This window comes from Lentisalinibacter salinarum, from assembly GCF_040706555.1.
GTDB lineage: Bacteria > Pseudomonadota > Gammaproteobacteria > Steroidobacterales > Woeseiaceae > Lentisalinibacter > Lentisalinibacter salinarum.
Window position 1 is genome coordinate 1 of sequence record NZ_JAPDRH010000004.1, and the last position, 56,898, is coordinate 56,898.

The 56,898-nt window shown below is 67.6% G+C and carries 52 protein-coding genes; 32 read left to right on the forward strand and 20 right to left on the reverse strand.

Translation table 11 applies throughout. From position 1 onward, the window contains the following. Positions 1–193: 193 nt before the first annotated feature. The 9 genes from ACJMKZ_RS15765 to ACJMKZ_RS15805 form a co-directional block, all read right to left on the reverse strand. Positions 194–1,207, reverse strand: a complete 1,014-nt coding sequence (locus tag ACJMKZ_RS15765) for a pilin (protein WP_405234185.1) — start codon at positions 1,205–1,207, stop codon at positions 194–196. 340 nt (positions 1,208–1,547) lie between these two features. Next, positions 1,548–1,979, reverse strand: a complete 432-nt coding sequence (locus tag ACJMKZ_RS15770; RefSeq protein ID WP_405234186.1) for a hypothetical protein — start codon at positions 1,977–1,979, stop codon at positions 1,548–1,550. After that, a complete protein-coding gene (locus ACJMKZ_RS15775) occupies positions 1,976–2,254 on the reverse strand; it encodes a hypothetical protein (RefSeq protein ID WP_405234187.1) in 279 nt (92 codons plus the stop codon). Before ACJMKZ_RS15775 ends, ACJMKZ_RS15770 begins: the two co-directional genes overlap by 4 nt. Continuing rightward, positions 2,251–2,451, reverse strand: coding sequence for a helix-turn-helix transcriptional regulator (locus ACJMKZ_RS15780; RefSeq protein ID WP_405234188.1), 201 nt, complete (start codon positions 2,449–2,451; stop codon positions 2,251–2,253). Before ACJMKZ_RS15780 ends, ACJMKZ_RS15775 begins: the two co-directional genes overlap by 4 nt. Positions 2,452–2,600: 149 nt before the next feature. Next, positions 2,601–3,386: a hypothetical protein gene (locus ACJMKZ_RS15785; RefSeq protein ID WP_405234189.1), complete on the reverse strand. Its 786-nt coding sequence runs from the start codon at positions 3,384–3,386 to the stop codon at positions 2,601–2,603. Between the two features lie 2 nt (positions 3,387–3,388). After that, positions 3,389–4,606 (reverse strand): tyrosine-type recombinase/integrase, encoded by a 1,218-nt coding sequence (locus ACJMKZ_RS15790; protein WP_405234190.1) that lies wholly within the window; start codon positions 4,604–4,606, stop codon positions 3,389–3,391. 259 nt (positions 4,607–4,865) lie between these two features. Further along, complete coding sequence (locus tag ACJMKZ_RS15795; RefSeq protein ID WP_405234191.1) at positions 4,866–5,741, reverse strand: bile acid:sodium symporter family protein; 876 nt, start codon at positions 5,739–5,741, stop codon at positions 4,866–4,868. Next, complete coding sequence (gene menA / locus ACJMKZ_RS15800; protein WP_405234192.1) at positions 5,738–6,649, reverse strand: 1,4-dihydroxy-2-naphthoate octaprenyltransferase; 912 nt, start codon at positions 6,647–6,649, stop codon at positions 5,738–5,740. Before menA ends, ACJMKZ_RS15795 begins: the two co-directional genes overlap by 4 nt. Before the next feature lie 10 nt (positions 6,650–6,659). After that, complete coding sequence (locus ACJMKZ_RS15805) at positions 6,660–9,041, reverse strand: TonB-dependent receptor (protein WP_405234193.1); 2,382 nt, start codon at positions 9,039–9,041, stop codon at positions 6,660–6,662. A gap of 158 nt (positions 9,042–9,199) precedes the next feature. On the opposite strand from ACJMKZ_RS15805, the gene ACJMKZ_RS15810 reads away from it, so the two are divergent. From ACJMKZ_RS15810 to acs, 13 genes are all read left to right on the forward strand, one after another. Then, a complete protein-coding gene (locus ACJMKZ_RS15810; RefSeq protein ID WP_405234194.1) occupies positions 9,200–10,921 on the forward strand; it encodes an MFS transporter in 1,722 nt (573 codons plus the stop codon). A 143-nt stretch (positions 10,922–11,064) separates the two neighbouring features. After that, a complete protein-coding gene (locus ACJMKZ_RS15815; RefSeq protein WP_405234195.1) occupies positions 11,065–11,460 on the forward strand; it encodes a DUF3461 family protein in 396 nt (131 codons plus the stop codon). A gap of 81 nt (positions 11,461–11,541) precedes the next feature. Then, positions 11,542–11,895, forward strand: coding sequence for a metallopeptidase family protein (locus ACJMKZ_RS15820; protein ID WP_405234196.1), 354 nt, complete (start codon positions 11,542–11,544; stop codon positions 11,893–11,895). Between the two features lie 12 nt (positions 11,896–11,907). Continuing rightward, a complete protein-coding gene (locus ACJMKZ_RS15825) occupies positions 11,908–12,828 on the forward strand; it encodes a sulfotransferase domain-containing protein (protein WP_405234197.1) in 921 nt (306 codons plus the stop codon). Between the two features lie 52 nt (positions 12,829–12,880). Continuing rightward, the gene (gene hemG / locus ACJMKZ_RS15830; protein ID WP_405234198.1) at positions 12,881–14,224 is read left to right on the forward strand and encodes a protoporphyrinogen oxidase; all 1,344 of its coding nucleotides are present in this window, start codon (positions 12,881–12,883) and stop codon (positions 14,222–14,224) included. 2 nt (positions 14,225–14,226) lie between these two features. Next, entirely contained in the window at positions 14,227–15,597 is a 1,371-nt protein-coding gene (locus ACJMKZ_RS15835; protein WP_405234199.1) for a hypothetical protein, read from the forward strand. Positions 15,598–15,794: 197 nt separating this feature from the next. Next, complete coding sequence (locus tag ACJMKZ_RS15840; RefSeq protein ID WP_405234200.1) at positions 15,795–16,991, forward strand: class I SAM-dependent methyltransferase; 1,197 nt, start codon at positions 15,795–15,797, stop codon at positions 16,989–16,991. A 4-nt stretch (positions 16,992–16,995) separates the two neighbouring features. Next, complete coding sequence (locus ACJMKZ_RS15845; RefSeq protein WP_405234201.1) at positions 16,996–17,283, forward strand: hypothetical protein; 288 nt, start codon at positions 16,996–16,998, stop codon at positions 17,281–17,283. A 118-nt stretch (positions 17,284–17,401) separates the two neighbouring features. Continuing rightward, the gene (hppD, locus tag ACJMKZ_RS15850; protein WP_405234202.1) at positions 17,402–18,490 is read left to right on the forward strand and encodes a 4-hydroxyphenylpyruvate dioxygenase; all 1,089 of its coding nucleotides are present in this window, start codon (positions 17,402–17,404) and stop codon (positions 18,488–18,490) included. Between the two features lie 9 nt (positions 18,491–18,499). Beyond that, the gene (locus ACJMKZ_RS15855) at positions 18,500–19,033 is read left to right on the forward strand and encodes a VOC family protein (protein WP_405234203.1); all 534 of its coding nucleotides are present in this window, start codon (positions 18,500–18,502) and stop codon (positions 19,031–19,033) included. 421 nt (positions 19,034–19,454) lie between these two features. Further along, positions 19,455–19,913, forward strand: coding sequence for a MaoC family dehydratase (locus ACJMKZ_RS15860; RefSeq protein WP_405234563.1), 459 nt, complete (start codon positions 19,455–19,457; stop codon positions 19,911–19,913). Beyond that, positions 19,913–20,785 (forward strand): HpcH/HpaI aldolase/citrate lyase family protein, encoded by an 873-nt coding sequence (locus ACJMKZ_RS15865; protein ID WP_405234204.1) that lies wholly within the window; start codon positions 19,913–19,915, stop codon positions 20,783–20,785. The genes ACJMKZ_RS15860 and ACJMKZ_RS15865 overlap by 1 nt, the downstream gene beginning before the upstream one ends. Positions 20,786–20,887: 102 nt before the next feature. Continuing rightward, a complete protein-coding gene (gene acs / locus ACJMKZ_RS15870; RefSeq protein ID WP_405234205.1) occupies positions 20,888–22,828 on the forward strand; it encodes an acetate--CoA ligase in 1,941 nt (646 codons plus the stop codon). A gap of 49 nt (positions 22,829–22,877) precedes the next feature. On the opposite strand, the gene tagH is transcribed toward acs, so the two are convergent. Beyond that, complete coding sequence (gene tagH / locus ACJMKZ_RS15875; protein WP_405234206.1) at positions 22,878–24,149, reverse strand: type VI secretion system-associated FHA domain protein TagH; 1,272 nt, start codon at positions 24,147–24,149, stop codon at positions 22,878–22,880. A gap of 249 nt (positions 24,150–24,398) precedes the next feature. Here tagH and ACJMKZ_RS15880 point away from each other — a divergent pair, with 249 nt between their 5' ends. Together ACJMKZ_RS15880 and purL are read left to right on the forward strand one after the other, a co-directional pair. Continuing rightward, positions 24,399–24,731 (forward strand): DUF1820 family protein, encoded by a 333-nt coding sequence (locus ACJMKZ_RS15880; protein WP_405224071.1) that lies wholly within the window; start codon positions 24,399–24,401, stop codon positions 24,729–24,731. A gap of 53 nt (positions 24,732–24,784) precedes the next feature. Further along, a complete protein-coding gene (gene purL / locus ACJMKZ_RS15885) occupies positions 24,785–28,717 on the forward strand; it encodes a phosphoribosylformylglycinamidine synthase (RefSeq protein WP_405234564.1) in 3,933 nt (1,310 codons plus the stop codon). A gap of 31 nt (positions 28,718–28,748) precedes the next feature. Here purL and ACJMKZ_RS15890 read toward each other — a convergent pair whose 3' ends face one another. After that, positions 28,749–29,441, reverse strand: a complete 693-nt coding sequence (locus ACJMKZ_RS15890; protein WP_405234207.1) for a hypothetical protein — start codon at positions 29,439–29,441, stop codon at positions 28,749–28,751. 10 nt (positions 29,442–29,451) lie between these two features. Continuing rightward, positions 29,452–31,125, reverse strand: a complete 1,674-nt coding sequence (gene ettA / locus ACJMKZ_RS15895; RefSeq protein WP_405234208.1) for an energy-dependent translational throttle protein EttA — start codon at positions 31,123–31,125, stop codon at positions 29,452–29,454. Positions 31,126–31,206: 81 nt separating this feature from the next. Between ettA and ACJMKZ_RS15900 the strand changes: the two genes are divergently transcribed. From ACJMKZ_RS15900 to ACJMKZ_RS15950, 11 genes are read left to right on the forward strand one after another with little or no spacing between them, the layout of a single operon-like run. Continuing rightward, a complete protein-coding gene (locus ACJMKZ_RS15900; RefSeq protein ID WP_405234209.1) occupies positions 31,207–32,157 on the forward strand; it encodes an acetoin utilization protein AcuC in 951 nt (316 codons plus the stop codon). Positions 32,158–32,216: 59 nt separating this feature from the next. Next, entirely contained in the window at positions 32,217–33,467 is a 1,251-nt protein-coding gene (glyA, locus tag ACJMKZ_RS15905; protein WP_405234210.1) for a serine hydroxymethyltransferase, read from the forward strand. 42 nt (positions 33,468–33,509) lie between these two features. Then, positions 33,510–34,034 (forward strand): transcriptional regulator NrdR, encoded by a 525-nt coding sequence (nrdR, locus tag ACJMKZ_RS15910; RefSeq protein ID WP_405234211.1) that lies wholly within the window; start codon positions 33,510–33,512, stop codon positions 34,032–34,034. Beyond that, a complete protein-coding gene (gene ribD / locus ACJMKZ_RS15915; RefSeq protein ID WP_405234212.1) occupies positions 34,021–35,160 on the forward strand; it encodes a bifunctional diaminohydroxyphosphoribosylaminopyrimidine deaminase/5-amino-6-(5-phosphoribosylamino)uracil reductase RibD in 1,140 nt (379 codons plus the stop codon). Before nrdR ends, ribD begins: the two co-directional genes overlap by 14 nt. Before the next feature lies 1 nt (position 35,161). After that, positions 35,162–35,803, forward strand: a complete 642-nt coding sequence (locus ACJMKZ_RS15920) for a riboflavin synthase (protein ID WP_405234213.1) — start codon at positions 35,162–35,164, stop codon at positions 35,801–35,803. Then, on the forward strand, positions 35,796–36,941 hold the full coding sequence (ribBA, locus tag ACJMKZ_RS15925; RefSeq protein WP_405234214.1) for a bifunctional 3,4-dihydroxy-2-butanone-4-phosphate synthase/GTP cyclohydrolase II: 1,146 nt from the start codon (positions 35,796–35,798) through the stop codon (positions 36,939–36,941). The genes ACJMKZ_RS15920 and ribBA overlap by 8 nt, the downstream gene beginning before the upstream one ends. A 29-nt stretch (positions 36,942–36,970) precedes the next feature. After that, entirely contained in the window at positions 36,971–37,444 is a 474-nt protein-coding gene (gene ribH, locus ACJMKZ_RS15930; RefSeq protein ID WP_405234215.1) for a 6,7-dimethyl-8-ribityllumazine synthase, read from the forward strand. A 7-nt stretch (positions 37,445–37,451) separates the two neighbouring features. Then, positions 37,452–37,898, forward strand: coding sequence for a transcription antitermination factor NusB (gene nusB, locus ACJMKZ_RS15935; protein WP_405234216.1), 447 nt, complete (start codon positions 37,452–37,454; stop codon positions 37,896–37,898). A gap of 27 nt (positions 37,899–37,925) precedes the next feature. Then, on the forward strand, positions 37,926–38,888 hold the full coding sequence (gene thiL, locus ACJMKZ_RS15940) for a thiamine-phosphate kinase (RefSeq protein ID WP_405234217.1): 963 nt from the start codon (positions 37,926–37,928) through the stop codon (positions 38,886–38,888). Further along, a complete protein-coding gene (locus ACJMKZ_RS15945) occupies positions 38,885–39,376 on the forward strand; it encodes a phosphatidylglycerophosphatase A family protein (protein ID WP_405234218.1) in 492 nt (163 codons plus the stop codon). Before thiL ends, ACJMKZ_RS15945 begins: the two co-directional genes overlap by 4 nt. Next, positions 39,377–40,717 carry a protein kinase domain-containing protein gene (locus tag ACJMKZ_RS15950; protein ID WP_405234219.1) on the forward strand — a complete coding sequence of 447 codons (1,341 nt, stop codon included), beginning with the start codon at positions 39,377–39,379 and terminating at the stop codon, positions 40,715–40,717. It abuts the gene before it with no gap. A gap of 57 nt (positions 40,718–40,774) precedes the next feature. Here the strand turns inward: ACJMKZ_RS15950 and ACJMKZ_RS15955 are convergent, their stop codons facing one another. Then, positions 40,775–41,017: an exodeoxyribonuclease VII small subunit gene (locus ACJMKZ_RS15955; RefSeq protein ID WP_405234220.1), complete on the reverse strand. Its 243-nt coding sequence runs from the start codon at positions 41,015–41,017 to the stop codon at positions 40,775–40,777. Between the two features lie 171 nt (positions 41,018–41,188). On the opposite strand from ACJMKZ_RS15955, the gene ACJMKZ_RS15960 reads away from it, so the two are divergent. The 5 genes from ACJMKZ_RS15960 to parC all read left to right on the forward strand — a co-directional run bounded on the left by ACJMKZ_RS15960 (position 41,189) and on the right by parC (position 47,981). Next, complete coding sequence (locus tag ACJMKZ_RS15960; protein WP_405224047.1) at positions 41,189–41,608, forward strand: rubrerythrin family protein; 420 nt, start codon at positions 41,189–41,191, stop codon at positions 41,606–41,608. 81 nt (positions 41,609–41,689) lie between these two features. Next, the gene (locus ACJMKZ_RS15965; protein ID WP_405234221.1) at positions 41,690–43,027 is read left to right on the forward strand and encodes a heterodisulfide reductase-related iron-sulfur binding cluster; all 1,338 of its coding nucleotides are present in this window, start codon (positions 41,690–41,692) and stop codon (positions 43,025–43,027) included. 37 nt (positions 43,028–43,064) lie between these two features. Beyond that, the gene (locus ACJMKZ_RS15970) at positions 43,065–43,649 is read left to right on the forward strand and encodes a DUF3501 family protein (protein ID WP_405234222.1); all 585 of its coding nucleotides are present in this window, start codon (positions 43,065–43,067) and stop codon (positions 43,647–43,649) included. Positions 43,650–43,801: 152 nt separating this feature from the next. Then, positions 43,802–45,691 (forward strand): DNA topoisomerase IV subunit B, encoded by a 1,890-nt coding sequence (gene parE / locus ACJMKZ_RS15975; RefSeq protein ID WP_405234223.1) that lies wholly within the window; start codon positions 43,802–43,804, stop codon positions 45,689–45,691. A 46-nt stretch (positions 45,692–45,737) separates the two neighbouring features. Continuing rightward, positions 45,738–47,981 (forward strand): DNA topoisomerase IV subunit A, encoded by a 2,244-nt coding sequence (parC, locus tag ACJMKZ_RS15980; RefSeq protein ID WP_405234224.1) that lies wholly within the window; start codon positions 45,738–45,740, stop codon positions 47,979–47,981. Positions 47,982–48,001: 20 nt separating this feature from the next. Here parC and ACJMKZ_RS15985 read toward each other — a convergent pair whose 3' ends face one another. Together ACJMKZ_RS15985 and ACJMKZ_RS15990 are read right to left on the reverse strand one after the other, a co-directional pair. Further along, positions 48,002–50,257: a type IV pilus assembly protein FimV gene (locus ACJMKZ_RS15985; protein WP_405234225.1), complete on the reverse strand. Its 2,256-nt coding sequence runs from the start codon at positions 50,255–50,257 to the stop codon at positions 48,002–48,004. Positions 50,258–50,437: 180 nt separating this feature from the next. Next, positions 50,438–52,492, reverse strand: coding sequence for an EAL domain-containing protein (locus ACJMKZ_RS15990; RefSeq protein ID WP_405234226.1), 2,055 nt, complete (start codon positions 52,490–52,492; stop codon positions 50,438–50,440). 288 nt (positions 52,493–52,780) lie between these two features. Between ACJMKZ_RS15990 and efp the strand changes: the two genes are divergently transcribed. Beyond that, entirely contained in the window at positions 52,781–53,350 is a 570-nt protein-coding gene (gene efp, locus ACJMKZ_RS15995) for an elongation factor P (protein ID WP_405234227.1), read from the forward strand. Positions 53,351–53,359: 9 nt separating this feature from the next. Here efp and ACJMKZ_RS16000 read toward each other — a convergent pair whose 3' ends face one another. From ACJMKZ_RS16000 to ACJMKZ_RS16020, 5 genes are read right to left on the reverse strand one after another with little or no spacing between them, the layout of a single operon-like run. After that, positions 53,360–53,839 (reverse strand): GAF domain-containing protein, encoded by a 480-nt coding sequence (locus ACJMKZ_RS16000; RefSeq protein ID WP_405234228.1) that lies wholly within the window; start codon positions 53,837–53,839, stop codon positions 53,360–53,362. After that, on the reverse strand, positions 53,836–54,891 hold the full coding sequence (epmA, locus tag ACJMKZ_RS16005; RefSeq protein ID WP_405234229.1) for an EF-P lysine aminoacylase EpmA: 1,056 nt from the start codon (positions 54,889–54,891) through the stop codon (positions 53,836–53,838). Before epmA ends, ACJMKZ_RS16000 begins: the two co-directional genes overlap by 4 nt. Further along, complete coding sequence (gene asd, locus ACJMKZ_RS16010) at positions 54,888–55,775, reverse strand: archaetidylserine decarboxylase (RefSeq protein ID WP_405234230.1); 888 nt, start codon at positions 55,773–55,775, stop codon at positions 54,888–54,890. The genes epmA and asd overlap by 4 nt, the downstream gene beginning before the upstream one ends. A gap of 3 nt (positions 55,776–55,778) precedes the next feature. Next, on the reverse strand, positions 55,779–56,231 hold the full coding sequence (locus tag ACJMKZ_RS16015) for a copper chaperone PCu(A)C (RefSeq protein ID WP_405234231.1): 453 nt from the start codon (positions 56,229–56,231) through the stop codon (positions 55,779–55,781). Beyond that, on the reverse strand, positions 56,231–56,875 hold the full coding sequence (locus tag ACJMKZ_RS16020) for an SCO family protein (RefSeq protein WP_405234232.1): 645 nt from the start codon (positions 56,873–56,875) through the stop codon (positions 56,231–56,233). The genes ACJMKZ_RS16015 and ACJMKZ_RS16020 overlap by 1 nt, the downstream gene beginning before the upstream one ends. Positions 56,876–56,898: the final 23 nt, after the last annotated feature.

A 56,898-nucleotide genomic window follows, 5' to 3' on the forward strand; every position in this document is an offset into this window, starting at 1 on the left:
ACGCTCCCACATTAACGCCTTGTCGGCTTCGGTATAGTAGATCCTGCTCGGATACTTCATCGGTGACACCTCCTGCTCTATCCTCAGAGCTTAGGCGTTGCATCGATCAATTGAATCCGCAGCCGAAAGCGGACTTGCCGGCCACCTGTATTTTCGGCGTAACAAGGCCAGATTTAGACTTCGCAAGCTTGGACTATGGTCTGCACGCGGACGGCAAATAGTGCGGGAGTGACGCTAAGGATCCTGCTGTGTAGGGAGCGATCTCGTGCGTTGCTTCAGGAGGGACGGGAGCGCTCCCGCAGCGCCATACGATCTGCCAGTTATCCTCGCTGAGCTGAGCAGCATACGGAGTTACGGACAGTGTCTCCCCGGTTAGCAACGAATGTGCTGCAGCGCCGTAGACAATGTCTATCCGACCATTGACCACGTCTACAGCACGAACATAGCGGCCTGACGTATCACTCGGATTCGCTGTCATTCCCGCATCGAGGCGCGTGGCTGGGACTTGACCAGTCGCGAATATGGAGTCAGCCACTGCGGCTTTCGCAGCGGCGGCGAGATTGAGTCCCTCCGCTACCTGGGAGCGGATCGTGTAGTCCTGGTAGGCTGGAATCGCTATCGCAGCCAGTATTCCGCCCCCCACCACGACGATCAGCAGGACGATCCAAACGGCGTTTGTTGTACCTCCCTTTCGAGCAAGCCAGAGCATGCGTTGATCTGACTCTTCGTGCCTTTCGGCTTTCGTAATTCGATTGGACAAGACTCGGTAGTAGAGTCGATTCGCGAACATCGGGAAGATGACAAATATCGCCACCAAGTTAGCGACGATCCCAATCAAGGCTGCGGTATCTTCCGTCGTAAATGCAGCTGCTACGAAAAAGCCAAGCAAGTAGATGAAAGTGGGTACAAACAGGTATGCGGCGGCATATAGCCACATCTTGCGGTAGAGAAGCCAATAGAAAGAAATGAAGAACGCAGGCCAATTCCAGGAAACTGAGCTTTTGCCAGTCTCGAATTTCCGAAATCGCTCCAGATAGTAATCTGTGTTCTTTGGGCCTATCGCGGTTCGAAGTAATGTCTCGCGGTCCGACGGCGAAGTCGAGGATGAATCCGTGACAGCACCTGCAGGGGAACTTACTTGCGCCCCGCAGTGATTACAGAAATGGGCTTCCTCCGGGATGATCTTCCCACAATTAGCGCAATGCACGGCTGTCCCCCAAAACGTACGCTCTGAAACGCCTGACGGTATCTATCAGCACTTTGCGCGTCTGTACGGGATTTCCGTGTAGAACTCGTCATTTCCGCCTCAGTCGTCTGGCTTGATATCCGTCAATAGTTAGCGCGGGAAACCCTCATTAATTCAGTGCGTTAACAGTTGAGTCAATCGAACCCCTAGATGACCTAAATGCCTAAGGCAGCAATGAGATCCTGAAATAACAGGAGGGATACAGGAGTCTCCTACCTCTTACCTGTCCCTTCCTATCCTGTCCTACCCTGCACCTACACCTACCCTAGTGCCTATCCTCTCCTACCCTAGTTTGGGGGCTCTAGGCTGAGAGTGATTCAGGGACGATCTCCAGGAGCTTTCGGATAACACTGTACTGATTAGGTTTTGTCAGGTCCTCGCCTAGGCCGGTCTGGTTCGTAGTGCCCACACAGGCCCTAATCAGCCATCCTCGGTATAGGTTCAGGTCGATTTCACTTTTCGCGCTAGACTCGGAGAGGAGGGAACGGAATTCCTTAACCAGGTGGCACCGATCTCCCACGCTAAACTTCCCATCTCGCCCTAACGGTGGCTCCACGTGTCGAACGTTGTAGTAGCGGGTGAGGGGAGTACCAGCGTACTCCCCCTCCACCACCGCGAAGTGCAGAATTGCCTTGCTGCCTTTCCACGCTCTGCCGGTCTCGTAGTACGTGAACCGCACCAGATACTCGCCCTCTGGGATCAGGGGGTGATAGCCAACGACTTTCCCTGTCATTGGTCTACGGGCTTACGCCTAAGCTCAAATTCCGCCGGGATCAGCTCGTTGTAGCGCCGGACAATCCCGGAGACGGCTTCAATGGCCTCCGAGAGGGTCTGCGCCGGGTGAAGCCTGATCTCCTCGTGTACGGCGCTCTCCAGGGCGCTGCCAAAGGAATTGAACCACTTGAAGGATTCCCAGGCGGTCTTGCCCTTGCGGATTCGGGGCTTTTGGAGTTCCCAAGCCAGCGCGCCGCCCTTGATTCGCCGCTCGTCACTGATTTGGACGATCATGTTTCGTCCTCATTGCGGCTAAGTCTCACCCGGCCGGCTAAGTACTCCTCAATTTCGTCTTCAAGCCAGCCTACCGCTCGACCATCTAAGTCAATAGCGAGAGGGAACCTATCTTCCGTCATCCGCTTATATATGGTGGACCGGGATAGGCCAGTTCTGACGATGACTTCAGGTAAGCGCAAGATTCGAATGCTCATGAAATGCTACTCCGTCTAGATGAATCGACGGGGATATTTGAGCAGGGCGAATCGGGCGCCTGTAGTCGCCTAGGCGCTAAACAAATTAATGAAAACAGTGGATTAGGGATTCTTGTAGGCGGTACTAGGCGATAGCGGGCGAATGGGGATCACCACTCTTTCCGAATCACCCGCTCAATCCTAGCGGCTGTCATTTCAGACCACTCGTGCGATACGGCTAGCAGCTTCGCGATCTCTCTCTTCGTAATCACTCTTCTGCCACGATCGAACAGTTCCGCCGCTAATGCATTGGCCGCCGCTTGGAGGTCATGGTCACGCGAGTTGCGTCCACTCTCACTGCCAGCAATCTGTTTAACGAATGCCTGCAGGTTCTTAACTAACACGACGAAATCTGCTGACTCGGGCAAGAGCGCAGTAGGGTAGAAGTTGTCTAGAGCGTAGCGTTTGTGCATCGGTAGATCTTTTTTGAATTGCTCCTGAAGAACGAAGATCTGACCAGTTTGCGGATTACTGACGGCGGCACCGTCAATGCTTATCAGGTCAGACGGATATCCGCCCACTTCATGTTGATACTGGTTGATTACGGAGTGGGTTTCGCCAAGAAGAAGGGGGATGTCATAAAAACCTCTCAGCTCCACAATTTCGTTTTTGTCCGTGACCAAATAGCGGTCTCCTATTAGTTCTATACCTCTCTTTATTGACAGAATCTTGCCATCATCGCGGAGGCTCGGAATTTCGATTGTCTCGACATCATGGCTAGGCACAATAAACGCGCGTACTGCATAGACGGTCTGAACGAAATTCACGGACAAGGTGAGCTGTCGCTCTAGTGCAAGTTGATAAATATCCGCAGACGTAACGGGCTCATCCAACTGGCTCGCTAAGTAACTCGCAGCGGAGGGAACTGTTAGCCAAGTCTTTTTGTCGTGCAGCATAGTCAGTTATTAACAAGGCTAAGCGTAGCCACTCTGGCACCGTCCTTTTCCGAATAGCAGAAGCCGCTCCATGCGTCCATCAGCTTCTTGCGCCGCCCGAACATATCTCCCCGCTGATAAGCCGCTTCCGTCTTGTCCGACAGTACGTGCGCTAACGCTGCCTCGGCAATCTCTCTTGGGAAAGCGGTTTGCTCGGCGCACCAGTCCCGGAATGTCGAGCGGAAGCCGTGGACAGTGATTCCGCCATGGCCCAGTGTGCGGAGCAGTTTGAGCATGGTCATGGATGAGATAGGACGGTTCGGCCTAGCTCCAGGGAACAGAAATTTACTCTCTCGCCGCTCCTTGAGCTTCTCCACAATGGCTTTCGCTTGCTTGCTCAACGCTACGCGGTGCGGTCGGCTACCCTTCATGCGCTCTCCTGGGATAGTCCATATTCCGGCTTCGAGGTCGAACTCCTCCCAAGTGGCGTGGATTACCTCTCCGGTGCGGGCTGCCGTCAGAATAAGGAATTCGAGAGCACGGGCTGAGATTGCGTCTTTCTTTCGTAGCTCCTCCATGAAAGCAGGCAGCTCAGAGTAGGGCAGTGCGGGGTGGTGAGTGACCGGGGAAACCTTGCTTCGCTTCGGCAATAGCTTGTCTAGATGGCCTCGCCAGCGAGCTGGATTCTCGCCGACGCGAAAACCTCGGACTCTGGCCCAGTCCAGTATGTTCTCGATGCGTCCCCGTACCCTGGACGCCGTCTCGGTCTTCTCAGCCCAGATCGGCTGGAGGATCGCCAAAATGGCCTCGGTGTCGATGTCCTTCACCAAAGACTGCCCTATCTTTGGATAGGCGTACGTCTCCAGCGTGTTCTTCCACTGAGCAACGTGCTTGGGGTTTCGCCAGCCAGACTGATGGCTCTCGATATAGGCAGCGGCGCATTCCTTGAACGTGATCCCCTGCCGTGACTCGCGAATTGCCTGCTCTCGCTCTTCCCGACGGGCATCTATTGGGTCCACGCCGGACTTGGCGAGCTTGCGGCACTTATCCCGTAGCTCTCGGGCTTCCTTGAGAGATAGCTCAGGGTAGCCCCCTAAGCCCATATCGCGCCTCTTGCCCTGGATCTGATACCGGTAGACCCAGAGCTTCGATCCGCCCTTAGCGACGAGGTAGAGGCCCTTCCCGTCGAAGTGCTTGCCTTCGCCCGCGTTTCTGACTCCGGTCGCCGTGAGGTTGGCCATCTGCGCCTCCGTTCTCCCCCACTTTATCCCCCATTCTAATTCGGATTCTGTCGGACGTCACTAGGCGTGATAGGAATAGAAATACAAGAGAGACAAGAGGTTATCGGATGGCTTCGGAAGTGCTTGGAACCCCCAGAGGCGGACACCCCCTCCGCCAAAAATCGAAAAAGGGGCCCTGGTGGCCCCTTTTTGATTTTTCGAGGGGGCGTGTGGACGAACCCACCGGATTCGAACCGGGCGCGGGTTCGCCGCCCGAAGATCAGTAGGCTGCGTCCCCCGCAGCCCTTCCCACCTGCATCTGCCGGACCACAATCAACCCCAGCGCCGTGATATTCATCAGGAACGCATAGATCACGCTCGGTACCGCGAGCCCGGACACACTGAGCAGGCTGACGGCCACCGTGATGCCCAGCGCGCTGTTCTGGATGCCGCATTCCACCGCCAGCGCGATCCGGCCGGCGGTGGGCAGGCGGCCGATCAGCCCCAGCAGGGCCCCGGTCGCCATCGTCGTGACGTTAAGCACGAGGATCGCCGGACCCACCTTCGAGAAATGTTCCGTGATACTCGGCCATTCCGTGTAGAAGGTCACGAACACGATCATCAGGAACACGGCCGTAGCCACCTTGCCGATGACCTCCGCCACCGCGGCCGCCAGCCAGCCGGCCTGATTGATGGCGAGGCCCACGGCGACCGGCAGCAGGGTGATCACAAACAGGCTGCCGATGGCCTGGCCCAGCGGATAGTCCACCGGCGCCGCCTGGCCGAGGAAGTGCTGCAGCGACAGGCCGACGATGATCGGCACCGTGATGAACGACAGCAGGCTGGTGCAGGCGGTGAGCGTGACGGACAGGGCGGTGTCGCCACGCGACAGATCCGTGATCATCGCCGCGGTGACGCCGCCCGGACAGGCGGCGAGGATCATCAGCCCGACGGCTGCCTCCGGCGACAGGTCGAACAGCAAGGCGATGGCGAACGCCGTGAGCGGCAGCAGCAGCGTCTGGGCAGCCAGGCCGAGGCCGACGGCCAGCGGGAAGGTCAGTACGCGGCGGAAGTCGCCGATGCTCAGCTTCAGCCCCAGCGCGAACATGATGAAGGCGAGGCCCGCCGGCAGCAGCGTCGAGAGCACCGGATTCACGTGAGCTGTTCCACGATCAGCAGCACGCCGACCAGCACCTGGATCATGGCGGTCCGGCCGAGTTGCGCGTTCATGCCCGGGCCCACCGGCATGCGGGCGAACAGGACGATAGCCCACAGGCAGACCGGCAGGGCGAGCCAGACCAGGCCGAGGGACCGCACGCCCCACGCGGCCGCGAGGAGCAGGAACGGCGCCAGCAGGAGGAAGCCGTACAGCCACCGGGCACCGCTCGTGCCGAGCCGGCCGGCCAGCGTCCTGCGGCCCGCTTTGAGGTCCGCAACCGTGTCGCGCAGGTTATTCACCAGCAGCACGGCGGCGGCGTAGCTGCCGATGGCGATACCGGTCAGCAGGACGCCGGTGCCCGGCAGCGCCTTTGCCTGCAGGTAATAGCTGCCCGCCACCGCGATCAGCCCGAAGAAGACGATCACGTAGATCTCGCTGAACGGTCCGTGCGACAGCGGCCGCGGGCCCGAGGAATACGCATAACCCGCCACCAGCGAGGCGAGACCGATCAACAGAATTGGCACTCCGCCGACCACGATCAGGTAGATGCCGGCGAGCAGCGCCGCGACGAAACAGCCGACGGCCGCGCGCCGTACCTGCTTTGGCTCGGCCAGGCCGGCGCCGGTGATGCGCACGGGCCCGATGCGGTCCGGCCCGTCGGCCCCGCGCTCCCCGTCCCGGGCGTCGTTGAACAGGTTGGTGCCGGTCTGTATCAGCACTGCGCAGGCCAGCGTCACCACGAACGTGAGCCAGTCGGGGGTCACCCCCTCTCCCCATGCGAGGGCCGCCCCGACGGCGACGGGTACCGCGGCCATGGTCAGGGTGCGGGGCCGCATGCCGAGCAGCCAGATGTTCGGCGTTTTCGCGCTGGCGCCCTCGCGACCGTTGCCCGGTGTCGTCTTCATGCGGGGCCGGTCAGAAGTCGTAACGCAGCGAGGCCAGCAACTCTCGCGGCCGACCATAGACGCGTTCCACGTAGGCGGCGGGTGTGTCGAAAGCGGAGTTGCCGGTCACGATGTAGGTCTCGTCGAACAGGTTGCGCGTCGCCAGCGTGAGCTGCCAGCGGCCGGAGGGCGGCACGAACGCGAGCGAGGCATTCACGAGGTGGAACGCGGACTGGCGGATGCGCTCGCTGTTCACCGCGTCGTGGTACACGGTGTCCTGCCACGACCAGTCCACCCGCGCAGTCACCTCGCCCAGGCGCCCCAGGCCGAGGCGGTAGGCGGAACCGGCAGCCAGGCTCCACATCGGCGCGTTCGCGAGCCGGTTGCCGAGCTCCACCCCGGAGTCCTGCGCCGCCTGATTCAGACGCCGATAGCCCGTGTCCAGGTAGCCCGCCGAGAAGCCGATTTCCCAGTCCGCCGATGCGAACCATTCCAGCTCGAGTTCTCCGCCCCGCACGCGGGCGTCGCCGGCGTTGAAGGTGAGCGGGTTGAAAGACTCGCGCACGATGATCTGCAGGTCGTCGTAGTCGGCATCGAACGCGGCCAGGTTTGCCCTCAGTCGACCCCCGAAAGACGACGTTTTCAGGCCGAGTTCCAGGCTGTCCACCGACTCCGGCCGGTACGAACTCGGCGCTCGGTCCGGCGTGGGTCCGACGAAGCGCTGGTCGAAACCGCCGCTCTTGTAGCCGGTGGAGAACGTCGCGTAAGCGAGCACGTTTTCCGCCAGCCGGTAACTGAGGTCGATGGTCGTGTCGGTGGCGTCGAAATCGAGCTCGCTCTCGCGGTAGTCGAGGATGCGCTCGCCGGCCGCCAGCGGTCCTGTGGGCGCCAGGTAGAAGCCGGCGAGTTCCGGCCAGGTGGGCGGGAAGAGGCCGCGTGCCGATCCCGCCGAGGCATCGCCGAGCGAGAACTGGTCCGGCAGGTAGGCCTTGCGGTCCTCCGTGTGTCGCGCGCCGAGCGACAATGCCAGACGCTCGGTGAGGTCGAGCGTGCCGTGGGCGAAGACCGCGTAGGACTGGTTGTCGTAGAAACCGCCGCTCTGGATGGCGCCGGCAGGCACCGTGACGTCGACCAGGTTGAAACCGGATTCGTCGTAATAGAACAGCCCGAGCACCGCCGACAGGCCCGGGTCGTCGCCGGCGAAACGCAGCTGCATTTCCTGGCTGAACTGCTCGTGTTCGAAGTCGTCGCGGGTAGCGAAGATGTTGGCGGGCGTGTTGTCGCCGTCCCGGGAGGAGAGCATGTCCATCTCCCGATAGCCGGTGGTGGAGCGGATGCTCCAGCGCTCGTTCAGCGTCCAGTCGAACGTGAGTGCCGCACCGCCGCTGTCGAGCTCCGAGGTGACGGGAAAGGTGCCCTCGGAGACGAATGGCCCCGGTACCGAGGCGGCGCCGTAACAGCCCGGCGCGTCGCCGGTGGGCGCGCCCGGCGGCGGGAAGGTGGGCGGTCCGCCCGCGGGTGTGGCGTCGAAGGCCGGGTTGATCACCACGGCCTCACAGCTCGCGAGGACGGCGTTGCCGAAGGTCGCGAAGGGTTGGCGGTCGTTGACTCCGCCGGAGACCACCGGCGCGCCGTTCTCGTCGATGGTGCTGTAATCGATCACCAGCGACGCAGCCAGCCGGTCCGTCGGCTCCCAGCGCACCGCGCCGCGGGCCGACCAGCGATCCCGGTCGCCGGTCCGTATGCCGTCCCAGGGCCGCTCGACGTAGCCGTCCCGCTCCACGCGGCCGATCGCAAAGTTCGCCGCGAGCGTGTCTTTCAGCGGCAGGTTCAGGCGGAAGTTCAGTCCGCGCAGATCGTCGTTGCCGAGTCGCAGCTCCACGCTGCTGTCGGTGTCGTCGAAGCCGGGCTGGCGGCTGTGCACCTTGATGGCGCCGCCGATGGAATTGCGGCCGAATAGCGTTCCCTGCGGCCCGCGCAGGACCTCGATGCGCTCGATGTCGAGCAGGTCCAGCACGTTGCCGGGCGAGCGGCCGATGTAGATGCCGTCCACGTACAGCGCGACGCCGGGATCGGTGACCGGCGTGTAGTCTGCCTGGCCGATACCGCGGATGAAGATCTGCCCGACGGAACTGGAGCCGGAGGAGGGCGCCGCCTTGTCGAACTGCAGGTTCGGCACGACGGAGCCGAGCTGGTCCATGGCATCGACCTGCCGCGCCGCGAGTTCGGTGCCGCTGAGCGCGGTGACCGAGATAGGCACCTGCTGCAGGTTCTCCGTGCGACGCCGCGCGGTGACGACGATCTCCTCGATCTCCCCGGCGGGACGGGCGCCGGCAGCAGCCTCGCCGGCCGCCGCCGGGTAAACCGGCGTGCCCGGCAACAGCATTATGGCCACGGCCGCCACGACTGGCACGACCGTCGCTGGCGCTGTGCGAGACGGCGCTGGCTTCATCCGGTGATTTCCTGCAGCTCGAAAGCGGCAATACTAACCGCGCGGCCGGGGCCTGTCAGTGTCGGCCCGTGAGCGGATTTTTCCGGTAATATGGCGCCCGGTCAAAAAGAAGAACAACGATGATGAAGAGCCCCGTCCTTGCCGAGAGTCCGCGGGTACGCTTCCTGACGGGCTGCATGATGTACTTCGCGCAGGGCATTCCCTACGGCCTGCTCAGCATTGCGATTCCCGCCTGGCTCGCCAGCGAGGGCGTGGCCGCCGGAGACATCGCGTCTTTCCTCGCGGTGATCACGCTGCCCTGGGCTTTCAAGATCGCCGGCGGGCCGCTGATGGATCGCTACGAGTTCCTGGCGATGGGCAGACGCCGTCCGTGGGTCATCGCCATGCAGCTCGGGCTCACCCTTGCCCTGCTCGGGCTCGCCCTCGTTGAGCGTCCCGGCGAGCAGATGGGGCTGCTGATGCTCCTCGGCGTTTTGATCAACATATTCGCGGCCAGCCAGGATGTGGCGGTGGACGGCATGTCCATCGATCTCACGCCTGTCGAGGAGCAGGGGCGCCTGAATGCCTTCATGGCCTTCGGCAAGTCCATCGGGTGGGCGTCCGCCTCGGCTGCCACCGGCGTCATGCTGGTTACGTTCGGCACCGGCGTCACCGCGGTCGCCTGTGCGTCGGTTGCCGGTCTCATCCTGGTGGCGTTCGTCATGATCCGCGAGCGCCGGGGTGAACGGCTGCTGCCCTGGAGCGAGGGGGTCGAGGCCTCGGTGCACCGGCCGGCCCAGTCGTTTCGCACGATGTTCGGCGAACTGAATGCCGTACTGTGGAAACCGGCGAGCCTCATCGTCATGAGCGTCATGTTCTTCGATGGCCTCGTCAGCGGCTACGGTCATGCATTGATGCCGATCGCGGCGATCAACGTATTCGGCTTCTCCACCCCCGAGTGGTCGCAACTGGTCGCCGTCATGGGCCTGATCGGCGCCGTCGCGGCGCTGGCGCTGGGACCGCTGATCGACCGCTACGGCGCCAGGCGCATGATGCTGGCCACCGTCGCGCTCGTGGCAGCACACGCCTTCCTGCTGGCCGAGACTCAGCATTTGTGGGCGGACACCCTGTACGTCAGAACCATGCTCTCGATCTGGGTCCTGATGAATCCGGTCGTCATGGTCTGCATGATCGCGCTGGCCATGGCGATCTGCGCGAGCAGAGCCTCGGCGACCCAGTTCGCGCTGTACATGTCGATCGCGAATCTGGGCAGCGCCGCCGGCGCCAAGACCTACGGCTTGATCTCCGAGGGCACCTCTTACGTCCAGTCGTACCTGTTGATGGGCCTGCTGGCCCTGTTCCTGATCGTGACGCTGCTTCTGTACCGGCACCGGGCGGCGGCGGAACCCGGGACAAAGACTGCGCGGCGCTATACCGTGGGCATGGGAGCCGGGGATGGCGGCGGCGTGTTCTGGTCCGGCGCGATGCGCTGTCCGAAATGCCGCGCCGACATGGAGGTGCTGGACGTGGACGGCACGGAGATCGATCGCTGTTTCCGTTGCCGCGGACTGTGGTTCGACGCCGGTGAAGCGGAGCGGGTATTGCGCAAGAAGCGTGCCGCAGCGGCGTTCGATATCGGCGAGGCGGCCGTGGGCAAGGCGCAGAACCGGGTGGACCGTTACCACTGTCCGCGTTGCGGTGGTGGCATGGTCAGGATGGTGGATCCGCACCAGCCTCACATCTGGTACGAGAAATGCGGCTCCTGCCTTGGAACGTTCTTCGATGCCGGCGAGTTCTCCGACCTGAGCGAGTTCTCGATCGCCGATCTGTTCAGGCGCTGGTCGGTGCCGGAGCGGAGTTGATGCCTGTGTCCGGCAGCGTCATCGGCGGTTTCCGGCATCGCCGGAACCCGTAACTGCCTCGTGACAGATGACAGCGTTGTCAGTTTTTGCCAAGATAGCCGTGCCGGGGCCGGCCCGACGATCGCACGGGGGACGCAGACAAGATGACCAAGACCAGTTCAAGCGCTTATCCGACGCTGTCCGAAATGGGCATGGCGAGTCCGAAGCAGATCGCCCGTTACTACATATCCAGCCTGAATTACGTCGATGTCCTGAGAGTTACGTACGAGCGCCCGAAGGGCTCGATACTCCCGTCCAGCCGTACCTACAAGTTCCCGCGGGTCCAGGAGGAGGTCGACGGAAAGTCATCGGGTGTCATGCGAACCCATCCGAAGCTCCGCGCGGCCCTCGAGGAGCTGGACAGCATCATGGAAGCCAAGACCAGCAAGGAGACGATCACCCAGGAGATCCTGAACGAGATCGAACTGCTGGAAGAGGATATCGCGATGCGCACCGAATGCCTGAAGGTGCTGGTCGGCAGGATTCCGCACGCCGATTGAGCGGACTCGTTCAGGTCCGCTGTTCGACGGTTCTCCGGCCCACCTCCCGGATACCGGCCCCGCTGGTAAACTCGCCGGACGATGAAACGCAACGAATTCGAAGGCGTGGTCCGCGAGGCCATCGACGGTCTGCCCGACTGGGTGCGCGACGCCCTGCATAACATCGACGTGATGGTGATGGACGAGGCCGACGAGGAGCTGGACCCGGAGGGCGTGGGGCTGCTCGGGCTTTACGTCGGTATCCCGCTCACCGAGCGCAGCGTCGAGGACGTGGCCGAGCTGCCGGACATCGTTTACATCTTCCGCAATCCGCATCTGGAGATGGGACTGCCGCAGGACGAGCTGCTGATGGAGATCCGGAAGACCCTGCTGCACGAGATCGCCCACTACTTCGGCATCGACGACGATCACCTGGACGAGATCGGTTATGCCTGACCGGACGCGCCTGTGACGCTTCGGCCCCGCGGCCGGCGGGCCCGGACCTTCGAGGAGTTCGCCGCCGCGCTGGAGACGCTGGTCAGCGACGAGGGCGTCGCCCGCGGCATGGCCTTTCGGCCGCGGCCGGACGACGTGATCATCACGCCCTTCGCCAAGTCCGGCACCACGTGGCTGCAGCAGATCGTCCACACGCTGCGCACCGGCGGCGACGAGGACTTCGACGATATCTCGGCGGTCGTACCCTGGATCGAGACGGCTCACGACCTCGGCATCGACCTGGGCGCCGCCCAGCGCGCGGAGCCCCGTGCATTCAAGAGCCACCTGCCGGCCGACCGCGTGCCGGCCGGCGCCCGTTACATCGTCAGCGTGCGCAATCCCGGCGACGCGCTGGTCTCGATGTATCACTTTATGGAGGGCTGGTTCTTCGAGCCCGGCACGATCGACATGGAGACCTTCGCCCGTGGCAAGTTCCTGCCGCGCGGAGAGGGCCGCGACTACTGGCATCATCTCGCCTCCTGGTGGCCGCGGCGCGACGACGATGACGTCCTGCTGCTCTGCTACGAGGGCATGCGGACGGATCGTGCCGGCACCGTCAGGCGCATTGCGGAGTTCATCGGCGTGGCACTGGGCGAGGCCTTGCTGGACCTGACCCTCGAGCGCTCGTCCATGGAGTACATGCTGGCCAATCGTCGCCGCTACGACGACCGCCTGATGCGCGAGCTGAGCGAACGCCGTATCGGCCTGCCCGAGGGCAGCGACTCCGCCAAGGTGCGCCGCGGAGAGACCGGGGCGCACAAGCGCGAGCTGACACCGGCGATCGAAGGCGAACTGGCGGAGATCTGGGCGGAGGAGATCGCGGGCCGTTTCGGGCTGGCGGACTACGAGGCTTTCCGGGCAGCGATGACGGCAATGGAGGATGGGTGTCGCTGAGCGCGCGGCGGTTCCTTGTGTCTGCGCGCGCCCTCGGGGAAACTCGGGCCTCATGAGAATCGCCATCGTCGGGGCCGGCATCAGCGGTCTCACCACTGCCTTCTACGTCAAACGGGCCCGACCGGACTGGGACCTCACGATATTCGACGCCGAACCCGTCCCGGGCGGGACCATGTACACGGCGGACGTGGAGGGTTTCCGCTTCGAGGCGGGCGGCAATGGCTTTCTCTCCAACAAGCCGGACAGCCAGCAGCTGGTCGAGGACGCGGGCGCCGATCATCTGCTGCTGCCCAGCTCCGACCTCGCGCGGCGGCGATTCATCTACAAAGACGGGCTGCATCCGCTGCCGGAATCGCCCCCTGCCTTCCTGAAGACGAAGCTGATCGGCTGGCCGGCCAAGCTGCGGGTGGCCATGGAGCCGCTGGTCCCGCGGCGGAAGAAGACGACGCCGGAGACGCTGCAGCAGTTCGGCTATCGACGCCTCGGCAAGGGCTTCACCGACGTCTTCCTGGACGCGATGGTGGCCGGCATCTATGCGACGACGCCCGACAAGGTTTCCGTCGAAGCCGCTTTCCCGCTGGTGGTGGCGCTGGAGCGCGAGCACGGCGGACTCTTCCGCGGCATGCTGGCGCGGCGCAAGAAGCAGGCGGGCCCCGGCGGCATCCTGATGAGCTTCAGGGGCGGGGTGAGCGCGCTGATCGGGCACCTGCACGAGATCATCGACGCGGAATGGCGCCTGGGCGAACCGGTGCACGGCGTGTTGCGCCACGATAACCAGCGTGGTCGCTACGTGCTGCGCACGCCGTCCGACACCCCGGAGTTCGACCGGGTGGTGATCGCCTCGCCGTCGTACGCGGCGGCGGAGATGGTGAAAGACCTCGACGCCGGACTGGGCAAGCGCATTGGCGCCATCGGGTACTCGCCGGTGGCCGTCGTCGGGTTCGGCTACCGGCAGATGGATCGCGAGCTTCCGGGCTTCGGGCTGTTGACGACGACGAGTGCGAAGCTGCCCGCGCTGGGCGTGCTGTGGGATAGCAGCATCTTCCCGGACCGGGCGCCGGAGGGCGGCCGGATACTCCGGCTCATCATCGGCGGTCAGCGCAATCCGGAACTGGTCGACCAGGACGAACAGGGTCTGGTGCGCACGGCGCTCGAGGGTGTCCGTGCCACCATGCGCCTGACCGCCGACCCGGACGTCACCTACGTCAAGCGCTGGCCGCGGGGCATTCCGAGCTATGCGCCCGGGCATATCGCGCGGGTGGATGCCATCTTCGAGCGGCTCGCGAGCCACCGGGGGCTCTATCTCAACAGCAATGCCTATCGGGGCATCGCGATGAATGACTGCGTGCGCAACGGCAGACTGCTGGCCGAGCGTATCGTCGGGGAGGGCGGCTGACTATGTCATCCGACTCTGCTTTGCTGTCGCTGCTGGCCTGTCCGCGCTGCGACCGGTCCCTGGAGGCCGACGTTGACTCGCTGCGCTGCCCGGGCTGCGCCACGGGCTTCCCGTCGCTCGACGGCGTGCCGTGGCTGTTCGCGGACCCGGACACGGCGCTGGCGGAGTGGCGTCAGCGCTTCGACTTCGCGCTGACGGATATCGCAAAGGACGAGCAGGCCGCCGTGGCCGCGCTGGAGAAGGGCGGGCTACTCGCGTCCACCGAACGCCGGCTGCGCCGTCAGATCGAGGCCTGGCGTGCTCACGCCGACGAACTGAAGTCCCTGCTCGCGCCCCTCGGCGCCGGGGTCTCCGAGGCCACCTACGAGACGCATCTGGCGCTGCGCACCCGCCTGCCGACGGAGGTCGGCCTGACCGCCTACTACGCCAACGTCCACCGGGACTGGGCCTGGGGCGACGAGGAGAACCGGCAGTCGCTCGAGGCGGTGGCCGGGGCGCTGCGCGGCGAGGCGCCCGGCCGCATGCTGGTGCCCGGGGCGGGCGCGGGCCGGCTTGCTTACGACCTGCATCAAACGCTTGCCCCCGAGGTCACCGTCGCCCTGGATTTCAATCCGCTGCTGGTGCTGGCCGCGGCGAAGCTCTGCGCCGGCGAGACGGTGTCCCTGCACGAGTTCCCGATCGCGCCGAGCCGGGCCGGGGACGTGGCGGCGGCGCGGGAACTGGCGGCGCCCGAGCCGGCTCGCCCGGGTCTGCGGCACGTGCTGGCGAGTGCGCTCCGGCCGCCATTTCGCGCGGGTGCATTCGACACCCTCGTCACTCCCTGGCTGGTGGACGTCCTGCCGGAGGACCTGTCCGTGCAGGCCGCCCGCTGGAACCGTCTGCTCACCGCCGGCGGCCGCTGGGTCTGGTTCGGCTCGGCGGCCTTCCGCACGCCCTCGCCGGCGCGAAACTACAGCCTGGAGGAGGCGCTGGAGATTATTGCCATGGCGGGTTTCGGCGAGCCGTCCGTGACCGAGCGGGAGATCCCTTACATGGACTCGCCCCTGAGCCGCCACGGCCGCCGGGAGCAGGTGGTCACCGTCGTCGCGGAGAAGACCGCGGAGGCCGAACTGCCGCCGCGCCACAAGGCGCTGCCGGACTGGCTCGTGGTGGGCTCCGAGCCCGTACCGGCACTGGAGAACTTCCGCATGCAGGCGGTCTCCACGCGCGTGCATGCGTTCATCATGAGCATGATCGACGGTCGGCGCTCCATCGCCGACATGGCGAAGCTGATGGAGGAGAAGCGGCTCATGACCCGGGCCGAGGCCGAGGGCGCGATCCGCGGCTTCTTCATCCGCATGCTCGAGGACAGCCAGCGGCCGCCGCCCCTCTGATCGCCCATCTGATCTGGCCTGTAGGAGGGCCTTCAGGCCCGATTGAATAATGAATCGGGGCTAAAGCCCCTCCCACAGGCTAAAGCCTCTCCCACGGGCACCCGGTAGGAGGGCCTTCAGGCCCGACCAGGGGCAGACGGCGGGCTGTGGTAGCATCGCCCGCACCGCATGATCGTTCAGCGATGGGGGAGAGCAGCATGATCGATACGCGTCTCGGCCACGGCCTCGATATCCCGAAATCACGCGACGAGCGCGCCCGCGAGCGTTTCGTCTCCTCGCTGCGAGCACACGTGCTCACCGACGTGGCGGAGTCCATGAAGCGGGCGTGGGAGAGCGACGTTCTGCCAGCATTCCGCGCCGAGCACGACAGGGACCCGGCAAACGCCGAGGAAGTGCACGCCGCACTCAGGCCGCATCCGCAGTTCCGCTTCTACTCGAGCCTGCGCTGCACTGCCCAGGAGGCCGTGTGGAACGCCGTCATCGACGAACTGGAAGACGACGTGGAGGCCTTCAACCGGCGTTGCGCGGAGATCGCCGCCGACCGGTCAAGGGCGCAGGGCACCCTGGAGCTGGATCCGGCGCTGGAGCTGCCGCGCTCGGCCACCGCCGTGGACGTGCATCTCATGCCGGGCAACTATCATGGATCTCGCGGCGACGACGACGCCGTGGCCGGCGCCATCTACGACAACGGCCTGAACGTCTTCGCCTTCGGCGTCATGGGCGAGCATCTGGACGACATCGGACTGTCCATGGCGAACTTCGTGCGTCTGCGCTTCCCGGACCTGCAACCGGAGAAGATCCTCGACGTGGGCTGCACCATCGGCCACAACACGGTGCCGTGGAAGCGCACCTTCCCGCAGGCCGAGGTGCACGGGGTCGACATCGCCGCGCCGTGCCTGCGCTACGCTCACGCGCGCGCCCAGACACTCGGCGAGACGGTGCATTTCCATCAGCAGGCGGCGGAGTCTCTCGACTTTCCGGACGCGAGCCTCGACGTGGTGTTCTCCTCCATGTTCCTGCACGAGCTGCCGCTGAAGTCGATACGTGCGTTCCTGGCGGAGGCCCATCGGGTGCTGCGGCCCGGCGGCGTGCTGATCAACATGGAGCTGCCGCCGAACTCGGCCACCGCACCCTACGACGGCTTCTACCTGGACTGGGACAGCTATTACAACAACGAGCCCTACTACAAGGGCTTCCGCGACCAGGACTACAAGGAGCTCTGCACGAGCGCGGGTTTCGCAGAAGACGCCTTCTTCGAGGCGGTGATGCCGCGCTACGGCTACGTCGACGAAGACGCCTTCGCCGCGGCAATCTCCGCCGATGCCGCCTTCGACGAAGACACCGGGCGTCTGTCGGACATCATCATGTGGTACGGCTTCGGTGCGAGGCGCTGAGGTCATGGCTGACGAGACACTGAGCCGGGAGGTCAGGGGCGGGCGCAAGGCCTTCTTCGAGGATCCGGCCGCGGACCGGCTGCTGGCCATGCTGACCGCCTTCCTCGGCGAGCACTGGGTCCTGCGAGAACGGGTGGCCGCACTGGAGGCGCTGCTGGTCGAGAACGGCGTGGTCGATCGGGAGGCGCTGGAGAACTGGGAGCCCTCCGGCGATGCGGCCGCCGCCGCCGCGGAGGAGCGCGCCGCGCTGCTGCGCCGAGTGCTCGACGCGGGCCGCAACGTCGACCGCTAACGTAGGAGGGCCTTCAGGCCCGATCCGGCCCGAACTTCGTCCTTGAATGTGGTTTCATCTGTAACTAACATGGTGGTTTTCGCACAGGGCGCGGGAACACCGCGCGGGGAGAGACACAATGGCAGACCTGTTCGAAAACCCGATGGGACTGGACGGTTTCGAGTTCGTCGAGTTCGCGTCTCCCGAGCCGGGCGTGCTCGAGCCCGTATTCGAGATGATGGGTTTCACGGCGGTCGCGAAGCACCGTTCGAAGGACGTCACCCTGTATCGCCAGGGCGGGATCAACTTCATCATCAACAACGAGAAAAAGCACCCCGCCCGGTACTTCGCCGAGGAGCACGGGCCGTCGGCCTGCGGCATGGCGTTCCGCGTGCGCGACGCCCACGAGGCCTACGCCCGGGCGCTGGAGCTGGGCGCCCAGCCCATGGACATCCCGACCGGCCCGATGGAGCTGCGCCTGCCCGCCATCAAGGGCATCGGCGGTGCGCCGCTGTATCTCATCGACCGCTACGGTGACGATCAGAATTCCATCTACGACATCGACTTCGAGTTCTTCGAGGGCGTGGACCGGCATCCGCAGGGCTGCGGCTTTCAGTTGATCGACCACCTCACCCACAACGTCTATCGCGGCCGCATGGACTACTGGGCGAAGTACTACGAGCGGCTGTTCAACTTCCGCGAGATCCGCTACTTCGACATCAAGGGCGAATACACCGGCCTGCACAGTCGCGCCATGACCGCTCCGGACGGCAAGATTCGCATCCCGCTGAACGAGGAGGCCTCCGAGGGCACGGGCCAGATCGAGGAATTCCTGATGGCGTACAACGGCGAGGGCATCCAGCACATCGCCCTGGCCACCGACGATCTGCTCGCGAGCTGGGACGCGCTGAAGAAGGCCGGCATGAAGTTCATGACGCCGCCGCCGGAGACCTACTACGAGATGCTGGAGGAGCGCGTGCCGGGGCATGGCGAGCCCGTCGACGAACTGAAGAATCGTGGCATCCTGCTCGACGGCAGCACGGAGGAGGGCGACAGCCGCTTGCTGCTGCAGATCTTCTCCGAGACGCTGATCGGGCCGGTGTTCTTCGAGTTCATTCAGCGCAAGGGCGACGAGGGCTTCGGTGAAGGCAACTTCACCGCGCTGTTCGAGTCCATGGAGCGCGACCAGCTCCGCCGCGGCGTGCTGAAAGAAGCCAGCTCGGGCTGAGGGGACACCATGGCACTGAAACGCATCCATCACGTGGCCTACCGCTGCCGCGACGCCAAGGAGACGGTGGAGTTCTACCAGCGGGTGCTGGACATGGACTTCCTCCTCGCCATCGCCGAGGACGAGGTACCCTCGACGAAAGAGCCGGATCCCTACATGCACGTCTTCCTCGACGCCGGCATGGGCAACGTGCTCGCCTTCTTCGAGATCCCCAACTCGCCGGAGATGGGCCGGGACCCGAACACGCCGTCCTGGGTACAGCATATCGCCTTCGAGGTGGAGTCGATGGACGAACTCCTGCGGCTGAAGAAGAAAGCCGAGGACGAGGGCCTGGAGGTGGTCGGCCCGACCGATCACAGCCTGTTCCAGTCCATCTACTTCTTCGACCCGAACGGCCACCGGCTGGAGATCGCGGCCAACACCGCCACCGACGAGATGCTGGAGAGGCTCCGCGAGGTGGCACCTGCAATGCTGGAGGAATGGTCGCAGACGAAGCGCGCGCCGAAGCACGCGGCCTGGCTGCACGAGAAGGAACTCTTGTAACGACCACGTAGGAGGGCCTTCAGGCCCGATCCGCCCTGCCAGACCCTCGTTCTTTTATGGCCGCCCTGCGGGGGTATCCATCTTGCTCCCGACAAAAGGTCGCGGCGATGGATACCCCCGCATGACGGCCGTGCTCGCGGTGGCGTGAAGGGGCTGCCAGTCAGTAGCGATTGCTGACTGGTGCCAGACATTCCGGCTACGGGCCCGTCAGCGGGTGGACAGGGGTTGCGGGGTCGTCCGGACCGACTGGAGCCATGACGGCGGGAAGGAGGTCTGGCCGAAGCGAGCGAGGACAGGACGTCCGAGTGAGCGTCCCCGCAACCCCTGTCCACCCGATGGCGGGCCAACGCCAGAAGAAAGCCGGATCGGGCCTGAAGGCCCTCCTACACGCGGGTTGGCGGGCGCGCTATCATCCTTGACCATGCCTGGCCTGTATTTCGAAGAATTCTCCGTCGGACAGACGTTCGACCATCCCATCCGCCGCACCATTACGGAGGCGGACAACGTCTTCTTCACGGCGCTGACCCACAACCCGGCCGCGATCCACCTGGATGCCGAGTACTGCAAGGGCACGGAATTCGGCAAGCCGCTGGTGAACAGCGCCCTGACCCTCGGGTTCATGGTGGGCATTTCGGTGAACGACACCACCCACGGCACCACGGTCGCGAACCTCGGCTGGGACGACGTGCGCTTCCCGCATCCCCTGTTCCACGGCGACACCATCCGGGTGGAATCCGAGGTGCTCGAAGTGCGCGAGAGCCGCTCGCGGCCGGAGAACGGCATCGTCGTCTTCGCCCACCGCGCGTACAACCAGGACGGCGTGCTGGTGGGCAGTTGCCGGCGCAGCGCTCTGATGCTGCGCAAGCCCGGGGACGCCTGATGCGCTCTTACCTCTTCGTCCCGGCAGACAGCGAGCGCAAGCTGGCGAAGGCGGACGAGGCGGGCGCCGATGCGCTCATCCTGGACCTGGAGGATTCCGTCGCCCCGTCCCGGCGCGAGGTCGCGCGCCGGCTCGCCGCCGAGTTTCTGGCCGGGCCGCGCGGCCGGGCCGAGCGCTGGGTGCGCATCAACGGGCTCGCCAGCGGCGCCGCGGGCGCGGACCTGCCGCCGGTGGTGACCGAGGGGCTGGATGGCATCGTGGTGCCCAAGGCCGGCGGCGCCGAAGACGTGGTTCGTCTCGATCGGTGGCTGGGCTCGCTCGAGGCCGCCGCCGACATGAAGCCGGGCGGCGTGCGCATCCTGCCCATCGCCACCGAGACCCCGGCCGCCGTGTTCCGCCTGAGTGAATACGCCGACGCAGGCCCGCGCCTGGCCGGGCTGTCCTGGGGTGCCGAGGACCTTTCCGCCGCCATCGGCGCCATGAGCGCGAGGGATGCCCACGGCCGCTGGCTGCCCACCTTTCAGACGGTGCGCTCGCTGTGCGTGCTGGCGGCGGCCGCGGCCGGCGTCCCGGCCATCGACACGGTCTACACCGATTTCAAGGATATGGACGGGCTGCGCGCTTATGCCGGTGCGGCCCGCCGGGACGGCTTCCTGGGCATGCTGGCGATCCACCCCGCCCAGGTGCCGGTGATCAACGAGGCGTTCACGCCGACCGAAGCCGAGGTGGCCGACGCGCGGCGCATCGTGGAGGCCTTCGAGGCGCAGCCCGACGCCGGCGTGCTGAATCTGGACGGCCGCATGGTGGACCGTCCGCATCTGCTGCAGGCCCGGCGCGTGCTGTCGCTGGCGCGGGCCGCGGCCGGACGCTGAGGGCGGGCACGCGCCCATCCGTTACACTACGTTGAGAGAGCCACCACAAAGAGCCACCAGAAAGAGTACCAGGAATATTGCAGTCATCGAGGAGGGGAGCTGATGAGCAAGATCTATCCGGTCAACGACTACTTCCGCGATCGCGCGTACATCGACGAGAAAACCTACGACGACATGTACCGGCGCTCCCTCGCCGACAACGAGGGCTTCTGGGCCGAACAGGCCGAGCGCATCGACTGGATAAAGCCCTTCACCGAGGTGAAGGACGTCTCTTACGCGGCCGACGACCTGCACATTCGCTGGTACGCCGACGGCACGCTCAACGTCTGCTACAACTGCGTCGACCGGCACCTGGACGACAAGGGCGATCAGCCGGCCATCCTCTGGGAGGGCGACGACCCGTCGCGTGACGAGACCATCACCTACCGCCAGCTGTACGAGCGGGTCTGCCGCTTCGGCAACGTGCTGAAGAAGATCGGCGTGAAGCGCGGCGACCGGGTGACCATCTACATGCCCATGATCCCGGAGGCGGCCGTGGCCATGCTGGCCTGCGCCCGCATCGGCGCGGTGCACTCGGTGGTTTTCGGCGGCTTCTCGCCGGACGCACTGGCCGGGCGCATCGTCGACTGCGACTCCAACGTGGTGATCACCGCCGACGAGGGCCTGCGCGGCGGGCGCAAGGTGCCGCTGAAGGCCAACGTGGATGCCGCGGCGGCGAAGCCGGGCGTGAGCACGCTGGAGAAGGTGCTGGTGGTGCGCAACACCGGTGCGGATATCGAGTGGGACGCCGGCCGCGACGTGTGGCTGCACGAGGCGGAGCAGGAGGTGGATGCCGACTGCCCACCGGAGGAGATGGGCGCCGAGGACCCCCTGTTCATCCTCTACACCTCCGGTTCGACCGGTCAGCCGAAGGGCGTGCTGCATACCACAGGCGGTTATCTGGTGTACGCCTCGCTCACCCATCAGCACGTGTTCGACTACCACCCCGGCGACGTCTACTGGTGCACGGCCGATGTGGGCTGGGTCACCGGCCACAGCTACATCGTCTACGGCCCGCTCGCCAACGGCGCCATCACGCTCATGTTCGAGGGCGTGCCGAACTATCCGGATTCCAGCCGCTTCTGGCAGGTCTGCGACAAGCACGGCGTGAACATCGTCTACACGGCGCCCACCGCCATCCGCGCGCTGATGCGCGAGGGCGAGGAGCCGGTGAAGAAGACGTCGCGCGAGAGCCTGCGCCTGCTCGGCACGGTGGGCGAGCCCATCAATCCGGAGGCCTGGGAGTGGTACTACCACGTGGTGGGCGAGGACCGCTGCCCCATCGTGGATACCTGGTGGCAGACCGAGACCGGCGGCATCCTGATCACGCCGCTGCCGGGCGCCACGCCACTGAAGCCGGGCTCGGCCACGCGGCCGTTCTTCGGCATCCAGCCCGCCCTCGTGGACAACGACGGCAATACCCTCGACGGACCCGCCGAGGGCAACCTGATCATGAAGGACAGCTGGCCGGGACAGATGCGCACCGTCTACGGCGACCATCAGCGCTTCGTCGACACCTACTTCTCGACCTTCGAGGGCGCGTATTTCACCGGCGACGGCGCGCGCCGCGACGAGGACGGCTACTACTGGATCACCGGCCGCGTCGACGACGTGATCAACGTCTCAGGTCACCGCATGGGTACCGCGGAGGTGGAGAGCGCGCTGGTGGCGCATCCCAAGGTCGCGGAAGCAGCAGTGGTGGGCTATCCCCACGACATCAAGGGGCAGGGCATTTACGCCTACGTGACGCTGATGGAGGGTGTCGAGGCCAGCGACGAGGTGCTGGCCGAACTCAGGCAGTGGGTGCGCAAGGAGATCGGCCCGATCGCCTCGCCGGATTTGATCCAGTTCGCGCCCGGGCTGCCGAAGACCCGCTCCGGCAAGATCATGCGGCGCATCCTGCGCAAGGTGGCCGAGAACGACTACGGCAACCTGGGGGATACCTCCACGCTGGCCGACCCGGGGGTCGTGGACGACCTGATCGAGAACCGGCGCAACCGCTGAACGGTCCGCGCCGGCTCGGTGCCGGCGCGGTCTCGCCCGACAGGGAGGCTCAGCGGCCGGCCTGCCGGGCCCGGTCGTCACCGTCGCCGCGGCGCTGCGCGTCGCGCTCGAGGCGCTCCAGGTGCTCGGCATAGGCGCGGGCGAAGTCCTCGCCGAACTGGCCGGGCAGTTTGCCCTCGGCGTGACGGGTCAGCACTTCGTAGAGATCGGAGTAGAGGTCCCAGTACTTTGCCTTGCTGTTGCCGCCGAACAGTGAATTGCGCTTCAGCGTGCCCTCGAACTTCTGCTCCAGGTCCTCGGGATCGAAGCGGTCGGCGAAGTCGTCGAGTGCCTCGCGCATGGCGCAGATCACGGCGATCTCGTGGTGCTTCAGGTCACGCACGGCCTCGCGGACGCTGTCCACCGCCGGCCCGTATTCGTTGCGGCTGCCCGTGAGCAGCGTGCGGACGGCATCGTCCGCGCTGGCCGAGAACTTCAGCGGATTGTTCGAGCCGGGCTGGATCGTGGTCTGCTCCAGACGGAAGCTGTTCTTGACCGCGGCCCGGTTCTGCAGCAGTTCCATGGCGCCCAGCACGAATTCGCGCAACGCGAGTCCGGCGTTGTGCAGAATGCGCCGGCTGTCCGCATTGCCGAGATCCTCGGCGCTCATGCCGAGCCCGCGCAGGAAGGCCTCCACGGCATCCTTCGGCAGCGGGGTACTCTCCCGTGCCGCTGCGGACGGCGGCTGCTCGGGCCTGGCGGGCTTCTTCCCGGCGGCCCCTGGCATGCGCGTCACCTTGGCGCTCGGCCGGGCGGACTTCTTTTCTGCGGTTTTCTGCCGCTGAACGTGGGTGTCGGTGACGGTGTCGCCGAAAAGTCGCGAACTCAGTTCCCGGGCGCCGGTGATCTCCTCCGCGTCCACCAGCGAGAATTCGTCGGAGTCGTCGTCCAGCTGCACCAGGTCTTCCCGGGCGATGGAGCTCCTGTGGTCTTCCTCTTCGGCCAGCAGCTCGAAGCCCTCGTCGATGGTGACGCTGATGATGTATTCGCCCATGCGCAGCACGTCGCCGTCGAACAGGCGCTGGGGCTTCGCACGGCCGACCGGCACGTCGGAGCCGTTGATGTAGACCCCGTTCATGCTCGTGTCGATGAGATAGTAACTGCCGGCCTGGAAGTCGATGGTGGCGTGGTGGCTGGAGATGTAGCGCTCCGGGTCCGGCAGGCGCCAGTCGTTGTCTTCGGCGCGCCCGATCGTGCCGCCCTCGCGGCCGAACTGCCGGACCACGTGATCGCCGAGCCGATCCCTCTGCGCGCGGCTGGTTACTTCGAGTGTCAGTGCCATCGTCGGCCTCTCTGTCGGTGGGGCCCAGGAGCCGCCCGGTTGCCGTGACTTCCGTGTACACGGACGGACAGTGGCCTATTCTGGTGACCGGGCAGCGCGGCGGCATTGTCCCAGTTCACATTTACGCCAGCCGATCCGCCGAAACCCCTTGAAATTCCGTCCGGATGCTCGATTCCGTCCCTCTGCCGCCGGCAGCCGGCGGCGGAATTCGGTTACACTCGCCCGCAGAAAAAGGAGCGTCCCGGAGCCATGTCAGCGAAACGCATCTACAGGATCTCTTTCGTCAATCAGGGCAAGGTCTACGAGGTCTACGCCGGCGGCGTCAGCCACGGCGATCTGTTCGGCTTCCTGACCGTCGAGGACCTGCTCTTCGGCGAGCGCAGCAGCGTGGTGGTCGACCCCTCGGAGGAGAAGGTGAAGGCCGAGTTCGAGGGCGTCAGCCGCACCTATCTGCCCTTGCACTCGGTGCTGCGGATCGACGAGGTCGAGAAGCAGGGGGCGAGCAAGATCAGCAAGGCGGAGGGGGGCAACGTCACCCAGTTCCCGATGCCCATGTACTCGCCTCCGGGCGACAAATCCTGAGCCGGCCGGGCGGCGTGGCGGACCTTTCTCCAGATTCCGCTCCGGATCCCGTTCTGTTCGTGCTGGCCGGCGGAGAGGCCCTCTCCGCGTTCCGTCTCGAGCGCCTGCGCGACACGCTGAAACCCCTGCTGCCGGGGCTCGGGGAGCTGGAAGCCCGTTACCGGTACTTCGTGGAGGCGGACCGGGAACTCGACGACGCCGAGCGCGAGGTGCTGGGAGCGCTGCTGGGCGCACGGGCCGACGACCCGGCCGGGTCCCGGGAATCCCCGATACTGGTGACCACGCCCCGCATCGGCACCATCTCTCCCTGGTCGAGCAAGGCGACGGACATCGTGCACGCCTGCGGCCTGGACGCCGTGCGGCGGGTGGAGCGGGGCATCGCCTGGTGTCTGGCGGGCGTGCGGGCGGAGGAGGGCATCCTGCGCGCCGCTGCGGACCGCCTGCACGACCGCATGACCGAGAGCGTATTCCGGGATGCGGCCGACCTGGCGGCCATGTTTGCCCACCGGGAGCCGGCGGCGCAGCGCAGGATCCCGTTGGCCGCGGAAGGCCGCGCCGCGCTGGAGCGGGCGAACGGCGAACTGGGGCTCGCGCTCGCGGACGAGGAGATCGACTACCTGGCCGAATCCTATGCCGGCCTGGACCGCGACCCGACGGACACCGAACTCATGATGTTCGCCCAGGCGAACTCCGAGCACTGCCGGCACAAGATCTTCAACGCCCAGTGGACCGTCGACGGCGAGGCGCAGCCGCTGAGCCTGTTCGCGATGATCCGGGAGTCCACGAAGCGCAGCCCGGACGGCATCCTCTCCGCCTACAGCGACAACGCCGCCGTGATCGAGGGCTGGCGGGCGCCGCGGCTCATCCCCGAGCCGGGCACGAGGCGCTATCGCTACCTGGAAGAACCGGTGCACATCCTGATGAAGGTGGAGACCCACAACCACCCCACGGCCATCTCCCCTTTCCCGGGCGCGGCCACGGGCTCCGGCGGTGAGATCCGGGACGAGGGCGCCACCGGCCTGGGAGCGAAGCCGAAGGCGGGACTGACCGGCTTCACGGTGTCCCACCTGCACATCCCCGATGCGCCCCGGCCCTGGGAGCGCGACAGCGGCCGGCCGGACCGCATCGCGCCGGCGCTGGACATCATGCTGGAAGGCCCCATCGGCGCGGCCTCGTTCAACAACGAGTTCGGCCGGCCGAACCTGGCCGGGTATTTCCGCGCCTGGGAGGCGCAGCCGGACTGGCTGCCGGACGGCGAGAGCCGCGGTTACCACAAGCCCATCATGATCGCGGGCGGGCTCGGCAACGTACGCGAGGGCCACGCCGTGAAAGGCGAGGTGCCCGCGGGCACCCGGCTGGTGGTGCTGGGCGGCCCGGCCATGCTCATCGGCCTCGGCGGCGGCGCGGCCTCGAGCCTCGCCAGCGGCGCCAGCAGCGAGGAACTGGACTTCGCCTCGGTACAGCGGGGCAACCCGGAGATGCAGCGCCGGGCCCAGGAGGTCATCGACGGCTGCTGGGCCCGCGGCGAGGACAACCCCATTGTGCTGATCCACGACGTGGGCGCCGGCGGGCTGTCCAACGCCGTGCCGGAGGCGGTGGATCACAGCAAGCGGGGCGGGCGCTTCGAGTTGCGCGAGGTGCCCAACGACGAGCCCGGCATGAGCCCGATGGCCATCTGGTGCAACGAGGCGCAGGAGCGCTACGTGCTGGTGATCGCCGAAGACCGCCTCCACGAGTTCGGCGAACTCTGTCGCCGGGAGCGCTGTCCCTATGCGGTACTCGGCGAGATCACCGATGACGGTCGGCTCACCGTCACCGACCGCTGGCTGGGCGAGCCGGCGGTGGACCTGCCCATGGAGATGCTGCTCGGCCGCACGCCCCGGCTCACCCGGGAGGCGGAGCGGCTCCTGCCGCCCGCGGCGGCGCTGGAGACCGGCGATATCGACCTGGCCGAAGCCTGCGCGCGGGTGCTGGCTCATCCGACGGTCGCGGACAAGTCGTTCCTGATCCATATCGGCGACCGCACGGTCGGCGGGCTCACCGCCCGCGACCAGCTGGTGGGCCCCTGGCAGGTCCCGGTCAGCGACGTGGCGGTCACCTGCACCGGCTTCCGGGGCTATACCGGCGAGGCGATGGCCGTGGGCGAGCGCACGCCGCTGGCGCTGCTGGACGGGCCGGCGTCGGGCCGCATGGCGGTGGCGGAGGCGGTGACCAACATCGCCGCGGCGGCCATTGGCGACCCGGGCAACCCGAACGGCACGGACGACACCGGTGACACCGGCGGCATCGGCCGCATCCGCCTGTCCGCGAACTGGATGGCGGCGGCGGGCCACCCGGGCGAGGACGCGAAGCTCTACGACACCGTGCGCGCTGTCGGCCTGGAGCTCTGCCCGGCGCTCGGCATTGCCATCCCGGTGGGCAAGGACTCGCTGTCGATGCGCACGGCCTGGCAGGAAGACGGCCGCGACCGGCAGGTGGTGGCGCCGGTATCCCTGATCGTCTCCGCCTTCGCGCCGGTGGAGGACGTGCGGCTGACGCTGACGCCGCAACTGCGGCAGAGCGACGAGCCCTCGCACCTGCTGCTGATCGATCTGTCTGCGGGCGCCGACCGGCTGGGCGGCTCCTGCCTGGCACAGGTCTATAACCTGGAGAGCGGCGAGCCGCCGGACCTGGACGATCCGGCTCGGCTGCGCGGCTTCTTCGCCGCCGTGCAGCGGCTGAACCGGGAGGGCCGCCTGCTGGCCTATCACGACCGCTCCGACGGCGGGCTGTTCGCCTGCGCCGCGGAGATGCTGTTCGCGGGGCGGATCGGCATCGACCTCACGCCCCCGCACGGCGCCAACGGTCCTCTGGGGGCGCTGTTTGCCGAGGAGCCCGGCGCCCTGGTGCAGGTGCGCGAGAGCGAACTCGAGGCCGTGGAGGCGGTGCTGGCCGAGGCGGGACTCGCGGACTGCGTCCGTCGGGTGGGCCGGCTGCGGGACGACCAGCGCCTGGTGATCCACGCGGGCGGAGAGGCGCTTGCCTTCGAGCGCGGACCGCTGCAGCAGGCGTGGGCGGAGACCAGTTACCGGATGCAGGCGCTCAGGGATAACCCGGAGACTGCCGCCGAGCAGCACGGGCAGATCGCGGACGACGACGATCCGGGGCTGAACGCGGAGCTGTCCTATGACCCTGCAGAAGACGTGGCAGCCCCCTTCGTCGCGACGGGTGCCCGGCCGAAGGTGGCCGTGCTGCGAGAGCAGGGCGTGAACAGCCAGCACGAGATGGCGGCGGCGTTCATGGCAGCCGGTTTCGAGGCGGCGGACGTGCACATGAGCGACCTTGCGGCCGGCCGGGACAGCCTGGCGGATTACACCGGCCTCGTTGCCTGCGGCGGCTTCTCCTATGGCGACGTACTCGGCGCCGGCGGCGGCTGGGCCAAGTCCATCCTCTACGACGAGGCCATGCGCGAGCGCTTCGCCGCGTTCTTCGCGCGCGGCGACACCTTCACGCTGGGCGTCTGCAACGGCTGCCAGATGCTCGCAAGTTTAAAAAGTTTAATACCTGGTGCCGGACACTGGCCGCGGTTTCTGGCCAACCGCTCGGAGCAGTTCGAGGCCCGCCTGTCGCTGGTGCGGGTGGAAGCCTCGCCGTCGCTGTTCCTCGCCGGCATGGCGGGTTCACGGCTGCCCATCGCCACCTCCCACGGTGAGGGCAGGGCGGCATTCGACAGCGAGGGCGATCGCCGCGCCAGCGAAGAGGCGGGCCTGGTGGCCGTGCGCTACGTGGACAACCGGGGCGGGCCCACGGAAGTCTATCCGGCGAACCCCAACGGCTCGCCCGGCGGCATCTGCGCACTCACCACGGCGGACGGACGCGCCACCGTCATCATGCCCCATCCGGAGCGGGTGGCGCGCACGGTGCAGAATTCCTGGCACCCGGCCGACTGGGGCGAGGACGGCGGCTGGCTGAGGATGTTCCGCAACGCCCGGGTGGCCGTCGGCTGACGGCCAGGCGCCTCGGCCATCCCGGCTTATTTCACCCTATATCGCGCTCGTCCGGCGTCTCGCGGACGAACAGCTGGCGCACCTTCAGCGCGCGGGTGAGTTTGGAGCGGCGCACGAACAGCTGATAGAGCATGTCCTTGGCGAGCTCCAGCAGCACGCCCGCCTCGGCGCGGCCGAGCTCGGGCAGTGGCGCGTCCTCGGGCGTGCCGTCGAACAGCGTCCGCCGGGCCGGCTGGAAGATCTCGTCGTCCAGGCCCGCCAGCTTCTTCGCCGACATGACGATGTCGAAAGCGGCGAGTTTGCCGCCGTCGCCGGCAGCGGCGAAGGCGCTCTCCGCGGTGCGCCGGCACATCGAGGCGAAGGCGTTCAGGTGGCCGTCCGAGTAGCAGCCGAGCGCCTCGCGGAACAGGCCCTGGGTCTCCTCCGGCAGGTAGTTGAACGGGAATTTCTCCTTCGGCCGCTCCAGCTCGGCGAAGTTGCTGTAGAGCTCCACGCGCTGGCCGGCGTATTCGCGCACCGAGAAGCGCAGGAATACCGGCGCGGCGCAGGAGTCGCACTGGAACACGAGCCCCACCCGGGTGGGCCGGGTGCGCAACAGCTGGTCCACGTCGGGCACCGACTGGGGCGTCATGTGCGCGTAGACGTCGCAATAGGGACACTCCAGCGCGAAGTGGCCCGCGTCTGCCGTGTGCAGCCCCTGTTCCCGGTCCAGGTAGAAACTCATGCCGTCCCCCTCAGGCGCTCAGCCTCCGGTAGCGTATGCGTTGCGGGCGTTCCGCGCGGTCGCCGAAGCGCCGCCTGCGGTCTTCTTCGTATTCCTGATAGTTGCCGGCGAACCAGGTCACCTGGCTCTCGCCCTCGTACGCGAGGATGTGGGTGGCGATGCGATCCAGGAACCAGCGGTCGTGCGAGATCACGATGGCCGAGCCCGGGAACTCCAGCAGCGCCTGCTCGAGCGCGCGCAGCGTTTCCACGTCGAGGTCGTTGGTGGGCTCGTCGAGCAGCAGCAGATTGCCTCCTTCGCGCAGCACCTTGGCGAGATGCACCCGGTTGCGTTCGCCGCCGGACAGCAGCCCGATCTTTTTCTGCTGGTCCGCGCCGCGGAAGTTGAAGCGGCCCACGTAGGCCCGGGACGGGGTCTCGTAGTTGCCGACCTTCAGGATGTCCTGGCCCTCGGAGATCTCCTCCCAGACCGTATTGTCGTCGTTCAGGCTCTGGCGCGACTGATCCACATAGGCGAGTTTTACCGTGTCACCCACCCTGACGGTGCCGGCGTCCGGCTCCTCGGTGCCCGTGATCATCCGGAGCAGCGTGGTCTTGCCGGCGCCGTTCGGGCCGATGACCCCCGCGATGCCGCCCGGCGGCAGACTGAAGGAGAGGTCTTCCATCAGCAGCTTCTCGCCGTAGCCCTTGGTGACGCCGTCGAGTTCCAGCACCACATCGCCCAGGCGCGGGCCGGGCGGGATGTAGATCTCGTTGGTCTCGTTGCGGCTCTGATAGTCCCGCGAGGAGAGCTCCTCGAAACGGCGCAGCCGGGCCTTGGCCTTGGCCTGGCGTCCCTTCGGGTTCTGCCGCACCCACTCGAGTTCGGCCTGCATGGCCTTGCGCCGGGCCTGCTCGGTCTTCTCCTCCTGGGCCAGGCGGAGTTCCTTCTGCTCCAGCCAGGACGAGTAGTTGCCCTGCCAGGGGATACCGTGGCCCCGGTCCAGCTCCAGGATCCAGCCGGCCACGTTGTCCAGGAAGTAGCGGTCGTGGGTGACGGCGATGACGGTGCCCGGATACTCCTCCAGGAAATGCTCCAGCCAGGCGACGGATTCGGCGTCCAGGTGGTTCGTGGGCTCGTCCAGCAGCAGCATGTCGGGCTTGGACAGCAGCAGCCGGCACAGCGCCACCCGGCGGCGCTCGCCGCCGGAGAGCTTGGTCACGTCCGCGTCCCATTCCGGCAGACGCAGCGCGTCGGCGGCCACCTCGAGCTGGCGCTCCAGCTCCCAGGCGTTGGCCGCGTCGATGGCGTCCTGCAGCTTGCCCTGCTCCTCGAGCAGTGCGTTCATCTCGTCGTCGTCCATGGGCTCGGCGAACTTCATGCTGATCTCGTTGAATCGCTCGATCAGTGCCTTGGTCTCCGCCACGCCTTCCTCGACGTTGCCGCGCACGTCCTTGTCCGGGTCCAGTTCGGGCTCCTGCGGCAGGTAGCCGATATTGATGCCCGGCTGCGGCCGTGCCTCGCCCTCGAATTCCTTGTCGAGGCCTGCCATGATGCGCAGAAGGGTGGACTTGCCGGCGCCGTTCAGTCCCAGCACGCCGATCTTGGCGCCGGGGAAGAACGACAGCGAGATGTCGTGCAGGATGTAACGCTTGGGCGGCACCACTTTCGCCACCCGGTTCATTGTGTAAATGTATTGAGCCATGTCCCGGTATCTTGTGAATCCGGCGCCCATTATCGGCGATGGCACAGGTGCTGGCCAGCGCGGGGGGAGGCCTGCGGCGCCATGACGGAACGCGTACGCGTCTACAAGGGCGGAGCCCTGGCCCGCTACGGCTTCGGCGAGGACCATCCCTTCGGCCCGGACCGCCACGACGTCTTCCACGACGGTCTCATGGAGGCCGGCATGGACATCGAGGTGAGTTACGCCGACCCCTGCGACGGCGACCGGGATCTTCTGGCCCTGTTCCATACCGACGCCTACATCGATCGCGTGGCCAGAGCGTCGGCCACCGGCAACGGCTGGCTGGATGCCGGCGACACCCCGGCCTTCCCCGGCGTCTACGAGGCGGCCAGCACCGTCGTCGGCACGGTCCGGCACGCGGTGGACGCCATCATGGCCCGCGAGTGCCGTACCGGCTTCGTGCCCATCGCCGGCCTGCACCACGCGCGCCGGGACAGCGCCGGCGGCTTCTGCGTTTTCAACGACTGCGGCATCGCCGTGGAGTATCTGCGCCGCGAACACGGCCTGAAGCGCATCGCCTACGTGGACATCGACGCACACCACGGCGACGGCGTGTTCTACGGCTTCGAGGACGACCCGGACCTGCTGTTCGCCGATATCCACGAGGACGGGCGCTTCCTCTACCCGGGCACCGGCCATCGCTGGGAGACCGGCAAGGGCGCCGCCGAGGGCACCAAGCTCAATATCCCCATGCCCCCGAGCGCGGACGACAGCGTGTTCCGCGCGGCGTGGAGCCAGGTGGAGACCTATCTGGCCGAGAACCCGCCGGAGTTCATCATCCTGCAATGCGGCGCGGATGCGATGGCCGGCGACCCCATCACTCATCTGGCCTACACGGAGGCCTCCTATTCGCTCGCCGCCTCCCGGCTGTGGCGGATCGCCGCGGAGCACTGCGAGGGCAGGCTGCTCGCCACCGGCGGCGGCGGTTACAACCGGCCGAATCTCGCCCGGGCCTGGCGAGCGGTGGTTAGAAGCCTGCTCGACGCCCAGTGACGCTCGCCCGCCCGGGGCATACAATTACCGGATTTTCCGCCCACACACCGGAGGACCGGATGTACCCACAGACGATGAGCATCGCCAGCTTCGACGAGGAACTCGCCACGGCCATGGCGGAGGAGTCGAGGCGCCAGGAGGAGCACATCGAGCTCATCGCCTCGGAAAACTACGCCAGCCCCCGGGTGCTGGAGGCCCAGGGCTCCGTGCTCACCAACAAGTACGCCGAGGGCTACCCGGGCAAGCGCTACTACGGCGGCTGCGAGTACGTGGACATTGCCGAGCAGCTGGCCATCGAGCGGGCGAAGGAGCTATTCGGCGCCGACTACGCAAACGTGCAGCCCCATTCCGGCTCCCAGGCGAATGCCGCGGCCTATCTGGCCCTGCTGAAGCCCGGCGACGGCATCCTCGGCATGAGCCTCTCCGACGGCGGCCACCTCACCCACGGGGCGGCGCCGAACTTCTCCGGCAAGCTGTTCGACGCCCACCAGTACGGCGTGGACGAGGACGGCTACATCGACTACGACCAGGTGGCCGAACTCGCCGAGGCGCACAAGCCGAAGATGATCGTGGCCGGCTTCTCCGCCTATTCCCGGGTGGTGGACTGGCAGAAGTTCAGAGACATCGCCGACGGCGTCGGCGCCTGGCTGCTGGTGGACATGGCCCATGTGGCCGGCCTGGTCGCCGCCGGCGTCTATCCGAATCCGGTGCCCGTTGCCGACGTGGTCACCACCACCACCCACAAGACCCTGCGCGGGCCCCGCGGCGGGCTGATCCTCGCCCGCGAGAACGACGAGATCACGAAGAAGTTCAATTCGCTGGTCTTCCCGGGCACCCAGGGCGGGCCGTTGATGCACGTGATCGCGGCGAAGGCGGTGGCGTTCCTGGAGGCTATGGCGCCGGAGTTCCGCGACTACCAGCAGCAGGTGATCGACAACGCTCGGGCCATGGCCGACGGGCTGATCGGCCGGGGCCACAAGATCGTCTCCGGCGGCACCGACAATCACCTCTTCCTGCTCGACCTCATCGCCAAGAACATCACCGGCAAGGACGCGGACGCCGCCCTCGGCGCCGCGAATATCACCGTGAACAAGAACACGGTGCCGAACGAGCCGCGTTCGCCCTTCGTCACCAGCGGGCTGCGCATCGGCACCCCGGCGGTCACCACCCGCGGTTTCGGCGAGGGCGAGTGCCGGCAGCTGGCGAACTGGATCGCCGACGTGCTCGAGGACATCACGGACCAGAACCGCATCGAGGCGGTCCGCCGGCAGGTGCTCGAGATCTGCGGACGATTCCCGGTCTACGGCTGATGTCCCGGCCAGCGGTTTGGCCGAGGTTCTGAGAGCGCCGCCGTGCACTGCCCGTTCTGCGGACACGCCGAGACCAAGGTCATCGACTCCCGGCTCGCCGCGGAAGGCCGGCAGATCCGCCGCCGGCGCCAGTGCGAGGACTGCCGCGAGCGCTTCACCACCTTCGAGACCGCCGAACTCGTCATGCCGCGCATCATCAAGCGCGACGAGCGCCGCCAGCCCTTCGACGAGGAGAAGCTCCGCGGCAGCCTGGCGCGGGCGCTGGAGAAGCGGCCGGTCAGCGCGGAGGCGCTGGAGCAGGCCATCGGCCATCTCATCCACCGGCTGCGCACCCTCGGAGAGCGCGAGATCTCCTCGAGCCTGCTCGGCGAGATGGTCATGGAGGAGCTCAGGGAGCTGGACGAGGTGGCCTACGTGCGCTTCGCCTCCGTCTACCGCAGCTTCCAGGACGTGACCGAATTTCAGAAGGAAATCCGCAAGCTGCAGGCGATGTCCGGTGCCAGCCGGGAGCAGATGTCCCTGCTGCCGGACCTCGAGGGCAAGGCGAGTACTGATGACGGCGACTGAGTTCGACGTGCACGACCGGGTCTGCATGGCGCGCGCGCTGCGTCTGGCGGAGCGCGGCCGCTATACCACGGCGCCGAATCCGCGGGTGGGCTGCGTGCTCGTGCGCGGAGGCGAGGTCGTGGGGGAGGGCTGGCACGAGCGCGCCGGCGGACCCCACGCCGAGATCGCGGCGCTGGCGGCGGGCGGCGCTGCCGCGCGGGGCGCCACCGCCTACGTCAGCCTGGAGCCCTGCTGCCACCACGGGCGCACCGGTCCGTGCACGGAGGCACTGATCGAGGCCGGCGTGGGCCGCGTGGTCTACGGCGCCGACGACCCCAATCCCCGCGTGGCCGGCGCGGGTGCGGCACGGCTGCGGGCGGCCGGTATCGACGTGGCCGGCGGGCTGCTCGCCGTGCAGTCGGAACGCCTGAACGCGGGTTTCGTCATGCGCATGCGCCAGGGCCGGCCCCGGGTGACGCTGAAGACCGCCTCCAGTCTGGACGGGGCCACGGCCATGGCGAGCGGCGAGAGCCGCTGGATCACCGGCGAGGCCGCACGGCGGGACGTGCAGCGGCTGCGGGCGGCCAGCGGGGCCATCGTTACCGGCATCGGCACCGTGCTGGCGGACAATCCGCGCCTGACGGTGCGGGGCGAGGAATTCGGTGCCGAGCCCCGGCAGCCGTTGCGCGTCGTGCTCGACAGCCGCCTGCGCACGTCGCCCGACGCGAGAGTGCTGGCCGGGACCGGCGCGCTGCTGATCCACGGCCCGAAGGCTACCCGGCCGGACGAGCTGCCCGACGCGGCCGAGTGCGTGCCTGTGCCCGCGGGCCCCGCGGGGCTCGATCTGGGCGCGGCGCTGGCCCTGCTCGCGGAGCGGGAAATCAACGACGTGCTGCTGGAGGCAGGCCCGGAACTCTGCGGTGCCTTCCTGGCCGCCGGGCTCGTCGACGAGCTTGTGATTTACTTCGCGCCCCATATCATGGGCAGCGAGACCCGCCGCCAGTTCGTCACGCCGGCCTGGACCCGGCTGGCGGAGCGCGGCGAAGTCGAGGTCATCGACGTCCGGCAGTTCGGGCCGGACCTGCGCATCACGGCCCGTCCTGTGGAACGCCACCGGGGCCGCGCGGAAACCGACACGGAGACCTGACATGTTCACCGGTATCGTGCGTGCCGTCGGCCGCATCGAGCGCATCGAGCAGCGCGGCGGCGACGTCCGCCTCGCCATCGCCACTGGTCCCGATCTGGACTGCAGCGTCTACGCCACCGGCGAGAGCATCGCCGTCTCCGGCGTCTGCCTCACGGCGCTGAACCTGCGTGCCGGCGGCTTCGAGGCGGACGTCTCACGGGAGACGCTGGACGTCACCAGCCTCGGCGACAAGGGGGTGGGCAGCCGGGTCAATCTGGAGCCCTCGCTGGCGCTGGGCGACCGGCTCGGCGGTCACCTGGTCACGGGCCACGTGGACTGCCTCGCCCGGCTGGAAAGTCGCAGCGAGGACGCGCGCTCGGTTAGACTGGCGTTCTCGCTGCCGCGGGAATACGCGCGCTACGTGGCCCGCAAGGGTTCCGTAGCCGTCGACGGCGTCAGCCTGACGGTGAACGAGGTCGGGCCGGACCGGTTCGAGGTGAACATCATCCCCCACACGGCCGCCGTCACGACCCTGGGCGAGCTCGCCCCCGGCGCCGCCGTGAACGTCGAGGTGGACCTCATGGCGCGTTACGCCGAACGGCTGTTGCGCGCCGAGGGCGGCGGCGTGGACATGGATTTACTGAAGGCCAATGGTTATGCCTGAGACCGCGAAGAAAGACCCGGGCGAGAAGATCCGCTTTTCGCCCATCGACGAGATCGTCGCCGACATCCGTGCCGGGCGCATGGTGATCATGGTCGACGACGAAGACCGTGAGAACGAGGGTGACCTCATCATGGCCGCGAACTGCGTGCGGCCGGAGGACATCAACTACATGGCCCGCTACGGGCGCGGCCTGATCTGCCTCACCCTCACCCGGGAGCGCTGCGAGCAGCTGCGCCTGCCGCTGATGGTGGGCCACACCAACGCGATGCACGCCACTAATTTCACCATCTCCATCGAGGCGGCCGAGGGCATCACCACCGGCATCTCGGCCCACGACCGGGCCCGCACCATCCAGGCTGCCGTAGCGCCGGACGCGAAGCCCGAGGACCTCTCACAGCCCGGCCACATCTTCCCGGTCATGGCCCAGCCCGGCGGCGTGCTGACCCGCGCGGGGCACACCGAGGCCGGCTGCGACCTGGCCCGCCTCGCCGGCATGGAGCCCGCGGCCGTGATCGTCGAGATCCTGAACGAGGACGGCAGCATGGCGCGGCGGCCGGACCTGGAGGCGTTCGCCGACCGGCACGGGCTGAAGATCGGCACGATCGCCGATCTGATCCGCTACCGGCTCGAGAAAGAGGTCTCGGTGGAGCGCATCAGCGAGCATTCGGTGCAGACCGGCGAGGGCGAGTTCCGCCTGTTCTGCTTCGAGGACCACGTGAACCGCACCGTGCACGTGGCCCTGGTGCACGGCACCATCCGGCCGGACTCGACGCCGCTGGTGCGCGTGCACATCCAGGATACCCTGGGCGACGTGGTGGGCGTGCGTGATCCGGCCTTCGGCTGGCCCCTGCGCGACGCCATGCGCCGGGTGGCGGCGGAGGAAAGCGGCGTCATCGTCATACTGCGCGACCAGGAGGGCCCGCGGGAGTTCATGGAGGCCGTGGCCGCCATGGAGCGCCCGGCGGAGGAGCTCGAGCGGCGCCGGGACGGTGCGGGCGTGCTGCGCACATATGGTGTGGGCGCCCAGATCCTGCGCGATCTCGGCGTGCACCGCATGCGGGTGCTCTCCGCACCGAAACAGATGCATGCCATCTCGGGCTTCGGCCTCGAGGTGATGGACTACGTTCAGGGCCAGTGACCGGCCACCGGGTGACGGACGGGAAATCGATGCACACTATCAAGACCGTGGAAGGCGACCTCGTCCTGCGCGATGCCCGCATCGCCATCGTGGCCGCGCGTTTCAATGACTTCATCGTCGACCGGCTGGTGGGCGGCGCCGTCGATACGCTGCTGCGCCACGGCGCGGCCGAGGCGGACCTGGAGCTGATCCGGGTGCCGGGCGCCTGGGAGATCCCGCTGGCCGTCGACAAGGCGGCGGCCGGGCGGCGCTTCGAGGCGGTCATCGCCCTCGGTGCGGTGATCCGCGGCGCCACTCCGCATTTCGACTACGTCGCCGGACAGTGCGTCAAAGGCATCGCGGCTGCGGGCGAGCGCCACGGCGTGCCGGTGGCCTTCGGCGTACTCACGGTGGACACCATCGAGCAGGCGGTGGAGCGGGCGGGCACCAAGGCCGGCAACAAAGGCGCGGAGGCCGCGCTGTCGGCCATCGAGATGATCAACCTGCTCAGGCGCCTCGACTGAGCCGCGCATGAGCAGAGCCCCCGCAACCTCCCGGCGCAGCCGCTCGCGGGAACTCCTGGCCCAGGCGCTGTACCAGGCCCAGCTCACCGGCCAGGAACACGCCGAACTGGCCCGTCAGTTCGCCGAGCGCGACGAGTACGCGCGGGTGGACCAGGACTGGTTCCGCGAGATCCTGAAAGGCGCCATGGCGCACCGGGCCGACCACGAGGCGGACATCGCCGGGTTCGCCGACCGTCCCTTCGATCAGCTCGACCCGGTGGAGATCGCCGTGCTGCTGGTGGGGCTGGAAGAGCTCCGCCATCATGCGGAAGTACCCTTCCGCGTGGTCATCAACGAGGCGGTGTCGGTGGCACGGCGTTTCGGTGCGGAGGACGGCCACAAGTACGTCAACGCCATCCTGGACAAGGCCGCCGCGCGCTATCGTCAGCCGGAGAAGGCCGTCGTCCGGCGCTAGCTCCTCCGACCCGACGCCGGGGACCCCGTGGACGAATTCCAGCTCATCGAACGCTATTTCCGCCGGCCGGCGCCGGGCAGCGCCGGCGTCGAGGTCGGCGTGGGCGACGACGGCGCCATCGTGCGGCTGCCGCCGGGCCGCGAACTGGTCGTCGTCGTGGACACCCTGGTCTCTGGCGTTCATTTCCCGGCGGACATGGCGCCCGCGGACGTGGGCTACCGGGCCCTGGCCGTGAATCTCAGCGACGTCGCCGCGATGGGCGCGGAGCCCGCCTGGATGACGCTGGCGCTCACGCTGCCGGCGCCGGACGCCGACTGGCTGGAGGGCTTCGCCGCCGGTCTCTGGGCCCTGGCCGGGCGCCACGGCGTCGCATTGGTCGGCGGCGACACGACCCGCGGGCCGCTCACCGTCAGCGTGGAGGTGCTGGGCCACCTGCCCGCGGGCACCCGTTTGCTGCGCGGCGGGGCCCGGCCGGGCGACCGGGTCTTCGTCAGCGGCACCCCGGGCGACGCCGCGGCGGGCCTCGGCCTGTCGTCGCCCGCCGGTGCGGCAGAACGCCGGCTGCGCGAGCGCTTCCTGCGGCCCGAGCCGCGGCTCGCTCTCGGCCTTGCACTCGCGGGCAGGACCCGCGCCGCCATAGCCGCTATAGCCGCCATAGACGTCTCAGACGGTCTGCTGGCCGATCTCGCCCACATCTGCGAGACCAGCGGCGCCGGCGCGGTGATCGACGAGGAGCGTCTGCCCCTGTCGGCGGCACTGCTCGAGGTGGCCGGCCGCGAGCGCGCGGCCGAGCTCGCGCTGACCGGCGGCGACGATTACGAACTCTGCTTCACGCTGCCGCCGGACGTGAACGCGGACGAGCTCTCCGCCGATGTGGCCGTCACCGAGATCGGCGTCATGACGCCGGAGCCGGGCATCCGGCTGCGCCGGCAGGGACGCGACATGCCGCTGCCGGGGGGCGGCTACCGGCACTTCGGAGACGAGCCGTGAGCCGGCCGTCGGCGCGCACGGTCTTCGGCGATCCGGTGCACTTCCTGGCCTTCGGCGCGGGTGCGGGCCTGGCGCCGAAGGCGCCCGGCACCGTGGGTTCCCTGTGGGGCGTGGCGCTCGCCTGGCTGACCGCCGGCTGGGCGCTGCCGGCCCAGCTCGCGCTGCTGGCGGTGCTGATCGTGGCGGGCTTCGGCATCTGCGGCGAGAGCGCCCGGCGGCTCGGCGAACACGACCACCCGGGCATCGTCTGGGACGAGATCGCGGGCTGCTATCTGACGCTGCTGGTGGCCGGCCCGGAGTTAGTGTGGCTGGTCGCCGGATTCGCCGCGTTCCGGTTGTTCGACATCTGGAAACCCTGGCCGATTCGGGACCTGGATCACAGACTCCACGGAGGCGCCGGAATTATGCTCGACGACGTCGTTGCGGGGGTTTACGGCGCCCTCGCTCTCGCCGCCCTCGAATGGATCAGCAGTACCTCGTTAAGTTAAATGGGACAGCCAGTCGCCACAGACGCCTCTTCGTCCGTCCTACCGGAGAAGATCGGCAAATACGTCATCATCAACGAGGTGGGGCGGGGCAGTACGGGTAACGTCTATCTGTCCCATGATCCCTACTACCGGCGCGACGTCGCCATCAAGGTCTACAACATCGGCAACGACGAGGACGACCCGGAGCGCACGCGGGTCACCCGCAAGATGTTCTTCAACGAGGCCCACATGGTGGGCATGTTGCAGCACCCGAACATCCTGCCCATCTACGACGCCGGTGAGGAAGACGGCAAGTACTACGTCGTCACAGAGCACGTCCACGGCGCGCGCACGCTGGCCAAGTACTGCAAGCCGGACAACCTGCTGCGCGTCGACGACGTCGTGGAGATCATCTACAAGTGCGCGAAGGCGCTGCACTACGCGCACAGCCGCGGCGTGATCCACCGCGACATCAAACCCAGCAACATCATGCTCACGACGGACAACGACGTGCGCATCATCGACTTCGGCATCGCCCTGGTGAACGACTCCGACGTCTCCCAGATCCAGGGCATCGCCGGCTCGCCGAGTTACATGTCGCCGGAGCAGGTGCAGTCCCACGCACTCACTAACCGCTCGGACCTCTACTCGCTGGGCGCCGTGATGTACGAGCTGCTGACCGGTTTCCGGCCGTTCCGCGCCAACAACCTGTCGAAGCTGCTGCACCAGATCGTCTACGCCACGCCCCAGCCCATCCTGCGCTACCGCGACGACATCGGCGAGGAGCTGGAGAACGTGGTGGCCGTGGCGCTGCAGAAGGACCCGGACAAGCGTTACGCCAACGGCCTCGCGCTGGCGGCGGAGCTCACCCGGGTCTACCAGCAGCTGCGTGAACGCTACGACAGCCTCGACAACAACGAGCACTTCAACCTGCTGCGCCAGCTGCGCTTCTTCCACGACTTCTCGCACAGCGAGATCTGGGAAGTGCTGCGCGCGAGCGACTGGCGGGAATACAAGGAAGGCGAGGAGATCGTGCGCGAGGGCGAGATCGACGACCGCTTCTACATCATCGTCGCCGGCCAGGTGTCGGTGTCGAACCACGGCCGCGAGGTCGGCCGCCTCGGCCCGGGCGAGTGCTTCGGCGAGTCGAGTTACGTCAGCGGCGCGAAGACCCTGGCGTCCATCAGCGCGCGCAAGCCGCTGACGCTGCTGAGGGTGAGCGCCACCCTGATGGAACAGGTATCCTCATCCTGCCAGCTGCGCTTCAACAAGGTGTTCCTGCGTTCGATGATCCACCGCCTGCAGCTCGCCAGCCAGCCGCTGGAAGACACCGCGCCCCACGACGTGCACCCGGTCGGCTGACGTCCGGTATAGACGAGACCGGCTGACGGCCGGTATAGGCGAGGCCGGCTGACGGCACTAGTCAGCGGGTTCGAACGGGGCGGTCGCCTCTTCGCCGCCGGCCTTCTTCAGCAGGACCTCCACCTTCTGCTCGGCGTCGCGCAAAGCCGTCTGGCACTGGCGCGTGAGCGTGATGCCGCGTTCGAATTTCTTCATGGCGTCCTCCAGCGGCAGGTCGCCGGTCTCCATTTCCTCGACCAGCGACTCGAGTTCGCCGAGCGCTTGTTCCAGATTGATATCTTTGTCTTTCTTGCCGGCCATGCGCGTTCCCCTTGCAGATTGCGGCTACGCTACCGGTGCCACCACGGCGGGTCAACGCGCGCCCGCGCGGGGCGCGCGCTTGACAGGGGCAGGGGCCCTTTCTAGACTTCCACATAACTTTAGACTCAGTCTAAACCCACCGTTTACCCACCCTGCTTAAGGAGCATCGAGATGGAACTGAAAGGCAGCAAGACCGAACAGAATCTGAAGGACGCGTTCTCCGGCGAGTCCCAGGCGAACCGCCGCTACCTGTACTTCGCGTCGAAGGCCGACGTGGAGGGCTACAACGACGTGGCCGCCGTGTTCCGCTCCACCGCGGAAGGTGAGACCGGTCATGCTCACGGCCACCTGGAGTACCTGGAAGCCGTCGGCGACCCGGCCACGGGCGAGCCCATCGGCGACACCGCCTTGAACCTGAAGGCCGCCATCGCCGGCGAGACCCACGAGTACACCGACATGTACCCGGGCATGGCCAAGACCGCCCGCGATGAGGGCTTCGACGAGATCGCGGACTGGTTCGAGACGCTGGCCAAGGCCGAGCGCTCGCACGCCAACCGTTTCCAGAAGGCCCTGGACACGCTGGACAGCTGATCCGGCTGAAGGGGGCGGCCGGGCCGGCGCGGTCCGGCCGCCCCTTGTCTTTTCTGAGGTCTTTTCTGCGGGAGAACAAGAATGAGCGACGAGCGTCGGGAAGGCAGCCTGGAGGCGCCCACACGCCATCCCATCGACTGGAAGAACCCGGAATTCTGGGATGAGAAAGCGCTGTTCGACGAGATGGAGCGCGTGTTCGACATCTGTCACGGATGCCGCCGCTGCTTCAACCTCTGCCACTCCTTCCCCACGCTGTTCGACGCGGTCGACGAATCGGAGACCATGGAGCTCGACTCGGTGCCGAAGAAGGCCTACTGGGATGTGGTCAACCACTGCTACCTCTGCGACATGTGCTACATGTCGAAGTGCCCGTACGTGCCGCCCCATCCCTTCAACGTGGACTTCCCCCACCTCATGCTGCGGGCGAAGGCGTTCCGCTTCCGCCGCGACGGCGCCTCCACCCGGGACAAGATCCTCTCGTCGACCGATACGGTGGGCAAGCTGGCCGGCATTCCGGTGGTGGTGCAGGCGGTCAACGCGGCCAACCGGAGCAAGGCGGGGCGCAAGCTCCTGTCGAAGACGCTGGGCGTGCACCCCGACGCGCCGCTGCCGCCATACCACTCGTCCACGGCCCGCAAGCGGCTGAAGTCCCACCAGGGGCGCAGCGGCGAGGGCGCCGAGCCCGCCGGCCGCACGAAGGGCCGGGTGGTGCTGTTCACCACCTGCTACGGCAACCGCAACCTGCCTTCCATGGACGAAGACCTGGTCGCCGTGTTCGAGCACAACGGCATACCGGTGACGCTCGCCGCGAAGGAGCGCTGCTGCGGCATGCCGAAGCTCGAGCTGGGTGATCTGGACGCCGTGGCGAAGGCGAAGGACGTCAACGTGCCGGAACTCGCGCGCTGGGTCGACGAGGGCTGGGACATCGTCGCGCCGGTGCCCTCCTGCGCACTCATGTTCAAGCAGGAACTGCCGCTGCTGTTCCCGGAGGACGAGCAGGTGGCGAAGGTGCGCGACGCCATGTTCGACCCCTTCGAGTATCTGGCCATCCGCCACAAGGAAGGCAAGCTCAACACCGATTTCTCGAAGCCGCTGGGCAAGGTTTCCTACCAGATCCCCTGCCACCTGCGGGTGCAGAACATCGGCCAGAAGACCCGGGAGATCCTTGCGCTGGTGCCGGATACCGAGGTGAAGGCCATCGAGCGCTGCTCCGGCCACGACGGCACCTACGCCGTGAAGCAGGAGTTCCACGACACCTCGGTGAAGATCGCCCGCCCGGTGGTCCGCCAGGTGGACAGCGCCGCGCCCGATCACTTCGTGAGCGACTGCCCCATGGCCGCCGAGCAGATCGCCCGCGGCACCGACAAGGTGGACGCCAATCATCCCATGAGCCTGCTGCGCAGCGCCTACGGGATCTGAGACCGACGACTGAACCGACCACAGGGACGCGAAGACTATGGACAAACTGACCGCCGACGACCTGATGACGCTGGAGACCTACGCCCGGGAACGGGCCGACTTCAGGACGAAGGTGCTGGAGCACAAGAAGAACCGTCAGATCAACCTGGGCGAGAACGCCACCCTGTATTTCGAGGACCGGCTGACCATGCAGTACCAGGTCCAGGAGATGCTGCGCATCGAGAAGATCTTCGAGCCCGAGGGTATCGCCGAGGAACTGGATGCCTACAACCCGCTGATCCCGGACGGCAGCAACTGGAAGGCCACCTTCATGGTGGAGTTCCCGGACGAGCAGGAGCGGCGCGCGCAGCTGAAGCTCCTGCGGGGCATCGAGGACGCGGTCTGGCTGCAGGTGGAAGGCTGCGAGAAGATCCGTGCCATCTCGGACGAGGACCTGGAGCGCGAGGACGACACCAAGACCTCCGCCGTGCACTTCATGCGCTTCGAACTCACGCCTGAGATGGTCGAGGCGTTGAAGGGCGGCGCGAAACTCTCGGCGGGCATCGACCACGACCGCTACCAGGCGGAGGTGGATCCGGTGCCGGAAGCCACACGGCGCTCGCTCGCCGCCGACCTCGACTGAGGCTGCGTAACGCATCCGCTGCAACGGCCCTGGCGGGCTCTGGCGGCTCCCGGCATATCTGCGGGACCGCCGCGGTTTTTTCTGCCCAGCGCGGCCGGGCATCCTGCTAGAATCCCGGCCGTGATACTCGCCGTCCCGTTGCGTAACACCGTATGAATCAGAGATACAGCGCCGCCGACATCGAGGTGTTGAGCGGTCTGGAGCCCGTGCGCCGTCGCCCGGGCATGTACACCGACACCACCCGTCCGAATCATCTCGCCCACGAGGTGGTGGACAACAGCGTGGACGAGGCGCTGGCGGGCCACTGCCGGCTGATCGACGTCACCGTGCACGACGACGGCTCGGTGGCAGTGAGCGACGACGGCCGCGGCATGCCCGTGGACATTCACCCCAAGGAGAAGATGCCCGGTGTCGAGCTGATCCTCACGCGGCTGCATGCCGGCGGCAAATTCTCCAACAAGAACTACCAGTTCTCCGGCGGCCTGCACGGCGTCGGCGTCTCGGTCGTGAATGCCCTGTCGAAGAACCTGGAAGTCTGGATCCGCCGCGACGGCAACGAGTACAACATCTCCTTCGCGGGCGGCAAGAAACGCAGCAAGCTGGAGGTGGTCGGCACCGTCGGCAAGCGCAACACGGGCACCACCATCCGCTTCTGGCCCGACCCCCAGTACTTCGATTCGCCGAAGATCTCACTCTCGCAGCTGCGCCACGTGCTGAAGGCGAAGGCCGTGCTCTGTCCCGGCCTCACCGTGCGACTCACCGTCGAGAAGACGAAGGAGACGGAGGAGTGGTGCTACCAGGACGGCCTGGAGCAGTACCTCACGGAGGCCGCGGGCGACGTGGAGCACCTGCCGGAGACGCCGTTCTCCGGCAGCATGAGCGGCAACCAGGAGGCGGTGGACTGGGCGCTGTACTGGCAGGCCGGCGACGGCGGGGCCGGGGTGGGCGAGTCCTACGTCAACCTCATCCCGACCCTGCAGGGCGGCACCCACGTCAACGGCCTGCGCACCGGCCTCACGGACGCCGTGCGCGAGTTCTGCGAGTTCCGCAGCATTCTGCCCCGGGGCGTGCGCCTCGCGCCGGAGGACGTCTGGGACGGCGTCGACTACGTGCTTTCCGTGAAGCTGGAAGATCCCCAGTTCTCCGGCCAGACCAAGGAGCGCCTGTCGTCGCGCCAGTCGGCGGCGTTCGTCTCCGGCGTGGTGAAGGACAGCTTCGGCCTGTGGCTGAACCAGCACCCGGAGACCGGCGAGAAGATCGCGGAACTTGCCATCGGCAAGGCGCAGCGGCGCCTGAAGGCGGCCAAGAAGGTGGTGCGCAAGCGGGTCGTGTCGGGACCTGCGCTGCCCGGCAAGCTCGCCGACTGCACCAGCCAGCAGCCGGTGCTCTCGGAGATTTTCCTGGTGGAGGGCGACTCGGCCGGCGGCTCGGCCAAGCAGGCGCGTAACCGGGAGACCCAGGCGGTGATGCCGCTCCGGGGCAAGATTCTGAATACCTGGGAGGTGGACACCGCGGAGATCCTGGGCTCCCAGGAGGTGCACGACATCAGCGTCGCGCTCGGCGTCGACCCGCTCAGCGGCGACACCGCCAACCTGCGCTATCACAAGATCTGCATCCTCGCCGACGCGGACTCCGACGGACAGCACATCGCCACGCTGCTTTGCGCGCTGTTCCTGCGGCATTTCCCGGACCTGGTGGCGGCGGGCCGCGTCTACGTCGCCATGCCGCCGCTCTACCGCATCGACGTCGGCAAGGAGGTCTACTACGCGCTGGACGAGGGCGAGCGCCGCGGCATACTGGACTCTCTGGCCGCGGAGAACCGCAAGGCGAAGGTGGCGGTGACCCGCTTCAAGGGCCTCGGCGAGATGAGCCCGGGGCAGCTGCGCGAGACCACCATGAACCCGGACACCCGGCGGCTGGTCCAGCTCACCGTCGAGGGCAAGGAGCAGACCGACCAGCTGATGGACATGCTGCTCGCCAAGAAGCGCGCCTCCGACCGGCGCCGCTGGCTGGAGCAGAAGGGCAATCTGGCGGACGTCTGACGGCGGCCGCCACCCCCGCGGGGGACACAGACAACCGGTCAACACTATGCAGAACACCCTGAATCTCGAGGGCGTGGAACGCCAGCCGCTGAAGGAATTCACCGAGAAGGCCTACCTCGACTACTCGATGTACGTCATCCTGGACCGGGCGCTGCCGCGCATCGGCGACGGCCTGAAGCCCGTGCAGCGCCGCATCATCTATTCCATGAGCGAGCTGGGGCTCTCGGCGGCCTCCAAGCACAAGAAGTCGGCGCGCACCGTCGGCGACGTGCTCGGCAAGTTCCATCCCCACGGCGACGCCGCCTGCTACGAGGCCATGGTGCACATGGCCCAGTCGTTCTCCTACCGCTACCCGATCATCGACGGCCAGGGCAACTGGGGCTCCACGGATGATCCCAAGTCCTTCGCCGCCATGCGCTACACGGAGGCGCGGCTGACCCCGTATGCGGCGCTGCTGCTCGCCGAACTCGGCCAGGGCACGGTGGACTGGGAGCCCAACTTCGACGGCTCCCTGGACGAGCCCCTGGTGCTGCCGGCGCGGCTGCCCAACCTGCTCCTGAACGGCACTACGGGCATCGCCGTGGGCATGTCCACCGACGTGCCGCCCCACAACCTCACCGAGGTGGCGGAGGCGCTGGTGCTGCTGCTGGACAAGCCGCGTTCCACGATCAGCGACCTCATGCAGCACATCCGCGCGCCGGATTTCCCCACCGGCGGCGAGCTGGTGTCATCGGCGGCCGACATCGAGCAGATCTACGCGACGGGCGGGGGCACGCTCAGGCTGCGCGCGGCGTGGCGGGAGGAGGGCGAGCACATCGTCGTCACCTCGCTGCCGCACCAGATCTCCGGCTCCCGCGTGCTGGAGCAGATCGCCTCCCAGATGCGGGCGAAGAAGCTGCCGATGGTGGAAGACCTGCGCGACGAGTCCGACCACGAGGAGCCCACGCGGCTGGTGATCACGCGCAAGTCGAAGCGGGTGGACAGCGAGCAGCTCATGTCGCACCTGTTCGCCACCACGTCGCTGGAGCGCACGCTCAGGGTGAACCTGAACGTCATCGCCCTGGACGGGCGGCCCCGGGTATTCGACCTGAAGTCGCTGCTCACCGAATGGCTGGAGTTCCGCAAGGCCACGGTGACAAGGCGGCTCGAGTATCGCCTGAAGAAGGTCACGGAGCGCCTGCACATCCTGGAAGGCCTGCTGATCGCCTACCTCAATATCGACGAGGTGATCGCGATCATCCGCGAGGAGGACGAGCCCAAGGCCGTGCTGATGGAGCGCTTCAGCCTGACCGACGTCCAGGCGGAGGCCATCCTGAACCTGCGCCTGCGCAACCTCGCGAAGCTCGAGGAGATGAAACTCAGGGGCGAGCAGGACGAGCTGGCCGCCGAGCGCGCGGACATCGAGAAGACGCTGGGCAGCAAGGCGCGGCTGAAGACGCTGCTGAAGAAGGAGATCCGGGCGGATGCCGAGCGCTACGGCGACGAGCGGCGCACCCGCATCGTCGAGCGGGAGGCGGCCCAGGCACTGGACGAGACGGAGCTGGTGGCCAGCGAGCCGGTCACGGTCGTCCTGTCCGAGCACGGCTGGGCGCGGGCGGCCAAGGGCCACGAGATCGACCCGACCACCCTGAACTACAAGTCCGGCGACGGCTTTCGCGCGGCGGCGCGGGGGCGCAGCAACCAGACGGCCGTGTTCATCGATTCGACCGGTCGCGTCTACAACGTGCTCGCTCACCAGCTGCCGTCCGCGCGGGGTCAGGGCGAGCCCCTGTCGGGGCGCTTCAATCCGCCCGACGGTGCGAGTTTTCAGGGCGTCATGATCGGCGACGCGGACGACCGCTGGGTGCTGGCCAGCGACGCCGGCTACGGTTTCGTGGTAACGCTGGGCGAGCTGGCGACGCGCGCCCGGGCCGGCAAGGCGGCGCTCAGGGTGCCGAAGGGCGGCAACGCGGTGGTTCCGGCGCCCACCGAGTGGGTGGAGGGCGAGTTGCTGGCCGCCGTGAGCAGTACCGGCCGCCTGCTGGTGTTCGACCTCGACGACCTGCCCGAGCTGGCCAAGGGCAAGGGCAACAAGATCATTGGTATTCCGTCGAAGAAGTACCAGAGCGGCGAGGAGCGGATGGTGGCCATAGCGGCCGTGCCGCCGGGCGCGGGTCTGGTCGTGCACTGCGGGAACCGCCACATGACGCTGAAGCCCGGCGACCTCGAGCATTACCTCGGCGAGCGCGGCCGCCGCGGCGCGATGCTCTCGAGGAACTACCGCAAGGTCGATCGGCTCGGCTTGGACTGAGCCGCGGCCTCAGGCGTCGGTCAGGCGCGGCGCTTCTCCGAGAAGGGGATGACGGCCGTCTCCCGGTCGCTCTCCTCATCCTCCTCCGCGCTCCCGTCGACCGCAGTCCGGGCGGCGGGCTCCTCCGTTGACGGCAGCTCCGCCGTGGCCGCGGCGTATACCCCCGTATGCTCCACCGTATCGCCCGCGTCTTCCGGTTCCGCCGGCATCTCCGTGGTCGCGTCGTCGGCCGACAGCACCGCAGTCTGGTCGCCTTCGTCGATGATGTCGCCGTCCCGGTCGAGGATGGCGGTTGCGCCGGTCGTCTCTGCCGGGTCGGCAGCTGCCGACCCTGCCTCCGCGGCTCTGGTTTCGGCTCTGCCTGCAGCTATGGTCTCGGCAATGCTCTCGTCGATCTCGTCGCCGTGGCTGGTGATCTCGTGGTCCAGGGCGATGGCGGCATCGGCGAGCTGCTTCGCCAGCCGCTGGGTGGCCGTGAACTCCTGCTCGTAGTCTTCCTCGAGCATCTCCAGGTCGGCCACCGTAGCCAGGGTGCCGGTGTCCTCCGCATCTCCGTCGCCGCTATCCCGGGCGTCCGTGTCGGCGGCCAGCTCCGCGCCGGTATCGACCTCCATGATCATGCTCTCGTCTATGCGCTCGTCGGGCGGCAGCGCGGCGGCGCCGCTCGTCTCGTCGACGGTTTCACCATCATCGAAATCAGGGAAGTTCATGCGGGCGACGGCCAGCTCCTGCTCGGTAATCACGTCGTCCGATACGTCATCCGATACGTCATCCGATACGTCGTCCTTCGCCTCTGCGCTGACGTCGCCATCGTCCTCGTCCCCGAAATCGAGGTCGAGGGACCTGAGCCTCGACTGGGCGGCGTCCGACCACTCCTCTTCGGAGACGATCACGTCCGGCTCCTCCCGCTCGAAGACCGGCGTGGCGATTACGTCGGTGTCGCCGCCGTCGTCTGCGGTGCCGTCGTTACGGTCGGCCGCGGCGGCAGCGCCGGCCGCCGACAGGCCCTCGCGGGCTGCCGCCGGCGTCGGTGCGCGGCGGAAGAACTCACGCAGGCTGGAACGGAAGATCACGAGCCCGAGCAGCAGACCGATGCCGGCGCCGAACAGCGCGGCGAACAGGGGGCTTACCGAGGAGCGCGGCGCCGGGTCGGCGTCCGCGATACGGGGTGCCGGACCTGCGGGTGTCTGTGCCACGGCGGTCTCGTCTGTGCCGGCATCGCCGGAGGGCTCCGACTTGAACGGGCTCGTCGGCTCCGCGGCCATCTCGTCCATGGCCTGGCGCACGGCCGGCCGGATCCGCTCTGCCGATGCGGCCCCCGCCGCAGTCGACGGGGCCGACGTGGCCGGTGCCGTCGAAGCCGGGGCGGTCGCGGCAGGGGCGTCCGCGGGCGGCGCGGCCGGAGGTGGTGCCGTAGCGGCCGTCGCTGTCGTTGCAGGTGTCGCGGGTGTCGCCGCGGCCGGTCCGGCAGCCCTCGGCCTCGCGTCCGTCGTGGGAATCTCGAGCACGCTGCCGGCCCGCAGCCGGTCCATGTCGCCGCCGATGAAGGCCTCCGGATTGGCCGCGAAGATGCGCTCGGCGGTGGCCCAGATACCGCCGGGCCGGTCGGTGACCCGCTGGGCGATCGTCGACAGCGTGTCGCCGACCCGCACCCGGTAGGCGCTGCCGGGGCTGAGCGGCTCCGTCGGCGCCGGCACGGCCGCCCGGCCGGCGCGCCCGTTCGCGGACGACGCCGGCAGCACGGCCGCGGGCTCCGCCGGCGCGCGGCGGGGTGCGGGCACGGGCGCGGGCTCCGCGCTGACCGGTGCGAGACCCGGCGGGTCGATGATCAGCGTGTAGGAACGGATGATGAACGGGGTCGACGCACAATCCACCTTGAGATTCATCGCCAGCAGGGGTTCGCGGATGCCCCGGTCGCTGCGGATCACCAGGCGATTGCCGGCCGTGGAGCTCACACGACCGGCCGTCAGCGCCGGCAGGCCGGCGGGATCGTCAGGCTGGCCGCGCACGAGACTCACGCAGTCGGCCGTCAACCTTTCGTTTCCCCATGTGGCGTAGGGGACGACCACCTCCAGCGGCTGGCCGAGGCCGGAGCGCACGACCGGCTCGCCCAGTTCCAGCGCGGCGGCGGGCCCGCCGGCCAGCAGCGCGCAGACGCAGCTTGCTACCAGAGTCGACCTCGGCGTCGATGGTGAGATGGACCGCGGGGTGGACCGGTATTCGCGGCCTGCCCCGTCGACGGCCGTGCCGGTCGCCTGCTTGGTTTCGTCGTTCATCGGCGGCGATATCCTCGTTCGCTGTGGACCCGCGATGCGCGGTTCGCGGGTGAGTGTCGCAGGAGCATCGCCGCTCCGCCGCGTGCGCACCATGAAACCCGTCATAATTTCGGAAAAAAGCGGGACCGGACGTCCCGTATGCAGACAGAGTGTGAACCGGGTCACACGAGTCGGACGCCCTCAGGCGGTCTCCTGCAGCACCACCTCGGGTTCGTGGACGTAGTAACCCTGCATGTAGGAGATGCCGAGCTGCCAGAGCACCGCCATGGTATTGGCGTCCTCCACCCGCTCCGCGATGGTGCGGGCACCGACGGCGCGGGAGCGCTCCACCAGGGTCTGCACCTGGCGCTGCAGGGCCTCGTCCCGGGCCAGGGACTGGATGAGCGAGCCGTCGATCTTGACGTATTCCGGCTGGAGCTTCTCGACCGTCCGCAGCGAGCGCTCGCCGGTGCCGACGTGTTCGAGAGCGAAGTTCGCGCCGAGGCTGCGCAGCGTGTGTGCGAGCACGGAGAACTGGTGCAGGTAGCGGATGGCGTCCTCTTCGGCCAGCTGAAAACAGAACTGGCCGGGCTGGGCGCCGAAGGCGCTGAACTGCTCCCGCAGCCAGTCCGGCAGGCTCTCGTCCACGATCGAGTGCCGGGACAGGCGCACGAACAGCTTGCCGGCCTGGCTCGAGGCGGCCAGCTGACAGGAGGCGCCGATGACCCAGCGGTCGATCACCTGCATGAGATTGTTGCGTTCGGCCGCCGGCAGGAACTCCGACGGCAGCACCTTGTGGCCCTGCTCGTCCAGCATGCGGATGAGGATGTCGAACATGCCCTGCTGCTCGCCGTCCAGGCTCGCGATGGGCAGCTGCAGCAGCCGGAAGCGGTTTTCCATCAGCGCCGACTTCAGGTGCCGCACCCAGATGGCATCGTTGCGCCGCATGCGGGTGTCGGTCTCCGCGGTCTCGTTCATCAGCACCGTCGCGCCGCCGGCATCCCGGCCGTGGGCGTGGGCCTCCGCGGCACTCGCGATCAGCGGGCCGGATTCCCGGATCATGCCCGTGGCGGCACACAGGCCGATGGTGCAGGTGAGGCCGACGGCGCCGTCTTCCGCCGAGAAGCGGTGCGCCTTGATCTTTTCCAGCAGACGCTCGCCCCAGCGCTCCGCGTCCCGCTCCGAGCCGCGTTCGAGCAGCGCGAGGAATGACGTGCCCTCGAAACGGCCCGCCAGCTCGTCCTCGCCCAGTTCCTCGCGCAGCAAGGCCGCGAACTCGGCCAGCACGTCCTCGGAGCGGAAGATGCCCACCTTGGACTGCACGTCGCCGAAGCGGTCCGGCTTCACCCAGGCCAGCACGCGCACGCCGGATTCCATGGGCACGGCCAGGCGGGCGTCCAGCGCGTCCACGAAGTGCTTGCGGGCGAGCAGGCCGGTGCTGGGGTCGGCGGTGAGGGCCCGGTGCACCATCTCGCCGGTCGCGCCGCCTTCCGGCGCCGACGGGGCGATGGAGACGCGGATGGCGGGCTCGCCGTCGTGCTCCGTCTTCTTCAGTTCGAGCTCGACCGCCAGATCCGTCTCGTCGCCGGTCACTGCCCGGGCCTGCAGGACGTCGTCCTTCCACTTGTCCTTGTCCGCCGCCACCAGCGCGCCCTTCAGCGGACCCTGTGAGGCGGGGGCGAAGCTGTCCATCAGCGGCATGCCCACCAGGGCGCTGGCGTCGGCAGCGCCGAAGAGTTCGAGCCAGGCCGGGTTAACGTCCACGATGATGCCTTCCTGCACGTAGGCAATCGCGTCCGCCGACTGGTTCATGTAGGCGCGCAGCTGGCGCTTGTATTCCGTGGCCGTCTCCAGGGTGGCATTGAGCGCGCGCTCCATGCGGTGGTTCCTGAGTTCGCGCTCCAGCACGGCCTGCAGGCGGTGGCGCTGGTCGAACGAGACCAGGTCCCTGGCACCCGCCTGCATGGCGGCGGCGATCGCGTCCTCGTCCACCACCCGGCCGATCAGCACCAGCGGCGTCTCCGGGGCGTAGCGGTCGCGCAGGCGGGCCACGCTGGTGACCTCGGCGATCTGGTCGTCGAGTACCTGCAGGATCAGCTCCAGATCGTCGGCCAGGGCCTCCTCAAGCTGCTCCGTGCCGCGCACCCAGACGCAATGGGCCGGGTGGCCCGCGTCGCGCAGCGCGCTGTTCACGCGTTCGACGTTGTCCTGGGTCGCGGTGAGGACCGCCAGTGGTACGCCTGTCTTCTGGGTCAACCTGGAGGGCTCCGGTTACGGCTCTGCGGCGGCCGTGCAAGGCGTCGGGGGTGTGCGCTTACCCGATAGACTCGATCCACATATAAGGGCCGCCCTAGTCGGTCCGGATACTACATCAGCGTTTGCGCCGGTTGTTTTCGGCGTCGCAAAAACGTGACACAGATCATGCCGGGACCGCAGCGGACGCCACCGGTTGCGCAGCCGCGGCGCCTTACGCCGGGTGCGTCCGTCGCGCTATCATGGCGGGATCGAGCATAATCCTCGCAGGAACAAGATGGCGACGACCTAATGGCAACATACAGCACCAACGAATTCCGCTCCGGCCTGAAGATCATCCTCGACGGCGATCCCTGCAACATCGTCGAGAACGAGTTCGTGAAGCCGGGCAAGGGTCAGGCGTTCAACCGGGTGAAGATCCGCAACCTGAAGACGGGGCGGGTGGTCGACAAGACCTTCAAGTCCGGGGACAGCGTCGAGGCCGCCGACGTGATGGAGACCGAGATGCAGTATCTCTACAGCGACGGCGAGTTCTGGCACTTCATGGTGCCCGACACCTTCGAGCAGTACGCGGCCGACGAGAACGCCGTCGCCGAGGCGCGCCAGTGGCTGAAGGAGCAGGACACCTGCGTCGTGACCCTGTGGAACAACTCGCCGCTGGCCGTCGCGCCGCCGAACTTCGTGGAGCTCGAGATCGCCGAGACGGACCCGGGCATCCGCGGCGACACCGCCCAGGGCGGCGTGAAGCCGGCGAAGCTCGAGACGGGTGCCACGGTGCGCGTGCCGCTGTTCCTGGAGCAGGGAGAAGTCATCCGCGTCGACACGCGCTCCGGCGAGTACGTCTCACGCGTGAAGGGCTAGGGCCGACGCCTACAGCGACTGCGCCGCCGCGCCCAGGTGCGCGGTAAGCAGCGCGGCGGCCGCTTCCAGCCGTGCGACGTCGTTGCCGGCGAAGCGACCGGGCTCCGGGCTGTCGACGTCCAGCACCCCGTACACCTCGCCGTCGCGGATCAGCGGCACGACCACCTCCGAGCGCGAGTCCGGGTCGCAGGCGATGTGGCCCTCGAAGGCATGCACGTCCGCCACGCACAGCGTCTCGCGCCGCTCGGCGGCGGTGCCGCACACGCCGCGGCCGAGCGGGATGCGCACGCAGGCGGGCCTGCCCTGGAACGGGCCCAGCACCAGCTCGTCGCCGCGGCGGACGTAGAGGCCGAGCCAGTTGACCCGCGGGATGCGCTCGTATAGCGCCGCAACGAAGTTCGCGCAGGTGGCCAGCGGGTCGTGCTCGCCGGCCAGCAGCGCCTGCAGCGCCGTGATGAGATCGTCGTCGGTTGTCGATGTACGGCTCATGATTCCCGCTCCGCGTCCTGATCCATGTCCTGATCCATGTTCTGATCCATGTCCCGCTCCGGGCCGCCGTCCCGGTCCCGGTCGATGACCGGGAAAGCCTGCACCCGGCGAATGTCGTCGATGCCGGCCGCGGCCATCATCACCCGGTCGAAACCGACCGCCACGCCGGCGGTCTCGGGCAGGCCGTGCGCGAGCGCCGCCAGCAGCGCCTCGTCCGGCAGCATGTCCGGCCGGCCACGCGCGCGCCGTGCGGCGCGGTCGGCCTCGAAGCGGGAGCGCTGCTCGGCGGCATCGGTGAGTTCCACCCAGCCGTTCGCCAGCTCCCGGCCGTCGAGGAAGACCTCGAAACGCAGCGCGAGCCGCGGGTCAGTGGCGTCCAGGGCGGCGAGCGCCGCCTGAGCGGCCGGGTAGTGGGTCACCGCGGTGAGCGTCTGCGGCCCGGCGAGGGCGGGCGCGACCACGGTGCCCATGAGGAAGTCGAGCGCAGCATCCCGGTCGTCGGCTGCGTCGCCGGCTCCCGCGGCGGCCGCCGCTGCGAGCACGGCGTCGTCGCCGGCCTCCACCGGGTCCACGCCGGCGGTCTCGCGGAAGACGTCCCGGTGACGCCGCGTGACGGTGCGCAGCGCGCCCCGCGAGGGCCCGATCAGGGTCGCCAGCAGCGACAGGGTGTCGGCGACCACCGCGTCCAGGTCCTGGCCGTGCCGGTACCACTCGATCATGGTGAACTCGGGCTGGTGGCGGCGGCCCTGTTCGCCGTCGCGGAAGACGTGGCAGATCTGGTAGATGTCAGGCGCGCCGGCGGCCAGCAGCCGTTTCATGGCGTATTCGGGCGAGGTGTGCAGGAACCAGCGCCGCCCGGACGTGGCCGCGAGTTCCGCCCGTACGCTCTCGATGTTGGCGTCCGTGACGCCGCGGTGCGTCAGTATCGGCGTGTCCACCTCGGTGAGGCCGCGATCCGCAAACCAGGCCCGCGCGGCCGCCAGCAGACGGGCCCTCAGGGCGAGCACCGGCCAGTCGGCGCCCGGCCGCCAGTGCTCCCGATCCGCGCTCACGGTGCCGTGACGGTAAGGTTGCCCACCACCTGGCCCGTGCGCAGGCGGGTGCCCGGCGCCAGGCCGGCCGAGAACTCCGCGGTGCCGGCCGGCAGCAGCAGGATCACGGTGGAGCCCATGTTGAACCAGCCCAGTTCGTCGCCCCGGGCGAGCCTCGGCGCGTTCTCATCGCCGCGCCAGTCGCGGCTGGTCGGGAAACGATTGCCGGCCCGGTACTCGGGCTGCCAGACCGTGCCGATGGTGCCCACGTTCAGCGCACCCACCAGCACCACCGCCATCGGGCCGCAGGCCGTCTCGAACACCGTGACGAGTCGCTCGTTACGCACGAACAGGCGCGGTACGCCCGCCGCGGTGGTGGCGTTGACGCTGAACAGGCGGCCGGGGACGTGGGCGGTGCGGACGAGGCGGCCCGCCAGCGGCATGTGTACCCGGTGGTAGTCGTAGGGCGCGAGATACACGGTGAGGAACGCGCCGTCGGTGAAGGCCCGGGCGAGTGCCGGGTCGCCGCCGAGGAGTTCCGCGGCATCGTAGTGCCAGCCCTTCACCTGCAGCAGGCGGCGCCCCTCCAGCCTGCCGGACTGGCTGATGACGCCGTCGCAGGGGGAGGCCAGGGCCCGGTCGTCCTCCGGCTGGGGGCGCAGCCCCGGCTTCAGCCGACGGGTGAAGAAGTCGTTGAAGTGCTCGTAGCCGTCGGGCACCGGCCGCTCGGCCTCCGCGGTGTCCACGCCGAACTGCCAGCAGAACCAGCGGATGGTGGCATTGCGGACCAGGCGGTTGCGGATGCGGGTGAGGCGGTAGACGAGCCGGGTCAGGAGTTGCTGGGGCGTGACGTACTGCGCCAGCACGAACAGCCGAGGTCCGATGCCGAGTGACGTGCCCGACACGGCTCAGTTGGCGCCGCGGCGCACGGGCGCCTCGAAGGCCAGCACCCGGCCGTCCGCGAACGCGAGTTGTACGGTCACGCTGCTGCCAGGCGCGGGCAGCGGGTCGGCGAACAGCATCAGGTGGCGGCCGCCGGGGGCGAACGTGGCCGTCTCGCCGGCGGGTATGGTCACGCTGTCCAGCCGGCGCATGCGCATGACGCCGTCGGCCATCGTGGTCTCGTGGATCTCGGCCCGCGGGATGCCGTCGGCCGTCACCGCCTCGAGCACCAGGTCCTCGCCGCTGCCGTTCTCGAGCACGAAGTAGCCGGCCGTGGCGGAAGCATCCGGCGGCACCGCCCGTATCCACGGATCCTGGACGGCGATGCCCCCGGTCGGCGAGTCCGGCTGACAAGCGGCCAACATGCCCGTTCCCGCCAGCATGGCGAGCGCCGCGAGCAAGACCGCCGGCGAGCGCATCAGCCCGTGCCTCCGGGGGCGGCGGGTACCGCCCGGCCCTCGAGGATCGCGGCGAGGTCGCGCGCCATCGGCTCCACCCGGTGGGGCGTGCCGAAGACCGCGCGCAGCCGCGCGTCCGGCCCGATCAGCAGCACCGAGGCGCTGTGATCCACGGTGTACGCCGAGCGGTCCTCGTTCCAGACCTTCGCGCTGATGATGCCGAGTTCGCGGGTCAGCGCCTCGATGGCCTCCGGTGTGCCGGTGGCGCCCTGGAAGGCCGGGTCGAAGTAGCGCACGTAGTCGGCAATCGTGCCCGGGTCGTCACGATCGGGGTCGACGCTGGCGAACAGCACCCGGGGCACCGGGTCGCCTTCGCTCTCCAGCCGGCGTTTCACCGCCGCCAGGGTCTCGAGGGTGGCCGGGCAGATGTCCGGACAGTGGGTGAAGCCGAAGAACACCAGCGACCAGTCGCCCTCGAAATCGGCGCGGGTGAAAGCGCTCTCGTCTTCGCGGACGAGTTCGAAGGCGGGCAGGGCGCGGCCCGGGGAGAGGAGGGTGGCGGTCTCCACCTCGACGTCCCTGGGCAGCACCAGGCCGCCGATGACGATCCCCGCCACCAGCGCGAGGGCGGCGGCGGGCAGGAGTAGCGTGCTGGATCGGGTCATGAAGAGAGGCTCGTCGCTGGGCG

Excerpts from the sequence above, each read along its gene's own strand:
- ACJMKZ_RS15770 (WP_405234186.1), bottom strand. The coding sequence starts at position 1,979 with ATGACAGGGAAAGTCGTTGGCTATCACCCCCTGATCCCAGAGGGCGAG.
- ACJMKZ_RS15775 (WP_405234187.1), bottom strand. The coding sequence starts at position 2,254 with ATGATCGTCCAAATCAGTGACGAGCGGCGAATCAAGGGCGGCGCGCTG.
- ACJMKZ_RS15780 (WP_405234188.1), bottom strand. The coding sequence starts at position 2,451 with ATGAGCATTCGAATCTTGCGCTTACCTGAAGTCATCGTCAGAACTGGC.
- ACJMKZ_RS15785 (WP_405234189.1), bottom strand. The coding sequence starts at position 3,386 with ATGCTGCACGACAAAAAGACTTGGCTAACAGTTCCCTCCGCTGCGAGT.
- ACJMKZ_RS15790 (WP_405234190.1), bottom strand. The coding sequence starts at position 4,606 with ATGGCCAACCTCACGGCGACCGGAGTCAGAAACGCGGGCGAAGGCAAG.
- menA (WP_405234192.1), bottom strand. The coding sequence starts at position 6,649 with ATGAAGACGACACCGGGCAACGGTCGCGAGGGCGCCAGCGCGAAAACG.
- ACJMKZ_RS15810 (WP_405234194.1), top strand. The coding sequence starts at position 9,200 with ATGATGAAGAGCCCCGTCCTTGCCGAGAGTCCGCGGGTACGCTTCCTG.
- ACJMKZ_RS15815 (WP_405234195.1), top strand. The coding sequence starts at position 11,065 with ATGACCAAGACCAGTTCAAGCGCTTATCCGACGCTGTCCGAAATGGGC.
- ACJMKZ_RS15820 (WP_405234196.1), top strand. The coding sequence starts at position 11,542 with ATGAAACGCAACGAATTCGAAGGCGTGGTCCGCGAGGCCATCGACGGT.
- hemG (WP_405234198.1), top strand. The coding sequence starts at position 12,881 with ATGAGAATCGCCATCGTCGGGGCCGGCATCAGCGGTCTCACCACTGCC.
- ACJMKZ_RS15835 (WP_405234199.1), top strand. The coding sequence starts at position 14,227 with ATGTCATCCGACTCTGCTTTGCTGTCGCTGCTGGCCTGTCCGCGCTGC.
- ACJMKZ_RS15840 (WP_405234200.1), top strand. The coding sequence starts at position 15,795 with ATGATCGATACGCGTCTCGGCCACGGCCTCGATATCCCGAAATCACGC.
- ACJMKZ_RS15845 (WP_405234201.1), top strand. The coding sequence starts at position 16,996 with ATGGCTGACGAGACACTGAGCCGGGAGGTCAGGGGCGGGCGCAAGGCC.
- hppD (WP_405234202.1), top strand. The coding sequence starts at position 17,402 with ATGGCAGACCTGTTCGAAAACCCGATGGGACTGGACGGTTTCGAGTTC.
- ACJMKZ_RS15855 (WP_405234203.1), top strand. The coding sequence starts at position 18,500 with ATGGCACTGAAACGCATCCATCACGTGGCCTACCGCTGCCGCGACGCC.
- ACJMKZ_RS15860 (WP_405234563.1), top strand. The coding sequence starts at position 19,455 with ATGCCTGGCCTGTATTTCGAAGAATTCTCCGTCGGACAGACGTTCGAC.
- ACJMKZ_RS15865 (WP_405234204.1), top strand. The coding sequence starts at position 19,913 with ATGCGCTCTTACCTCTTCGTCCCGGCAGACAGCGAGCGCAAGCTGGCG.
- acs (WP_405234205.1), top strand. The coding sequence starts at position 20,888 with ATGAGCAAGATCTATCCGGTCAACGACTACTTCCGCGATCGCGCGTAC.
- tagH (WP_405234206.1), bottom strand. The coding sequence starts at position 24,149 with ATGGCACTGACACTCGAAGTAACCAGCCGCGCGCAGAGGGATCGGCTC.
- ACJMKZ_RS15880 (WP_405224071.1), top strand. The coding sequence starts at position 24,399 with ATGTCAGCGAAACGCATCTACAGGATCTCTTTCGTCAATCAGGGCAAG.
- ACJMKZ_RS15890 (WP_405234207.1), bottom strand. The coding sequence starts at position 29,441 with ATGAGTTTCTACCTGGACCGGGAACAGGGGCTGCACACGGCAGACGCG.
- ettA (WP_405234208.1), bottom strand. The coding sequence starts at position 31,125 with ATGGCTCAATACATTTACACAATGAACCGGGTGGCGAAAGTGGTGCCG.
- ACJMKZ_RS15900 (WP_405234209.1), top strand. The coding sequence starts at position 31,207 with ATGACGGAACGCGTACGCGTCTACAAGGGCGGAGCCCTGGCCCGCTAC.
- glyA (WP_405234210.1), top strand. The coding sequence starts at position 32,217 with ATGTACCCACAGACGATGAGCATCGCCAGCTTCGACGAGGAACTCGCC.
- ribD (WP_405234212.1), top strand. The coding sequence starts at position 34,021 with ATGACGGCGACTGAGTTCGACGTGCACGACCGGGTCTGCATGGCGCGC.
- ACJMKZ_RS15920 (WP_405234213.1), top strand. The coding sequence starts at position 35,162 with ATGTTCACCGGTATCGTGCGTGCCGTCGGCCGCATCGAGCGCATCGAG.
- ribBA (WP_405234214.1), top strand. The coding sequence starts at position 35,796 with ATGCCTGAGACCGCGAAGAAAGACCCGGGCGAGAAGATCCGCTTTTCG.
- ribH (WP_405234215.1), top strand. The coding sequence starts at position 36,971 with ATGCACACTATCAAGACCGTGGAAGGCGACCTCGTCCTGCGCGATGCC.
- nusB (WP_405234216.1), top strand. The coding sequence starts at position 37,452 with ATGAGCAGAGCCCCCGCAACCTCCCGGCGCAGCCGCTCGCGGGAACTC.
- ACJMKZ_RS15950 (WP_405234219.1), top strand. The coding sequence starts at position 39,377 with ATGGGACAGCCAGTCGCCACAGACGCCTCTTCGTCCGTCCTACCGGAG.
- ACJMKZ_RS15955 (WP_405234220.1), bottom strand. The coding sequence starts at position 41,017 with ATGGCCGGCAAGAAAGACAAAGATATCAATCTGGAACAAGCGCTCGGC.
- ACJMKZ_RS15960 (WP_405224047.1), top strand. The coding sequence starts at position 41,189 with ATGGAACTGAAAGGCAGCAAGACCGAACAGAATCTGAAGGACGCGTTC.
- ACJMKZ_RS15965 (WP_405234221.1), top strand. The coding sequence starts at position 41,690 with ATGAGCGACGAGCGTCGGGAAGGCAGCCTGGAGGCGCCCACACGCCAT.
- ACJMKZ_RS15970 (WP_405234222.1), top strand. The coding sequence starts at position 43,065 with ATGGACAAACTGACCGCCGACGACCTGATGACGCTGGAGACCTACGCC.
- parE (WP_405234223.1), top strand. The coding sequence starts at position 43,802 with ATGAATCAGAGATACAGCGCCGCCGACATCGAGGTGTTGAGCGGTCTG.
- parC (WP_405234224.1), top strand. The coding sequence starts at position 45,738 with ATGCAGAACACCCTGAATCTCGAGGGCGTGGAACGCCAGCCGCTGAAG.
- ACJMKZ_RS15985 (WP_405234225.1), bottom strand. The coding sequence starts at position 50,257 with ATGAACGACGAAACCAAGCAGGCGACCGGCACGGCCGTCGACGGGGCA.
- efp (WP_405234227.1), top strand. The coding sequence starts at position 52,781 with ATGGCAACATACAGCACCAACGAATTCCGCTCCGGCCTGAAGATCATC.
- ACJMKZ_RS16000 (WP_405234228.1), bottom strand. The coding sequence starts at position 53,839 with ATGAGCCGTACATCGACAACCGACGACGATCTCATCACGGCGCTGCAG.
- ACJMKZ_RS16015 (WP_405234231.1), bottom strand. The coding sequence starts at position 56,231 with ATGCGCTCGCCGGCGGTCTTGCTCGCGGCGCTCGCCATGCTGGCGGGA.
- ACJMKZ_RS16020 (WP_405234232.1), bottom strand. The coding sequence starts at position 56,875 with ATGACCCGATCCAGCACGCTACTCCTGCCCGCCGCCGCCCTCGCGCTG.